Origin of the sequence: Spirilliplanes yamanashiensis (assembly GCF_016863475.1) — a bacterium.
GTDB classification, from domain to species: domain Bacteria; phylum Actinomycetota; class Actinomycetes; order Mycobacteriales; family Micromonosporaceae; genus Spirilliplanes; species Spirilliplanes yamanashiensis.
Genome location: NZ_BOOY01000042.1, coordinates 56,260 through 111,439, shown reverse-complemented (window position 1 = coordinate 111,439; position 55,180 = coordinate 56,260). Strand labels below are relative to the sequence as shown.

The window sequence follows — 55,180 nt, the reverse complement described above, 5'->3', positions numbered from 1 at the left end:
GGCGACCCTTCGGCGACGGCCGGCTTGTCGGCGAGCGTGGTCATGGGTGTTCCCCTGTTCCGGTAGTCGAACGTCGAAGGCCGCGCGAAGCGCGGCCCTCACCTGGGCCCAAGACCCTCCGGCCGGGGCGGATTCCCGCCGTCGGCGCGCCGTGGGCGGCGTCACACCCGTCCGGGGTACGTGCAACCCGAGGGTTGCGTAAACACATGTGCAACTCTAGGGTTGCGGGTATGAGTCACGACAGGATCGAACGCGACATCTTCATCCAGGCGCCCGTCGAGCGGGTGTGGACGGTGCTGACCTCCGCCGAGCACATCGCGCAGTGGTTCAGCGAGACCGCCGAGCTCGACCCGCGCCCCGGCGGCCGCCTCGCCGTCGGCTGGGCGGCGCACGGCACCGGCTACGGGGTGGTCGAGCGGGTCGAGGAGCCGCACGTCTTCGCGTGGCGGTGGGCGTTCCAGCCGGGCGAGGAGCCCGCGCCCGGCCGCAGCACGCTCGTCGAGTTCACCCTCGCCCCCGAGGACGACGGCACCCGGCTCACCATCGTCGAGACCGGCTTCGAGGCGCTCGCCGTGCCCGCCGACGAGCAGCGCGCCAAGCACGAGGACAACACCGGCGGCTGGCAGATCCAGAGCGAGAACCTGCGTGCGTACGCCGAGAAGCGCTGACGACGTCTTCGCCGCGCTCGCCGACCCGACCCGCCGCGAACTGCTCACGGCGATCGGGGCGCGCGGCTCCGCCACCGCCACCGCGCTGGCGTCCGACGTGCCCGTCACCCGGCAGGCCATCGTCAAGCACCTCGGCGTGCTCGACGAGGCCGGCCTGGTGAGCGGGCAGCGGCACGGCCGCGAGGTGCGCTACGCCGTGCGCACCCAGCGGCTCACCGAGGCGGCCCGCTGGCTCGAGGCGCGCGCCGCCGAGTGGGACGCCCGCCTGGAGCGCATCAAGCGGCTGGCCGAAGGCGGCTGACCAGCTCGCGGACGACGTCGACGAACAGGTCGACGTCGTCCGCGGTCGTCCGCCAGTTCACGATCGCCGGGCGCAGCGCCGCCCTCCCGCCGTACACGGTGCCGCCGGCGTACACCCGGCCGTCGTCGAGCAGCGCGGCGGCGACCGCCCGGTTCAGGTCGTCGAGGGCGTCCTCCGGCACGCCCGGCGGGGCGGCCCGGAAGCACACGATGCACAGCCGCGCCTCGGCCAGCAGCTCCAGGTCCGGCGCCTGCTCGACGCGGCGGGCCAGGTGCTGCGCCAGGTCCAGGTGGCGCTCCACCATCGCGCGGTACCCGGTGCGGCCGTACGCGGCGAGCGTCGCCCACACCGGCAGCGCCCGGGCCCGGCGCGACGACTCCGGACCGTAGAGCGCGTAGCCGCCGCCCGGGTCCTGCGGGCCCGGCAGGTACGCCGCCCCCGGCATGCCGAACGCGGTGCCCAGCCGGGCCGGCTCGCGGATCAGCGCGAAGCCGCTCTCGTACGGCACGTTGAGCCACTTGTGCCCGTCGGCGGCGATGGAGTCGGCCCGCTCGATGCCCGCCACCAGGTGCGCGGTGCGCGGCGACAGGGCGGCGAACAGCCCGAACGCGCCGTCCACGTGCAGCCAGGCCCCGTGCCGCTCGGCCAGCTCCGCCAGGTCGGCGACGGGGTCGACGTCGCCCGCGTTCACCTCGCCCGCGTTGCCGATGATCACGGCGGGGCCGCCCAGCTCGGCCAGCCGGGCGTCCATCGCGGCCAGGTCGACCCGGCCCACCGCGTCGCGGGCGAACACCTCGACGGCGTCGCGGCCGTGGCCCAGCATCTGCAGCGCCTTGCGGGCGCTCGCGTGGACGTACCCGCCGGACAGCACCGGCATCCGGGGCAGGCCCGACAGCCCGTCGCGCACCGTGTCCGCGCCGTGCCGCTCGCCCCACCACTGGGTGGCGCAGCCGAGGGACGTGAAGTTCGCGAACGTGGCGCTCGCGACCAGCGCCCCGCCCCAGCCCTCCGGCAGGCCGAACAGCTGCCGCAGCCAGTCCAGCGCCACCGTCTCGACCTCGTGGCCGAACGCCGACGACACCCGGGCGAACGCGTTCTGGTCGAACAGCGACGCCGCCCAGTCGGCGGCCAGCGCCGCGGGCGTCGACCCGCCGGTCACGAAGTGGAAGAACCGCGGCCCGGACGACGTGGTCGCGGCGGCGGCGCCCACCCGCAGCAGCAGCTCCACCGCCGCCTCCGTGCCCGCGCCGCCCTCCGGCAGCGGGCCGCCCAGCTCGTGCAGCAGCTTCTCGGCGGACCGGTCGTAAACGGGCCGGTCGGCCAGCGAGTCCAGGTACGGGCCGGCGGCGGCGTGCACGCGGGCCAGGGCGCCGGCGGCCGCGGCGCGTTCGGAATCCGGGTCAGCCATGCGCTCAGCATGGCACCGCTCAGCGGGCGGCGTCGTGGGCCAGCAGGGCGATCTGGACGCGGTTGTTGAGGTCGAGCTTGGTGAGGATGCGCGACACGTGCGCCTTCACCGTGGCGACGCTCATGAACAGCCGCGTGCCGATCTCCGCGTTGGACATGCCCGCGCCGATCGCCAGGGCCACCTCGCGCTCGCGTTCGCTCAGCCGGGCCAGCGCCGCCCGGGCCTGCGCGGCGGGCGGCGGCGGACCGGCCACGTGGGTGATGAGCTGGCGGGTGACCGTGGGCGACAGGCTGGCCTCGCCCGCCGCGACCGCCTTGATCGCCGCCACCAGCTGCGGCGGCGGGGTGTCCTTCAGCAGGAAACCGCCCGCGCCCGCGCGCAGCGCCCGCAGCACGAACTCGTCGGCGTCGAACGTGGTCAGCACGATCACCTCGGGCGCGTCCGGACGGGCGCGCAGCGCCTCGGTGGCGGCGAGGCCGTCCATCGTCGGCATGCGGATGTCCATCAGCACGACGTCGGGGCGGTGCTCGCGGGCCGCAGCGAGCCCGGCCGCGCCGTCGGCCGCCTCGCCGACCACCGTGATGCCGTCGGCGCCGGTGAGCATCATCGTCAGGGCGGTGCGCACGAGCGGGTCGTCGTCGACGATCAGCACCCGGGTCATGCGGGCCACGGCAGCCAGGCGTGCACGCGGAAGCTGCCGTCCGGGGTGCGGCCGTGCGCGAGCCGGCCGCCCGCCAGCTGCACCCGCTCGGCCAGCCCGACCAGGCCGGTGCCCGCGCCGGGGATGCCGGACGGGCCGCCGACCGGCCACGGGTTGCGCACCTCCACGGTCAGGCCGTCGCCCGGCCCGCCCCCGACGGTGACCTCGACCGCGGTGCCGGGCGCGTGCTTGCGGGCGTTCGTCAGGGCCTCCTGCGTGACCCGGTACGCGCTGCGGCCCACGCTGGTCGGCGGCTCCGCCTCGCGGCGCACCTCGTCGTGCAGGCGGATGCGCATGCCGGCCTGGCGGGACTCGTCGACCAGGGCGGGCAGGTCGTCCAGCGTCGGCTGCGGCGGCACGGGCGCGTCGGCCGCCGGGTCGTCGCGCAGCACGCCGATCACCTCGCGCAGGTCGTGCAGGGCCTGGTGGGCGCTGGACCGGATCACCCCGGCCGCCTTCGCCACCTCGTCGCTCGGGGCGTCCGGGCGGAACTCCAGTGCGCCCGCGTGCAGGCTGAGCAGCGAGATGCGGTGCGCGAGCACGTCGTGCATCTCCCGGGCGATGCGGGTGCGTTCCACCTGCCGGGCCTGCTGCACGCGCAGCTCCTGCTCCGCCTCGGCCTGCTCGGCGCGGTCGCGCAGCGACAGGATCAGCTGCCGGCGCGCCCGCACGAACATGCCCCACGCCACCGTCGCCGCGATGACCAGCCAGACGATGACCAGGACCGTCCAGTACGGCAGCTGCGGGTCCGGCCGGATCGCCAGGTACGGCATGCAGCTGAGCATGTGCAGCGCGCCCACGCCGAGGGCGATCGCCGCCCGCCGGTGCACCGCGACCGTGAAGACGGCGATCAGGCTCGCGCCGCTCGCCGTGTCGGCGTACAGCCCGACCGGCAGCAGGGCCAGCGCGAACGCGACCGGCCAGCGCCGGCGCCACCACAGCCCGATCGTGGCGAGCACGCCGGCGGCGATGTCGGCGACCATCATCGCGTCGGGCACCGGGTCGGCGCCGCTGATCATCTCGAAGCCGTAGTTCACGACGAAGGACGCCGCGATGAGGAAGCAGAGGACGTCGACGAACCAGTCGCGGCCCGAGCGGCGCGCCGCGCCGGCGGACGACCCGGCCAGCGAGGCGGGCAGCAGCCCCGGCAGCTCCGGCCGGCGGACGGCGGCGGTCGTCACTCCCATGGCCTCACTGTAGGAGCCGGGAGACGGTGCGGGATACCGACCAAAGTCGGTGCCGCCCTCGCCCCCGGACCGACGCGCCGGGCGGCCCCCGGCGGCCACGCTGGGAGGCATGATCGTCGTGGAGCACCTCAGCAAACGGTACGGCGCGTACACCGCCGTCGACGACGTGTCGTTCACCTGCGAGCCGGGCACCGTCACCGGATTCCTGGGCCCGAACGGCGCGGGCAAGTCCACCACCATGCGCATGATCGCCGGGCTGACCCGGCCGGACGCCGGCGGCTCCACGCTGCTGGGCGTGCCGTACGCCCGGCTCGCCAACCCCGGACGGCACGTCGGCGTGCTGCTCGACGCGGGCGCCATGCACTCCGGGCGTAGTGGCCGCGAGACCCTGACACTGACCGCGCGGCTGATCGGGCTGCCCGCCACCCGCGCCGACGAGCTGCTGACCCGGGTCGGCCTGGACGAGCGGGCCGCCAAGCGCCGGGTCGGGGCGTACTCGCTGGGCATGCGGCAGCGGCTCGGCATCGCGCAGGCGCTGCTGGGCGACCCGGCCGTGCTGATCCTCGACGAGCCGGCGAACGGCCTCGACCCGGAGGGCATCTTCTGGATGCGCGGGCTGCTGCGCGACTTCGCCGACCGGGGCGGCACGGTGCTGCTGTCGTCGCACCTGCTGCGCGAGGTCGAGGCGGTCGCCGACCGGCTCGTCGTGATCGGGGGCGGGCGCATCGTGGCGCACGGCACGCAGCGCGAGCTGCTGGCCGGCGCCGGCACGATCGTCCGGGGCCTGGACGCCGCCGCGCTGCGGTCGGCGCTGGCCGCCGCCGGGCTGGCGGCGACGCCCGCGGGCGGCGACGGGGCGCTGCTGGTGCACGCCGACGCCGAGGCCGTCGGCCGGGCCGCCGCGGCCGCCGGAACCGTGCTGCTGGAGCTGCGCGCCGCCGACAACGGCGGCCTGGAGCAGCTGTTCCTGAGCCTGACCGCCACCGAGACCAAGGAGGCCGTGGCATGACCGCCGTGCTGGAGACCACCCCGACGACCGCGGCGCGCGACATCGGCGCCGGCCGTCCCCCGCTCGGCCGCCTGGTGGCCGTCGAGCTGCGCAAGCTGGTCGACACCCGGGCGGGCGCGTGGCTGCTGGGGCTGATCGCGTTCGCCTCGGTGGCGATCGTGGTGGTGCAGCTGGTCGTGCTCGACCCGGAGCAGCACACGTACCGCGAGTTCTTCGTGCCCAGCATGCTGCCGACCGGCATCCTGCTGCCCGTGCTCGGCGTGCTGTCCGTGACCAGCGAGTGGTCGCAGCGCACCGCGATGACGACGTTCGCGCTGGTGCCCGGCCGCGGCCGGGTGGTCACCGCGAAGCTGCTCGCCGGGGCGGTCGCGGCCCTGCTGGCCGTGGTCGCCGGCCTCGCCTTCGCGGCGGGCGCCAACCTGGTCGGCGCGGCCCTCGGCGGCGCCGGCGACTGGGACGTCGACGCCACGTCGATCGGCCTGGCGGTGCTGTTCCAGCTGCTCAACGTGCTGATGGGCGCCGCGTTCGGCCTGCTGTTCCTGAACTCGCCGCTGGCGATCGTGCTCTACTTCGCGCTGCCACTGGTGTGGGGCATGCTCGGCGGCATGATCGCGAGCCTGCGCACGGCCGCGGAGTGGCTGGACCTCGGCACCACCATGATGCCGATGCTCGGCGACCAGGCGCTCGACGGCGGTCAGTGGGCCCGGCTGGCCGTCTCGTCCGCGGTCTGGATCTTCCTGCCGCTGGTGGCCGGCCTCGTGCGGGTGCGGCGCGCCGAGATCAAGTAGTCGATCACGGGGTGGCCGGGACACAGCCCGGACCGGTCACCCCGGTCTTCGTGACCCGGTACTCGCTGACGTCGCCCTTCACGTACGGGCGGACGTCGGCGATCGTGCGCGGCGGCACCCCGTTGTCGGTGGTGTAGGCCGCGAACGCGTTCTCCACCGTGTGGCAGCTGGCGCGGGCCGCCGTCTTCTCCGCCCGGCCGGTCAGCTCCGGCATGTTCAGCGCGGCGGCCGCCGCCGCGCCCGTGCCGATGACCACCGTGAGCGAGACCGCGACCTCCATGAGGTTCACCGATAGGGCTCCTTAACGTGCGTGACGCCAGCGGCAGCGGCGCGACCTCAGCAGCCTAGGGACCTCACGCAGCGTGGTCACCTGCCCGATCGGCCAGCGTTTGCGGGCCGGTCCGATCACGCAACGTCACGTCAGCGCGGTCACCGTCTGTTCGACGGTCACGACCCGGCCGCACCGGTTCGCCACGTACCGCAGGGCGGTGTCGTGGTCGGCGCGGCTGAAGTCGGCGACCGCGTCGGCCACCACGAACGCCTGGATGCCCCGCATGAACGCGTCACAGGCGGTCGCCGCGACGCCGATGTGGGCGTAGATGCCGGTGATCACCAGCTGGTCGCGCCCGCCCAGCACCTCGGCGAACGGGCTGTCGACGAACGCGCTGTACCGGCGCTTCTCCACCACCGTGTCGCCGTCGCCCGGGACCAGCTCGTCGACGAACGCGACCGCCTCCCCGGTCGCGGGCGGGCCCCAGCCCCACATGTCGAGCAGCAGCCCCCGCTCCTCGCGGGTCTGGCCGCCCGGCTGCCGGGTGAACACCACCGGGACGCCCGCGTCGGCGCACACCTTGCGCAGCGCGGCGATGTTCTCGATCGCCCGGCCGAGCGGCTCGGCGCCGGCGAACGCGCCGGTGAAGTGGCGCTGCATGTCGTGCACCAGCAGCACGGCGCGGGCCGGGTCGACGGTCCAGCCGACCCGGCCGGCCGGAAGCTCGGCCGCCGTCGGCAGCGGGTAGGCGGGGATCTGCGGCAGGGACATCGGGCTCAGGACTCTCTCGCGAGGTGGGCGCGCAGGGCCGCGCGCAGGTCGGTGCGGCTGACCTTGCCGACGCCGGTCACCGGGAACGCGTCGACGATCTGCACCTTGTCCGGCACCTTGAACGCGGCCAGCCCGCGCGAGCGGACGAACGCGCGCAGCTGCGCCGGGCTGACCGGGCCGTCCCCGGACAGGGTGACGAACGCGCAGGTGCGCTCGCCGAGGTAGGCGTCCGGCACGGCCACCACGGCGGCGTCGTGCACGGCCGGGTGGGCGAGCAGGTGGTTCTCGACCTCCTCGGCCGCGATCTTCTCGCCGCCGCGGTTGATCTGGTCCTTGGCCCGGCCGGTGACGACCACGTACCCGGCGGGCGTGATCCGCACCAGGTCGCCGGTGCGGTAGAAGCCGTCCGGGGTGAACGCGGTCGCGTTGTGCTCCTCGGCCCGGTAGTAGCCGCGGATCGTGTACGGGCCGCGGGTCAGCAGGTGGCCGGTGCCGCCGGGCGGCACGGGCGCGCCCGCGTCGTCGACGACGAGCAGCTCGTCGTCGGGGGAGATCGGGCGGCCCTGCGTCTCCTCCAGCACCTCGGCCGGGTCGTCCAGCCGGGTGTAGTTGACCAGGCCCTCCGCCATGCCGAAGACCTGCTGCACGGCGCAGCCGAGCACCGGGCGCACCCGGCGGGCGGCGTCCGCGGTGAGCTTGGCGCCGCCGACCTGCAGCACCTCCAGCGACGACAGGTCCGCGCCGGTGTGCTCGGCGGCGGTCAGCCAGACCAGCGCCAGCGGCGGCACCAGGGCGGTGATCGTCACCCGCTCGCGCTCGATGAGCGGGAACGCCACGTCCGGGCTGGGCCGCGGGCACATCACCACCGTGCCGCCCGCGTGCAGCACCCCCAGCACGCCGGGCGAGCTGAGCGGGAAGTTGTGCGCCACCGGTAGCGCGCACAGGTAGACGCTGGCCGGCGACAGGCCGCAGATGCCGGCGCTGGCCCGCACGCTGTACAGGTAGTCGTCGGCGGTGCGCGGGATGAGCTTCGGCAGGCCGGTGCTGCCGCCGCTGAGCTGGAGGAACGCCAGCCCGCTCGCGCCCGGGTCGGCGAGGTCGACCGGTTCGGCGCCGAGGTCGTCGCCGGCCGTGAACACGTGCCGCACGCTCGGCGCGGCCGCCCGCACGGCCGGCACCAGGCCGCCGTGGTCGAAGCCCTCGTGCACGCCCGGGATCACCAGCGCGACCGCCTCGGCGTGCCGGCAGAAGTACGACAGCTCGCTCTCCCGGTGCGCGGGCAGCGCGAACACCGGCACCGCGCCCAGCCGGAACAGCCCGAACACCACGTCGAAGAAGTCGGCGGTGTTCGGCAGCTGCACCACCACCCGGTCGCCCGGGGCGATGCCGCGCGCCGCGAACCCGGCCGCGAACCGCGAGGCCCGCGCGTCCAGCTCCCGGTACGTGCGCCGCACGTCGCCGTCCACGACGGCCACGCGGTCGCCGTGCGCGTCGGCCCACGAGCGGATCGCCGCGCTGAACGACTCACCCCGCCAGTACCCGGCCGCGCGGTAGCGCTCGGCGAACTCGGCGGGCCACGGCGTCAGGTCCATCTACAGCCCCAATCCGGTGAGCATCGTGCGGAACTTCGCCGTGGTCTCGGCCAGCTCGGCGTGCGGGTCGCTGTCGGCCACCACGCCGGCGCCCGCGTACAGGCGGGCGGTGCGGCCCTCGGCGACGGCGCAGCGCAGCACCAGCACCCACTCGCCGTCGCCGCGGGCGTCCTCCCAGCCGACCAGGCCGGTGTAGAAGCCGCGGTCGAACGGCTCGTACTCGGCGATGGCGGCGCGGGCGTCCGGGGTCGGGGTGCCGCACACCGCCGGGGTCGGGTGCAGGGCGGCGGCCAGCGTCAGCGAGCTGATCGACGGGTCCTTGACCCGGCCGGTGATCACGGTGGACAGGTGCCACATCGCCGCGGTGCGGATCAGGCACGGCCCGGCGGGCACGTCCAGGTCGTCGCAGTACGGGCGCAGCGCCTCGGCGACGGCGTCGATGACCAGCGCGTGCTCGCGGCGGTCCTTCGGCGAGCCGAGCAGCGCGTGGGCGCGGGCGCTGTCCTCCGCCGGGTCGGCGCTGCGGGCGATCGAGCCGGCCAGCGGGTTCGTGGTGACCAGCGCACCGTGCCGGGACAGCAGCAGCTCGGGGCTGCTGCCGACCAGGGTGCCCGCACCCTCGCCGAGCCCGGCCGCGAACGTGTAGCCGGTGGGGTCGCGGGCGGCGAGGCGGCGCAGCAGCAGGCCGATGTCGATCGGGGCGTCGGTGGTGACGTCCAGGGCCCGGGCCAGCACGACCTTGTCCAGCTCGCCGGCGCGCATCCGGGCCACCGCGCGGCGCACCCCGTCGGCGTACGCCGCGCCGCTGGGCACCTCGGCGCGGCGGACCGGTCCGGCGGCGGGGCCGGCCGGGGGCGCCAGGCGGGTGGGCAGCGGCCCGGCCCGGTGGGTGCGCACCGGCACGGTCAGCCGGGGCGGCCCCGACCGGTCGAACGGCAGCGCGCCGCACACGATCGGGTCGGCCTGCCCGTCGGTGCGGGCCAGGTCGAGCACCCCGCGGATGGAGGCCGGCACGTCGCCGCTGTCGGGCACGGTGAAGAACTCGCCCTCGGTGGCGAGGGTGCCGCGCGGCGAGGCGAAGAAGAACGGGGTCGCGGGGTCGTACCGGGCGAGCAGGTCGGCGGAGGCGTCGTGCTGGACGGTGGTCATCAGGTCTCCCGGGTGATCAGGCGCGCAGCGTCGCGCCGCCGTCGACGTACAGGTCGTGCATCGTGATGTGGCGGGCCTGGTCGGAGGCGAGGAAGACGACGGCGTCGGCGACGTCGGCGGGGTCGGCGATGCGGCCCAGCGGGATGCCGGCCCGGAACGTCTCGGGGGAGCCCGCGATCACCCTGGCGGCGCCGTCGTCGCCGGTCCACAGCGCACGCTGCATGGCGGTGTCGGTGGAGCCGGGCGCGACGACGTTGCACCGCACGCCGCGGCCGGCCAGCTCCAGCCCGAGGCACTTGGTGAGCAGGGTGGCGGCGGCCTTCGAGGCGGCGTACGCGGCCATCCCGGTGCGCGGCACGCCGGCCGCGTTGGAGGCGACGGTCACGATGCTGCCCCGGCCCCGCTGCGCCATCCGCCGCCCGGCGGCGCGCAGCACGTGGAAGACCCCGGTGGCGTTGACGTCGAAGGTGGCCCGCCAGTCGGCGTCGGTGGTGTCCAGCACCGTGGCGGGGCGCAGGATGCCGGCGACGGAGACGCAGATGCCGACCGGCCCGAGGTCGCGCTCGGCGGCCGCGAAGGCGCGCTCGACGGCGTCCGGGTCGGCGACGTCGGCCACATAGGACAGTGCACCGTCCAGGTCGGACGCGCGCGCCGCGGCGGCGGGGCCGTCCACGTCGACGCAGGCGACCCGGGCGCCGCGGGCGGCCAGCGCGGCGGCGACGGCGGCCCCGATCCCGTGTCCCGCGCCGGTGACCAGGGCGGTCGTGCCGGCGATGCCGTCCGGGGCCGCGGCGGCGGCCGGGGGCGGTGCTGACATGGGCGGGGCACTCCTTTCGTGGCCAGGCCTTATTAGGCTAGGCTCAGCTCGCTTAGGTTAGCCTAAGTAGGGCGGTGGCGTCGCGCCGGCCTCGGGAGAGGAAGAACACCGTGGGATCGAGGGTCGTCGACCTCGTGGGCGTCGGCTTCGGGCCCGCCAACGTGGCGCTCGCCGTCGCGATCGCCGAGCACAACGCGCGCGCGGAACGCGACGCCGACCGCGTCGAGGCGTCCTTCGTGGAGCGTCAGGACCGCTTCGGCTGGCACCGCGGCGCGCTGCTCGACGGCGCCACCATGCGCACGCCCTTCCTCACCGACCTGGTCACGCCCCGCAACCCGGCCAGCGAGTACAGCTTCGTGTCGTTCCTGCACGCCCACGACCGGCTCGGCGCGTTCGGCGAGCTCGGCACGGCGTACCCGCTGCGCCAGGAGTTCCACGCCTACCTCGAGTGGGTGGCCGGCCGGTTCGCCGCGCAGGTCGCCTACGGGCACACCGCCGTCGACGTCGTCCCCGGCGGCGACGTCGTCGACGTGGTCACCCGGCACGCCGGCGGCACCCGGGTGCTGCGCGCCCGCGCCGTCGTCGTCGCCGCCGGCCTGGTGCCCAGCCTGCCGGCGGGCGTCACGCCGTCCGCCCGGGTCTGGCACAACGCCGGCCTGGCGCTGCACGCCGCGCGGCTCGCGCCCGGCGACCCCCGCCGGTTCGTCGTGGCCGGCGCGGGCCAGGGCGCCGCCGAGTCCGTGGCGTACCTGCACCGGCGCTTCCCCGCCGCCGAGGTCTGCTGGCTGCCGTTCCCCGCCGGGGGCGCGCCCGACGACGGCTTCGCGGGACGGCCGTTCGCCCCCGAGGCCGTCGACACGTTCTTCGGCGCCCCCGCCGACGTCAAGCGGATGCTGCTCGACCACCACGGCACCACCAACCACGCCGGCGTCGAGACCGAGCTGGTCCGGGCCCTGCGCCGCAGCAGCTACGCCGGGCGGGTCACCGGCGAGGACCGGCTGCGGCTGCTCGAGGCCGCCCGGGTGACCTCGGTGGACGACCGCGGCGGCGGCGTCACCGCCACCGTCGAGTTCCTGGCCAGCGGCGACGTCGTCCCGCTGGACGCCGACGCCGTCGTGTTCGCCACCGGCCTGCGCCCCGCCGACCCCACCGCCGTCCTCGGCGCCACCGCCGCGCTGTGCCGCCGCGACGACGAGGGCCGCCTGCTCGTCGACCACGACTACCGGGTGGTCACCGACGACGCCCTGACCGCCGGGGTCTACCTGCAGGGCGGCACCGAGCACGTGCACGGCGTCACGGCGTCGCTGCTGTCGTCGGTGGCGCTGCGGGCGGGCGACATACTCGACTCCGTGGTCGCCGCCGTCGCCGACCGCCGACCGGCCCGCACCGACAGGAGAACCGCATGAGCGACCTGCCGTCGTCCCCCGAACAGCTGCGCGACCAGATCGCCGCCGTCCTCGACGAGCCCGCCGACGCGATCGGCCTGGACGACGACCTGATGGACGCCGGGCTCGACTCGATCCGGCTCATGACGCTCATCGAGCGCTGGCGCGCGGGCGGCGTGCAGGTCGGCTTCGTGGAGCTGGCCGAGCGGCCGACCGTCGCGGGCTGGTGGGCGCTGCTCGCCGCCGGGTCGCCGGCGCGGTGACCGGCGACCGCCCGCCGCTGGCCGAGCGGCTCGACCTGCTGCCGCACCCCGAGGGCGGCTGGTACCGGGAGACGTTCCGGTCGACGGTCGCCGCCGGCGACCGGGTCGCCGCCACCGCCATCTACTTCCTGCTGCACCCGGGCGAACGCTCGGCCTGGCACGTGGTCGCCTCGGACGAGCTGTGGTTCTGGCACTCCGGCGGCCCGCTGCGCCTGCGCGTCGGCGACGACGAGGTCGTGCTCGGGCCGGACGTGGCGGCGGGCCAGCGGCCGCAGGCGCTCGTCCCGGCCGGGGTGCGGCAGGCCGCCGAACCGGCCGGGAACGAGCACGTGCTGGTCAGCTGCGTCGTGGCGCCCGGGTTCGAGTTCGCCGACTTCCGCCTGCTGGAGTGAGGCGTCAGACGACGGCGTCGACCCAGAGGTCGTCGAGCTGGCCGCGGAACTGGTCGTTGTCGGCCGTGAGGCCCTTGCCGCCGACCCGCAGCGGCTGGCTGTTCGCCACGGTCAGGTCGGCCGGGATCGTCTTCGTGCCCCGCACCACGCCGTCGACCAGGATGGCGAACGTCGTGCCGGTGCGCCGGCACTCGAGCGTGTGCCATGCGCCGTCGGCCACGGTCACGGTGCTCTTGGCCAGGTAGATGGTCGTGCCGGTGGTGCTGGTGACGGCGCAGCTCGGGTTGCCCGGCGTGCCGTCCACCTGCAGCTTGAAGTGGCTGCCGCTGGTGGAGTAGCCCTTCTGGAGCACGTTCTCGCCGTCGGTGGTCTGCTCCGGGGTGACCCGCACGCTCGCGCCGTACGCGAAGTTGCCCGCGCCCGGGTTGAGCGCCGACGTGGCCGTCGCCTCCAGGATCAGGCGCGGGCAGGTGGTGCCCGTGCACGGCCCCGGGAACGTCAGCGCGCTGCCCGTGCCGCGGGCGGTGACGACGGGCGCGCCCCCGTCGGCGCCGAGCGGGCGCAGCGGGGCGCCGCCGTGGGTGTCGGGGAACGACCCGTCGGCGTTGCGGGAGTCGAAGGTGAACTCGACCGCCCGCGCCGCCGCAGTGGGGCTCGGGCTGACGGTGGCGGTGGACGAGGGCGACGGCGAGACCGACGGCGAGACCGACGGCGAGACCGACGGCGAGACCGACGGCGACGGCGTCGTCGGCGACGGGGTCGTCGTGCCGCTCACCGGGAACGACGCGTACCGCTTCTGCGCCACGCCGTCGATCAGCGTGAAGTCGCCGGCCGCCGCGACCAGGCCCAGCTCGGCGCTGGCCGCCATGTACCGCACGCCCACGACGCCGTTGCCCGCCGGGTTCCAGCCGGTCAGCTCGCCGGCCTGGGTGATCGCCGCGAACTTCACCCGCGGCACCGAGCCGTCGGTGCACACGCCCTGGACGCCGTTGTTGCCGGTCGTGCAGGCCACGTCGAAGTGCCCGCCGACGTAGACGGTGCCGTCGAGGGTCGTGATCGCCTGCGCGTCGCCGTCGAACGCCCGGTTCCAGCGCACCGCGCCGGTCGTCGTGTACGCGATGGCCCGGCCGCCCTGCCCGCCGTGCGCCGCGTAGATGCCGGTCGCGTCGGCGGTCACCGCGTACACCTGCGACTCCGGCCGCGGCAGGAACGTGGTGTCCAGCGCGCCCGTGAGGGCGTCCACGCGGGTCAGCCGCCAGGTGGAGCTGATGCCGTTGGTCTTCTTGAAGCTGCCGCCGAGGTACACCTTGCCGCCGTACAGGGCCAAGGAGTTGACCCAGTCGTCGGCGGTGGGCTTCCAGCCGTTGTCGAGGGCGCCCGTGGTCGTGCTGAACGCGGCCAGGTTGGTGCGGGCCACGCCGTTCACGGACGTGATCCGGCCGCCGACGTACAGCCGGCCGTTGCCGGTGGCGAGCGAGGTGGGTGTGCCCACGACGGTGTGCTTGAACGTGGTGAGCGCGCCGGACGTCGCGTCGAGACCGGCGACGGCCTTGCGGTTCTGCCCGGAGACGGTGGCGAACTCGCCGGCCGCGTACACGGTGGCGCCGTCGACGGCCAGCGCGCGCACGGTGCCGTCCGCGGTGGGCGTCCAGGCCCGCAGGGCGCCGGTACGGGCGTCGAACGCGGCCAGCCGCTGCCGGGCGATCTGCTTGCCGCCCACGATGGCCTTGGTGAACGACCCGCCGACGTAGACGGTGTCCCCGCGGAACGCGACGGCGTGCACCGGGCCGTCGAAGCTCGGGGCGGGCGCGGTGCTCACGGCGGCCTCGGCGGGGGCCACGAGGCAGACGGCGGCGACGGCGGCGACGGCCGCCCCCAGCCGGAGCGACGATTTTAGGACAGAGCGGGTCGAATACACGCGAACCACGGTAACGGTAGTGCTGCGCCGCAGCCGTTCTCCCGCGGTCGCGCGTTCGGCTGTCCTGCCCCGCCGAACGGACAAATCCCTAGATCGCCAACCGCTCATCGACGTGCCACGATGGGCCGATGGCGGAACAGGGCGGCCGGGCGCTGGTGCTCGGCGGGGGCGGGGTCACCGGCGTGGCCTGGGAGATCGGGCTGCTGCACGGCCTGGCCGAACACGGCGTCGACCTCACCGGCGCCGACACGCTCATCGGCACCTCCGCCGGCTCGGTCGTCGCCGCGCAGATCGGCAGCGGCACGCCCCTGCCCGAGATGTTCGCCCAGCAGACCGAGCCGCCCGCGGCCGAACGCCGGGCCGAGATCGGCGCCGCCGTCCTCGCCCGGTTCGTCATCGCCTCCGCGATCCCCGGCCCCCGCCACCGCGGCCGCGCCTGGCTCGGCCGCGCCGCCCTGCGGGCGAAGACCGTCCCCGAGAGCGAACGCCGCGCCGTCATCGCCCACCGCGTGCCCCAGCAGCGGTGGCCCGACCGGCGGCTGCTCGTCACCGCCGTCGACGCCGGGTCCGGCGAACCCGTCGTCTTCGACCGCGACAGCGGCGTCCCCCTCACCGACGCCGTCGGCGCCAGCTGCGCCGTGCCCATCGTGTGGCCGCCCGTCACCATCGGCGATCGCCGCTACCTCGACGGCGGCATGCGCACCGTCGCCAACGTCGACCTCGCCGCCGGCGCCGACCGGGTCGTCGTGATCGCCCCGCTCAGCCGCGCCCTGCGCCGCAGCGACCGCCCGCAGGCGCAGGCCGCCGCGCTCGGCGTCCCGTCGATCGTGCTCACCCCCGACCCGCCTGCGCTGGCCGCCATCGGCCGCAACGTGCTCGACCCGGCCAACCGGGTCGCGTCCGCCCACGCCGGCCGCGCCCAGGCCGCCCGGGTCGCCGACCGCGTCCGGATGATCTGGACGCCGCCGGCCGCCTGACGGCGGTGTCATGCTGGGTCGTGTGACCACCACCGAGGCCCGCCCCCGCCCGCGCCGCGGCCGCGCCGTCCGCACCGGCGTCACCATCGCCGCCGTCCTGCTGCTGCTGTTCGGCGTGCCGTGGTGGACCCTGGTCCTCGCGCCCGCCTGGCCGCTGCCCGTCACCGTCGCCGCCACCGCCGTCTTCCTGGTGGCGCTGCTCGCGTTCCCGGCCGGCATGTTCCTCGGCCACGCCCGCGGCAACGACACCGCGTCGACGATCGGCGACACCATCCTCGGCCTCGTGTGGATCGCCTTCGTGTGGTCGATCATCGGCAACGTGCTGCGCCTGGCCCTGCTCGGCGTCGACGGCGCGGCCCGCATCGCCGCCGCCGCCGTCGCCGTGGTCGTCGTGGTGCTGGCCCTGTGGGGCCACTACGAGGCCATGCGCGTGCCCCGCGTCCGCGAGGTCGAGGTCCGGCTGCCCCGCCTCGGCGCCGGGCTCGACGGGCTGCGCGTCGTCCAGATCACCGACACCCACTACGGCCCCATCGACCGCGCCCGCTGGTCGCGCGGCGTCACCGAGGCCGTCAACGCCCTCGACCCCGACGTCGTCTGCCACACCGGCGACATCGCCGACGGCACCGCCGACCAGCGCACCGAGCAGTCCGCCCCGCTCGGCGACATCCGCGCGACGATGGCCCGCGTCTACGTCACCGGCAACCACGAGTACTACAGCGGCGCCCTCGGCTGGCTCGACCGGATGCGCACCCTCGGCTGGGAGATCCTGCACAACCAGCACGTCGTCGTCACCCGCGACGGCGCGAGCCTCGTCATCGCCGGCGTCGACGACCGCACCGCCGAGTTCTCCGGCATCGAGGACCACCACGCCGACCACGAGGCCGCCCTCGCCGGCGCCGACCCGGCGCTGCCCGTCCTGCTGCTGGCCCACCAGCCGAAACAGATCGACGGCGCCGTCGCCCACGGCATCGACCTCCAGCTGTCCGGCCACACCCACGGCGGCCAGATCTGGCCCTTCCACTACCTCGTGCGCACCGACCAGCCCGTGCTCCAGGGCCTCAGCCGGCACGGCGAGCGCACCCAGCTCTACACCAGCCGCGGCACCGGCTTCTGGGGCCCGCCGTTCCGGGTGTTCGCCCCGAGCGAGATCACCCTGCTGACGCTGCGGGCCGGGTAGCCCTCACGCGTCACCGCGGGCCAGCGCCGCGAAGACCGCCGGGCGCACCCGGTGCACGAGCGGGTCGGCGTGCCGGTGGGCCAGCCGCCACTCGCCGCCCACCCGGCGGAACACCAGCGTCACCCGCAACGACCAGTCCTGTTCCGGCAGGTCGAACACCCGGCCGCGCTGGCGCTCCACCACCACCAGCACCGCCAGGTCGCCCGACGCCCACGACGCCACGACCTCCAGCTCCGCCTCGCCACCGTGGAACGTGTCCGCCATCGCCGCCAGGTGCTCCGGCGAGTGGTCGAACCCCCGCGGCGGCGGGTCGCCCCCGTACGGTGGCAGCAGGGTGTAGTCGTCGGCGTGCGGGATCAGGGCCAGGTAGGCGTGGATGTCGCCGTTGATGTACGCGGACGCGGCCGCCGCCGTGCGGCTGACCAGACCGTCCAGGTCGTCGGACGTCATCCCCGCATCCTGCGCCCCCGCCGCTCAGCCGGCCAGCCCGGCCACCGCCTCCGCGACCGGCACGTCCCCCGCGAACAGCTCCGCCACGATCCCCGCCGTCCCCGGCGCCACCAGCACCGCCGCCAGCACGGCCGCCACGTCGTCGCGCGGCACCGGCCCCCGCCCGCCCACCTCCGTCGTCAACCGGACCCGCCCGGTGCCGGGATCGTCCGTCAGCGAACCCGGCCGCACGACCGTCCAGTCCAGATCGGCCGCCATCACGTACCGGTCCGCCTCCGCCTTCGCCTCCAGGTACGGCCGCATCGCCCCCGTCGCGGCCTCCGGCCGGTCCGCCCCGATCGAACTGACCAGCACGTACCGCCGCACCCCGCACGCCACCGCCGCGTCGGCCAGCTTCACCGCCCCACCCAGGTCGACGGTCCGCTTCCGCTCCGGCCCGCTGCCCGGCCCGGCGCCCGCCGCGAACACCACCGCGTCCGCGCCCCGCACGTACGCCTCCAGGCTCGCCTCCGCCTCCAGGTCACCCAGGACCGGGACGATGCCGGCGGCCTCCAGGTCCGCGGCCTGCTCCGGCCTGCGGATCAGGCCCCGCGCCCGATGCCCCTGCTCCGCCAGCAGGCGGCCGAGCCGCAACGCGATCTTGCCGTGCCCACCCACCACGAGAACGTCCATCCGCCGTCGATACCCGCCCGCCGCGCCATCCACGCCGGGCGGCGCCCACGGCGGTGAGCGGTCGGCCGATGGCCGCGCGCCGGGCGGTGCGTGAGACTGCGGTGGGAGGCCGCCGATGAGTGATGACCACGACGCCCAGCGGCTCGGCGCCCTGCTCGCGGGGCTCGAGGCGTACCGGTCGGCGCGCCGGGCGTTCCTTTCCGAGATCGGCACCCCGGCGTCCAACCGGGACCCGCTCGCCGAGTTCAGCGAGGCCCTGGTCCAGGCGTCTACGCGCTCGTCGTCTTCGAGGATTTCACCGTCGTCGGCGTGCTGGCCTTCCCCTTGGACGCGCTGGGCCCGATCTGTTCGGCGCTGGGCAAGCGGCATCCGCGGCCGGAGGAGCAGGTGCAGTTCACGCGGGTGAACTGGTGGACGATCCGGGACGACGTGGCCCGGTTCGAGGGGCTGGGGGTGCGGGTCTGGTTGCCGCCGCTCGGGCCGGGGCCGGGCGGGTTACGGTCGGCTGATGAGTGACAGTGAGACGCCCTGGGAGCCGCCGTTCGCGGGCAGCGAGGTCGAGCATCTGGTCGGGGCGCTGGAGCGGTTGCGGGCCACGTTCCGGTGGAAGGCGGACGGGCTCGGCGCGGACGGGTTGTGCGCCCGGGTGGGTGCGTCGGCGCTGACGATCGGGGGGCTGCTCAAGCACCTGGCGCTGGTCGAGGACTACACGTTCACGGCGAAGCTCAGCGGCGGTGACCCGGGCGAGCGGTGGCGGCCGGCGCTGAGCGGCGACGACTGGGTGTTCGTCAGCGCGGCGGACGACGACCCGGCCGAGCTGTACGCGCTGTGGGACGGGGCGGTCGAGCGGTCGCGGGAGCGGCTGGCGGCGGCGCTGGCCGACGGGGGGCTCGACCGGCTCGTGCACGTCGCCGGGCCGGACGGGCGGCACGCGAGTCTGCGGCGGCTGGTGTGTGACCTGGTGGAGGAGTACGGCCGGCACACCGGGCACGCCGACATCCTGCGCGAGGCCGTCGACGGGCGGGTCGGGGAGGATCCGCCGCCGGGGTGGCGGCCGGCTTAGGCGTCGAGGAACTCGTCGACCATCGGGGCGAGCCAGTCGGCGCGGTGCGGGACGGTCGTGTGGGTGGTGCCGGGCAGGACGGCGAGGCGGCAGCGGGGCAGGCCGGTGAGGTCGCCGCAGACGCCGCCGCCGAGCAGCCGGAACATGTGGACGGCGTGCTCGGGGCGGACGATGTCGGAGTCGGCCAGGACCAGCATGGTGGGGGCGGCGAGCGCCGCGATGGCGGCGGCGGGCCACTGGGGCAGGTCGGCGTCGAGCACCTTCATCTTCGTGACGAGGCGGGCCCAGCCGGCGGGGTCGGGTGCGGTGCGGACGTACTCCTCGTGGAACTCGGAGCCGTGCAGGTGTTCGGGTTGCAGGTCCTGGATGCCGTCGAGCAGGCCGGGGTGGACGCCGGCGTCGTCGAAGCTGACGGAGGCGAGGACGAGGCGGCCGACGCGGGCCGGGTGGTCGGTGCCGAGGCGCAGCGCGACGGCGGCGCCCATGCTCCAGCCGAGCACGTCGGCGGTGGCGATGCCGAGGTGGTCGAGCAGGGCGACGACGTCGGCGGCGAACTGCTCGACGGTGAACGGGCGGTCGATGTCGGGGGTGCGGCCGTGGCCCTGGAGTTCGACGGCGACGACGCGGCGGGTCCGGGCGAGCAGCGGCAGCAGGGCGCCGAAGCTGGTGCCGATGCCGGACAGGGCGCCGTGCACGAGCACGAGCGGGCGGCCGCCGCCGGCGCCGTGTGACTCGTAGTAGAGGTCGAGGCCGTTCACGGGTGCGTGGGTCATGGGTCCACGGTGCGCGGGGGCGCTTACGGACCGCTTACCGCTTGTAGGGTGGCGGCCATGCGTTTCGGGGTCCTCGGGCCGCTCGCGGTCACCACCGACGCGGGCGACGCCGTCACCGTGCCGGGCGCCAAGGTGCGGGCGCTGCTGGCGGACCTGCTGGCGCACCGCAACCAGGTGGTGTCGGCGGACCGGCTGATCGACGACCTGTGGGGCGACGACCCGCCGGCGAACGCGGCGGGCGCGCTGCAGGTGCGGGTGTCGCAGCTGCGCAAGGCGCTCAACGACGCGGAGCCGGGGGCGCGGGACCTGGTCGAGTCGCGGCCGCCGGGGTACGTGCTGCGCACGGCGCGGGTGGACGCGGACCGGTTCGCCGAGCTGGCCGCCGAGCCCGACGTGGACAGCCTCGCCGAGGCGCTGGGGCTGTGGCGCGGCGAGCCGTACGCGGACGTGGCCGACGAGGAGTACGTGCGGGCGGAGGCGGCCCGGCTGGCGGAGGCGCGGCTCGTGGTGCTGGAGAAGCTGGCCGACGCCCGGCTGGCCCGCGGCGAGCACGCCCTCGTCGCCGCGGACCTGGCGGAGCTGGTGGCGCGGCACCCGCTGCGGGAGGGGCTGCGCGCCCTGCACCTGCGGGCGCTGTACGCGGCCGGCCGCCAGACGGAGGCGCTGGACAGCTACGCCGACCTGCGCGACCGCCTCGCCGACGAGCTGGGCCTGGACCCGGGCCCGGAGCTGGTGGCCCTGCACCGGCAGATCCTCGCCCAGGACACGACGCTGAGCGCGCCGCCGAAGGCCGCGCTGATCCGCAACAGCCTGCCCGCGCAGGTGGACGAGCTGGTGGGCCGGGCGGAGGCGCTGGCCGAGCTGCGCGGCGTCGTGCCCGGGCAGCGGCTGGTGACGCTGATCGGGCCGGGCGGGGTGGGCAAGACGCGGCTGGCCACGGAGGCGGCCCGCGAGCAGGACTTCCCGGACGGGGCGCGGCTGGTGGAGCTGACGGCGCTGCGGCCCGGCGAGACGGCGGTGGCCGAGCTGGTGCTGGCGGCGCTGGACGTGCGGGAGGTGCCGGGCGCGAGCGTGGCCGCCGAGGACCGGCTCGTCGCGGCGGTGCGGCACCGGCGGGTGCTGCTGGTGCTGGACAACTGCGAGCACGTCGTCGAGCCGGTCGCGGCGCTGGTGGCGCGGCTGCTGCGGGAGGCACCGGGCGTCACCGTGCTGGCCACCAGCCGGGAGCCGCTGGGCCTGGCCGGTGAGCTGCTGTGGGAGGTGCCGCCGCTGCCCGTACCCGCGGACGGCGGCGACGTGGACGCGGTCCGGCGGTCGGCCGCGGCCCGGTTGTTCGCGGCCCGGGCCGCCGCGCAGCAGCGCGGTTTCCGGCTGGACGAGCGGACGGCGCCGGCGGTGGCGCAGCTGTGCCGCCGGCTGGACGGCCTGCCGCTGGCGCTGGAGCTGGCCGCGACCCGGGTGCGCTCGCTCGGCCTGGCCGGGGTGGTGGACCGCCTGGACGACCGGTTCCGGCTGCTCAGCACCGCGCAGCGGGACGTGCCGGCGCGGCAGCGCACCCTGACCGCGGTGATCGGCTGGAGCTGGGACCTGCTGGACGACCACGAGCGGGCGGTGCTGGCCCGGCTGGCGGTGCCGGCGGACGGCTGCACCCTGGCCGCCGCGGAGGCGGTGTGCGGGGCCGACCTGGACGTGCTGGCGCGGCTGGTCGACCGGTCGCTGGTCGTGGTGGACGAGTCGGGGGCGGAGCCGCGCTACCGGCTGCTGGAGTCGGTGGCGGCGTTCTGCCTGGACCGGCTGGACGACGCCGGCGCGGTCCGCGCACGACACGTGTCGTACTACACGGAGCTGGCCGAGCGGGCCGACCCGCTCCTGCGCGGCCCGGGGCAGCGGGAGTGGCTGGCCCGCCTCGACGCCGAGTCGGCCAACCTGCGGGCGGCGCTCGCGCACGGCGGCAGCCTGCGCCTGGCCAACGCGCTGACCTGGTACTGGTACCTGCGCGGCCGGTACACCGAGGCGCGGCGGGCGCTGGCCGGCGCGTCCGGCGACGCGGACGACCGGGCCCGCGCGGCGGTGTGGCGGGCCGGGTTCGCGCTGCTGCAGGGCGACCCCGTCGCGCCCGGGGAGATCGAGGCGGCGCTGGCCGGGTACGCGGAACCGCGCGCCGTCTGGTTCGTGGCGGCGGGCCTGCTCGACGTCAGCGACCTGACCGGCGCCGCCGCACTGCTCGACCGCGCCCTCGCCGCCGGCGACGACCCGTGGACCGCGGCGGCCGTGGCGGTGTCGCGGGCCCTCATCGCGCACGCCGCCGGCGACCCGGCCGAGCTGCGGCGGCACGCCGAGGACGCCGCCGCCCGCTTCGCGGAGCTGGGCGACGACTGGGGCCGGCTGCAGGCGTCCGACTGGCTGGGCGGCCTGGCCGAGATGACCGGCCGGTACGACGAGGCCACCGCGCTGCACGCCGAGGGCCTGCGCTGGGCGGAGGAGCTGACGCTGTGGCCGGCGGTCGGCGGCAAGCTGTCCTGGCTGGCCTGGATCGCCGTGCAGACCGGCGACTACGCCCGGGCCCGGGAGCTGGCCGGACGCGCGTACCGGCTGGCGGAGGAGCAGGACTCGTCCGGCGCCCTGGTGTTCGCCGAGCTGGGCCTCGGCTTCGCCGCCCGCCGCGACGGCAAGCTCGACATCGCCGTGCAGCACCTCCAGCGGCTCGCCGACCGGGCCGGCGAGGACGAGCTGCACCTGCCGATGGTGCTCAGCGAGCTGGGCTACGCGGCCGCCGACGCCGGCGACCCCGCCCGGGCGCTGGCGCTGCACGCGCGGGCGTTCGACCGGGCGGTGGCGATCGGCGCGCCCCGCGACACGGTCGGCGCGCTGGAGGGCATGGCCGCGGCCGCGCCGTCACCGGAGACCGCGGCCCGGCTGCTGGGCGCGGCCCACGCGGCGCGGGCGGCCGGCGAGGTGCCCGCCGCCCCGGCCGAGCGGGACGGGGTCGAGCGCGCCACCGAACGCCTCGTCGCGGCGCTCGGCGCGGAGCGGTTCGCCGCCGCGTTCGCGGCCGGCAACGGCCTGAGCCCGGGCGAGGCCCGGGCCCTGGTCGGCTGAGGAGTTCCGGTTACGCGGCCGCCGCCCGGTAGGAGGCGATGATGACGCCGCTTTTCATGACCCGCGTGCCGACCAGCTCCAGCGTGGTCGGCAGGTCGCCGAGCGGGGCGCTGATCGACGCGCCGCCGGTGAGCACCGGGTGGATCCAGAACCGCACCTCGTCGACCAGGCCGGCCTTGAGCAGCGCGTGGGTGACCGTGCCGTAGCCGTACGAGAGGATGTCCTTGCCGTCCTGCTCCTTGAGCCGGGTGACGGCCTCGATCAGGTCGCCCTGGAGCACCTCGGTGTTGTTCCACTCCGGGTTCGTCAGGATGGTCGAGGCGACGTACTTCTTGACGCTGTTGAAGTACGCGGCGCCGGTGCTGGGGTCGCTCTCGTCCATTCTGGGCCACGCCGCGGCGAAGCCGTCGTAGGTGTGCCGGCCCATCACCAGGGCGTCGGCGGCATCGGTCTGCTCGCCGGCGAAGGCGGACGCCTCGTCGTCGAAGTACGGCATCGTGAAGACGGGGTTCTCGATGACGCCGTCGAGGGTGATGTAGGTCGAGTTGATGAGCTTGCGCATGTCGGCGCCTCCGGGTCCGTGTTCGTCTGACACCCCGAACTCTGCCGGGGGGCGCTTACGGTTCGCTTTCGGGCCCGCTTACGCGCCGGGCGGCGGCGAGTACGGCAGTGCCACCAGGCCGAGCACGTGGGCGGCCGGGGTGCCGTCGGCGGCGTGCAGGCGCAGGGTGGTCCGCTGCTGCCGGTGCCGGTCGGCGACGGCGTGCAGCGCGGCCACCCCCGCGCTGGCCAGGTGGGTCACGCCGGACAGGTCGACGGCGGCCGCGACGGTGCCGCCGCGGGAGCGGCGCAGCAGGTCGCGCTGCAGGACGGGGGCGGTGGCGGCGTCCAGGGGGCCGCTCACCCGCACGCCGCCGGCGTCCTCGTCGACGGTGAGGGCGTCGGCGGAGGTCGCCGGGGCGGCGGCCGCGCGCTCGCCGGTCAGCAGGCGCGGCGGGCGGCTCAGCCGGTGGCCGACGGTCGCGGTGGTGCCGGTGGCGGTGCGCTCGACGTGCAGCGTGTCCACGAGCTGGCTGGTCATGGCGAGGCCGCGGCCGCGGTCGGGGTGGTGGACCGGTGGGCGCCACCGGCCGCGGTCGACGACCTCGGCGTGCAGGCAGCCGTCCGGCCCGACGGCGGCGCGCAGCAGCACGGGGTCGTCCTGCGGGCCGGCGTGCTCGATGGCGTTGGTGACCAGCTCGCCGAGCGCGTGCTGCAGGACGAAGGTGTCGTCGTCGCCGGCGCCCGCGGCGGTCAGCCAGTCGCCCAGCTCGCGCCGCGCCGCGCTCAGCGACGACAGCTCGACGGGCAGCCGCAGGTCCAGGCCGGGCACGGCCTCGACGAGTTGCGCGGCGAGCAGGGTGATGTCGTCGCTGTGGCCGGTGGCGCGCACCAGCAGCTCGACGGTCTGGGTGCACACCCGGTCGGCGGGCGCGGCCCCGGGCTCGTGCAGGGCCCGGCCGCCCGCGGCGTGCTCGGCGGTGCGGGCCAGCTCGGCGGTGCCGTCGGCGGCGCTGCGGCCGGGTCGCTCGACGATGCCGTCGCTGTAGAGCAGCAGCACGTCGCCGGGCCCGAGCCGGTCCGTGCGCACGTCGAACGCGGAGCCGGTGCCCAGCGGCGCGCCGCCGGTGACCGGGAGGTGCCGGCTGCCGCCGCCCGTGGGCAGCACCAGCGGGGCGGGGTGGCCGGCGGTGCAGTAGGTGAGCGTGCCGTCGGCCGGGTCGAGCACCGCCACGCAGACGGTGGCGGCGCGCGCGGCGCTCTGGCGGCGGGCGATCCGGTCGACGGCCGCGAGCGCCTCGGCGATGCCGGCGCCGTCGTCGAGCCGGTCGTGCAGGACGGCGCGCAGCTGCCCCATCACCCCGGACGCCGTGACGCCGTGGCCGACGACGTCGCCCACGACCAGCGCGACGGTGCCGTCGGGCCGGGCGATGGCGTCGAACCAGTCGCCGCCGGCCGCGGTGTCGGCGTCGGCGAGCAGGTAGCTCGCGGCGATTTGCGCGCCCGGCAGCACGGGCAGGCCGCGGGGCAGCAGCTCGCGCTGGAGGGTGGTGACGACGTCGCGGGTGCGCCGGTAGCGCTGCTGGAGGTCGGCGTTCTGCTGCTCGGCGTCGAGCCGGGCGCGGACCAGCGCGGTGACGTCGACGCCGCTGCCGATGACGCCGCGGATGGTGCCGTCCGGGTGGCGCCACGGGTTGATGGAGAAGTCGGCGTACAGCTCGTGGACGGTGCCGTCGGGGCCGGTCAGGTGGGCGCGCCACTGCTGGCCGGTGACGGGCTCGCCGGTGCGGTACACCTGCCCGTACAGGTCGACCCACTGCTGGCCGGCCAGGTCGTCGAACACCTCGCTCAGCGGCCGGCCGACCATCTTCCGCTCCGGGGCGACGGCCCGCGCGGCGGCGTTGGCGGCGGCGACCCGCAGCTCCGGGCCCTCGCAGAGGATGAGGATGAACGGCGCCTGCTCGACCCCCGACGCGACCAGTTCCGGTTCCGACACCCGCGACACACCCCAGCTCCGACGACTCGCCTGTCAGTTTGCCCCGATCCGCGCGGTCATGCCTCCTCAGCGGAACGGATCCGGCCGATCGGCGACGGCGGCAGCGGGCGGGCGGCCACCTCGCGGATGACCTCCCACGGTGGCGTGGCGGCGCTGAGGTCGTCGGGCCACTGCTCGACGACGCCGCGCGCCCAGGCCGCCCAGTCGGCGACGGCGTCCCAGTGCCGGGTGAGGAACGCCGCCACGAGGGTGCTCTGCGCGGTGCGGGCGGGGAACGGCCCGGTGCCGGTGGCGTACTCGCGGGCGACCTCGATGTTGGTGCGGGTGCGTTCGGCGGCCCACTCGGCGCAGGCGTCCAGGTTGTCCAGCAGGTCGGCCTTGGTCCCGTGGTCGCCGAAGAAGACCTGGAGCAGCAGCTCGAACTCGAGGACCGGCCCGGCGCCGGGGGTGGCGGTCCAGCGGCGCAGCGCCCGCCGGCCGGCCGGGGTGATGGCGTAGACGGTGCTGGTGCGCCGGCCGACGGTGCGGGTGGTGGCCGTGGCGAGCCCCTGGGCGACCAGCTTCTTCGGCTCCTCGTAGAGCTTGCTCTCGGCGCGCGGCCAGAAGTGCTGGAGGCTGCGGCCCATCTGCTTGGTGAGCTCGTAGCTGGTCCAGGGCTGGACGGCGAGCAGGCCGAGCAGGGCGTGCGCGGTGGTGGTCAGCGGAGGCATTGCCAGATACTCCCTTAGGGAGTACCGTCACCGCCATACTCCCCAGGGGAGTAAAGGAGGAGGAGTCATGATCCTGACGGTGGCGACCGAGAACACCGCGCAGGCCCACGCGTGGGACGGCGACGAGGGCGAGCACTGGACCGCGCACGAGGCGCGCTACGACGGCGCGCTGCGCCACCTCCGGGCGCCGTTCAACGCGGCCACCGGCGTGCGCCCCGGCGAGGCCGTCCTCGACGTCGGCTGCGGCACCGGCCAGTCCAGCCGCGACGCCGCCCGCGCCGCCGCACCCGGCGGCACCGTCCTCGGCGTCGACCTGTCGGCGAGCATGATCGGCCGCGCCACCCGGCGGGCCGCCGACGAGGGCCTGACCGGCGTGCGGTTCGTCCAGGCCGACGCGCAGGTGCACCCGTTCCCGGCGGGCCGGTTCGACGCGGTGATCAGCCGCACCGGCGCGATGTTCTTCGGCGACCGGGCGGCCGCGTTCGCCAACCTCGCCCGCGCCCTGCGCCCCGGCGGCCGGCTCACCCTGCTCGCCTGGCAGGCCGCCGAGCGCAACACCTGGGTCACCACCATCGTCGGCACCCTCGGCGGCCCGCACACGCCCCTGCCGCCGCCCGAGGCGCCCAGCCCGTTCGCCCTCGCCGACCCCGCCCGCGTCCGGCCGCTGCTCACCGGCGCCGGCTTCACCGACGTGCGCTTCGACGCCGTCGAGGCGCCGTTCGTCCTCGGCGCCGACGCCGACGACGCGACCGGCTTCGCCGCCGGCACCGGCATCGCCCAGTGGCTGCTCGGGCTGCTCGACGAGCCCGGCCGCGCCGCCGCCCGCGCCCGGCTGCGCGCCGCGCTGGCCCCGCACGCCGGCCCGGACGGCGTCTGCCTCGACGCCGCCGCCTGGCTCATCACCGCCCGCCGGGCGGCTCAGGGGCAGGCCACGTAACCGGGGAAGTTGCCGGCGAGCCGCTCACCCGGCTCGCCGAGCGTCACCGCCCGCACCAGCAGGTCGCCGCCGACGAACGCGCCCCTCCACGACGCCCCCAGCCCGCCGAACGGCTCCTCCCGGTCCCCGCGCGACCGCGGCCGGTTGATGCCCACCTTGAACGCCTGCACGTCGGCGGCCAGCTTCGCGCCCAGCTCCTCGTCGTCCACCGCCAGGCTCGCCACCAGCGCGCCGTTCGAGGCGTTCATCGCCGCCAGCAGTTCCTCCTCGGTGTCCACCACGACGATCGTGTCGACCGGCCCGAACGGCTCCGCGTGCATCAGGCGCGACCGCCCCGGCGGGGCCAGCAGCGCCACCGGCGCCACGTACGCCGACGTGTCCTGCCCCGGCAGGAACCGCCCCGCCGACAGCGACCCCCGGTACAGCGGCACCGCCCCGCCGCGGATCGCGTCCGCCACCCGGTGCCGCAGCCCGGCCGCCCTCGCCGCGCTGATCAGCGGGCCGTAGTCCAGGTCGGGCAGCGGGTCGCCCGCGGACTCCACGGCCAGCGGGTGGCCGAACCGCACCGCGCGGACCACCGGCAGGTACACGTCGAGGAACGCGTCCACCAGCTCCCGCTGCACCACGAACCGCGGGTACGCCGTGCACCGCTGCTTGCCGTACTCGAAGCCCCTGCGCAGGTGCCCGGCCAGCAGGTCCCACTGCGAGAACTCCCACACCCCCCACGCGTTGAGGCCCTCCTGCTCGATGAAGTGGCGCCGGCCGGTGTCCAGCAGCGCCGCCGCGACCTTCCCGCCGTTGCTGCGCCCGCCCACGAACGCCACCGCCCCGATCTCCGGCGAGCGCACCAGCACCGCCGACAGCTCCTCGCCGCCGCCGGACAGCAGCGTCACGGGCAGGCCCGCGCGGGCCATCAGGGCGTGCGCGAGCGTCAGGCACACCGCCCCGCCCTGCGACGGCGTCTTGGCGATCACGGCGTTGCCGGCCAGCAACTGCACCAGCTCGGCGTGCACGAGCACGCTCATCGGGTAGTTCCACGACGCGATGTTGCTGACCGGGCCGGGCAGCGGGTCGCGGTCCAGCACCTGCCGGTCGATCTGCGTCAGGTACCAGCGGACGCCGTCCAGCGCCCGGTCGACGTCGGCGCACGCCAGCCGCCACGGCTTGCCGATCTCCCAGGCGAGCGTGAGCGCCAGCAGGTCGCGGTGCTCCGCCAGCGCCGCCACGGCGGCGGCCACCCGCTCCTTGCGGGTGCCGAGCGTCACCGACGCCCACCGCTGGTGCGCCGCGGCGGCGGCCCGCACCGCGTCCCGGGCGGTGTCCGGGCCCAGCCGCGACAGGGCGGTGAGCCGCCGGCCGTCGACGGGGGAGTGCAGCGGGGCCGGTGTGCCGGCGTCGTGCCACGCGCCCGCGAACAGGGTGCGCAGCCGGTCGGGCGCGACGGCCTCGGGGGCCGCGGCGGCGACGGAGGACAGGACGTCGTCCCAGGCGGTGCCCGGGGCCAGGCGCAGAGTCATGGTCAGGACTGTCTCCGGCGCGGCGGCGTCCGGGCCAGCGCCCGGCGGACACCGGAAGTCGCAACCTTGCGTGCCGCGAAGGATCCGCGGAACTTGCCCTGCGCGGAAGGCTCAGCGGCGCGCGTACCGGCCCAGGCCGGCCGTCAACCGGGCGCGGGCGTGGGTGATCAGCCGGGCCATGTCGGCGCAGTACACCGACGGGTTGCGGTAGCCGTCGCCGGCGCGGTAGCGGTGCGCGTAGTGGCCGCCGCCGCACACCGGGTGCAGCGCGCACGCGCGGCACGTGTCGCCGAGGGCGGCCGCGCCGATCTGGCGGGCGGCCACGCCGGGGTGGGTGAGCGCCGCGTCGAACGAATCGGCGGCGACCGTCAGGCCCGTGGCGCAGGCGCCCGGGTAGCTCGACTTGAGGGTGTCCACCTGCTCGATCGTGCCGTCCGTCTCGACCACCACGACCGCCACCGGGCTCAGCCCCACCTGCTCCGACCGGCCCGACCCGCCGAGCAGCAGCGCCAGGACGTCCTCGAACAGCCGCACGGCCGTCTCCTGCCGGGGCGCGCCGAACCAGCGGTCGAACGCCGCCACCAGCCAGTCGCCGTGCGGCGTCCCGCCGGCCGGGCGCTGCGGGGGCGCCGACCAGTTCGCGTGCGGCAGCAGGAAGTCGATCGCGGGCGGCGCGTACGCCAGCAGCGCCTCGTACGTGGCCACCGGGTCGGTCGCCGGGTCCACCGCGCACAGCAGCCCGGCGAACGTGTCCGTGCCCGCGATGCGGCGCAGCGCCCGGTCGACGGCCGCGTGGCTGCCCCCGCCGTCGGGGCGGCGGCGCCGCCGGTCGTTGTCGGCGGCCGTCCCGTCCAGGCTGACGCCGACGCGCACCCCCTGCCCGGCGAACAGGCCGAGCAGCTCGTCGTCGAGCAGCACGCCGTTGGTCTGCACCTGCACGTCGAGGCGGCACGGCCCGGTGAACGCGGCCCGGACGTCGGCGATCAGGTCGCGCAGCCGCGCCGCCCCGGCCAGCAGCGGCTCGCCGCCGTGCAGGATGAGCCGCATCCGGCGCAGGTCGTGCGCCGCCGCGTGCTCCGCCATCCGCCCGGCCGCCGCGCGCCACGTCGCCGGCTCCATCACCAGCGGGCGGTCCCGCCAGCTTTGGTCCGCCATCGTGTACACGTAGCAGTAGTCGCAGGCCAGGTTGCACCGCTGGTGGACCTTCAGCACCACGTCGCGGAACGGCGTCGGCCGCCAGCCCGCCGCCAGCAGGGCGGGCACGTCCAGCGTCCGGTCCGGCCACCGCGCCGGCGTCACCAGGGTGCCCATCGGCCCCCTCCCGGTCCCTCGGCGCCGCCACCGATGCTAGGCAGGCGGCGGCGCGATGTCACACCACGGCCGCCCGCAGGGCCGGTGACCGGCGTCATCACGTCGCGGTAGGTACGGGATGCGCTCTTCCCCGGCACTTCGACCGGCATCTATCGTCGGCACCCTGATCGCCGGTCGTGCTCGTGCGGCCGTACCGAAGGGGAGTGCCCGATGCGCCGACTGATGACGGTGTCCCTCGCCGCGGCCCTGGCGGGCGCGTTCGCGCTGCCGGCCGCCGCCCTCGCCGCGCCCGCCGGCGACGGGCCCAGCCGGATCATCGGCGGGTCGGCCGTGTCGTCGGCGCCGTGGGCCGCCGTGGTCTACAGCAACGGCCGGTTCACCTGCTCAGGGACGATCATCTCCGCCGACTGGGTGCTCACCGCGCGGCACTGCGTCAGCGGCGCGATGTCGGTGCGGGTCGGCAGCGTCAGCCGCACCTCCGGCGGGCAGACCCGCTCGGTCAGCTCGACGTCCAGCCGGTACGACCTGGCGCTGCTGCGGCTCAGCTCGCCGGTGTCGACGTCGTACATGCCGCTGGCGGGCACGAACCCGCCGGTCAACTCGACGAACTCGATCTACGGCTGGGGCATGACCTGCTACAGCGGCTGCGACGCCTCGCCGACGCTGAAGACCGCCACGGTGCGGGTGACGTCGACCGGCGTCACCGACGCGTACGGCGGCAGCGCCATCGCCAGCACCGAGATCAGCGGCAACGCGTGGCGCGGCGACTCCGGCGGCCCGCAGGTCTACAACGGCGCCCAGGTCGGCGTGGCCTCGACGGCCGACGGCCAGGCCCGGCAGTACTACGGCAGCGTGCCGGCGAACCGCACCTGGATCCGCAGCATCTCGGGCGTCTGAGCGCGCGGCGGCCCCTGCGCGGCCGGGTCAGCCGGCGCGCAGGGTCGCCGACGGGTTCACCCCGTAGCGGGCCCGGTACTGCTCGGCGAACCGGCCCAGGTGCACGAAGCCCCAGCGGTGGGCGACCTCGCTGACGCCGACGGTGCCCGGCGCCGCGGCGCACAGGTCCCGGTGGGCCCGGCCGAGCCGCACGTCCCGGACGTAGCCCATCGGCGTGGTGGCGGCGTGGGTGCGGAAGCCCTGCTGCAGGGCGCGGACGCTGACGCCGGCGATCTCCGCGAGGCGCCCGACGGTGTACGGGTGGTCCGGCTCGTCCTGCACCGCCGCCATCGCCCGGCGGATCGATTTCGGCGCGGCCGTCGCCGGGCCCGGCCCGGTCAGGCCGTCGCGGTGCCGGTCGCCGGCGGCGACGAGCAGGCCGCGCACCAGCCCCTCGCGCAGCCGCGGGCCCACCAGCGGGTGGTCGGCCAGGGAGCCGTCGTTGCCGGCCTCGTCGGCGAGCATCCGGGCCAGCCACGCCCAGCTGCGTCCCGGCCCGCCCGTCACGTCCATCTCGGCGGCCAGGCGCAGGGGGCCGCGCAGCGGCTTGCCGGTCATCCGGTGCAGCTCCGCCTCCAGCACCGGCCGGGAGATCTTCACGGCGATCAGCCGGCAGTCCGCCTCCCACCTGTCCAGCACGGTGTCGCCGACGGGCGCGAAGATCCCCGCGCGGCCGGTGTCCGCCAGCCGCTCGCGGGACCGGCCCTGCCGCCAGGTCAGCCGGCCGGACAGCGGCAGGTCCACGTGGTACGCCCCCAGCTCGCCCACCCGCATCCGCACGTCCCCGCCGAACCGCACGTCGCCGACCGTGACGCCGCCGCAGCGGACCACGCTGAACGCGGCGTCGAGCCGCTGCGCGGGATCCAGCAGGTCGAGGCGGTTGGGATAGAACTGCTCGCCGACGATGTCGCACGCCTGGTCCACATCGTTCGTCCGCACGGACACCCTGCCGGCGGCACGGCCGTCGACCATTCGCTCTCCGTCACATCCGCGTCCTGCACCGTCTCCTCCATAGTGCCCGGCGCGGGACGCGCGCCGTGTCCGGCGAAGGGGTGACTGCCGGATCCCGCAGGCACCGGCCGAAAAGCGCGGCCGATGCGTGCGCGGTGGTCCGTCGGGGCCGCCTTCGGTCGTAGGGTCGCGGCATGACCGACCCCGACCCGTCGCCGGCGCCGCCGATGCTGGCGTCCCTGCACCTGTTCCGGCTGGCGCAGCTGGGCGAACGCCTCCAGCAGACGGTGGCCGAGCTGACCGAGCTGACCCACCGCCCGGCGACGGCGGCCGACCTCACCGACACGGAGCTGGACGCGGTGCACACCGCCGCCGCGTACGCCCGCACCGCCGGCAGCGAGATCGTCGCCATCGCGTTCGCCGCGTACGACCGCGTCCACCACGCCGCCCAGGACGCCTGACCGGCTCTCAGCCGGGTCACAGCGGATTCACTGCTTCGCCGGGCAGCGTGGGGGTGGAGCGGGCACCGGCCCGGTCCCGGCGAGCGGAGGAACGATGGAGCGCGAGCACACGTACGAGGGGCGGCGGCTGCCCCGGCCCGGCGAGGAGGTCGTCGACCAGGGGCTGGGCTTCGACCTCGGCACCCTGGCGCGGCGCCGGCAGGTGCTGCGGGTGTTCGGCCTGGGCGCGGCCACGCTGGGGCTGGCGGCCTGCTCGGGCGGCGGCGGCCCGGCGCCGGCGGTGTCGGCCACGGCCACGGGCGCCGCGGCCACCGGCGAGATCCCCGACGAGACGGCCGGGCCGTACCCCGGCGACGGCTCCAACGGCCCGGACGTGCTGGGGCAGAGCGGCGTGGTGCGCAGCGACATCCGGTCGAGCTTCGGCGGGGCGAGCGGCATCGCCGAGGGCGTCCCGATGACGCTGGAGCTGACGATCGTCGACCTGGCGAAGGGCGCCACGACCCCGTTCGCCGGCGCCGCCGTGTACGTGTGGCACTGCGACCGCGAGGGCCGGTACTCGCTGTACTCCGACGGGGTCACCGGCGAGAACTACCTGCGCGGCGTGCAGATCGCCGACGCCGCCGGGGTGGTCCGGTTCACCAGCGTCTTCCCCGCCTGCTACCCCGGGCGGTGGCCGCACGTCCACTTCGAGGTGTACCCGGACCGGGCGGGCATCGCCGACGCGGCGAACGCGATCGCCACCTCCCAGGTCGCCCTGCCGCAGGACGCGAGCACGGCGGTGTACGCGCAGCCCGGCTACGAGGCGTCGGTGCCGCAGCTCGCGCAGCTGTCGCTGGCCGACGACAACGTGTTCGGCGACGACGGCGGCGCGGCCCAGCTCGGCACGGTGACCGGCGACGTCGCCGGCGGCTACCGGGTGTCGCTCGTGGCGCGCGTCGACACGACCACCACCCCGTCCGGCCGGTAGCCTCCGGGCGTGGCCCCACCGGACATGGCCGACCTGCGCGCGCTGGTCGGCCGCGGGATCGAGGACGTCCTCACCGACCCCGCGGCCGACCGCCTGGAGCGGGTCGCCGCCGCCGGCCCGGAGGGGTTCGCGGAGGCCGCCGCCCCGGTCCTGGAGGCCGCCGCGGGCACCCACGACCTGACCGGTGTCCTCGTCTGGCTGACCACCTGCGCGGCCTGGCCGCGGGTGGCGCCCGTCCTCGGCCGGCGGCGCGCCCTCGCGCGGCACGTCGCCGAGGCGGCGACGACGGCCGCCGAGGCGTGGCGGTACGTCCCGGCCGGGGTCGTCACCGCCGCGGACGCCGACGGTGAGGCCTGGGCGGGCGACCTGCTCGTCGAGCTGTTCGACCCCGGGTCGCCCCTGCCGGCCGCCGAGCGCTGGCGCGCCGTCGCCGGCGTGCTGGGCCACCCCACCGACCGGGTACGCGAGCGGGCCCAGCTCATGCTGGCCACCGCGGCGTGGTCCCGCGCCGACCCGCCGCCCGGCGACGACGAGGCGCGGCGGGCCGCCGCCGAGCACGCCGACCACCTGGAGCGCCTGCTCGCCGAGCCGGGGGGCTGGCTCGCCGAGCTGGCCCGGGCGCTGCCCGGCTGCGGCGAGCCCACCTGCTGCCGCGAGGGCCACCTCGTCGCCGAGCTGACCCGCCGCGGCCACCGGCCCCGGCGGTGGGCGGGCGGCCCGCGCCCGGCGCGGGGGTGAAGGGGCAGGACCGCCCCGGATCGCACCCTGCGTGCTCCGCCGGGCATACCCGCTGGCGTACGGTTCAGGCATGACGACTTCACTGCCGAACTGGTGGGACGGGCTGGCCGAGGCCGACCGCGCCCTCTTCCTGGAGCACCGCCACGCCGACGTGGTGCCGTCGGAGGTCGCTCACCGGCTGACGGAGTCGGGGCAGTGGATCGCCGGGGGCAAGTGGGCCGACCAGTCCGGCCGCACGTTCCGCTGGCCGGGCCAGCTCAAGGCGTTCCTCCAGGACCGGGCTGGCGACAACGCCACCGCCGACGAGGACGAGGAGTGACCAACCGGGCCCGCCGGGAGGGTTGAGGCCACTCGATCGGGGGATGCTGCTCGTCCTGAGCGACCGCACCACAGGGGTACGGTTCCTCCGCCCGAGGAGCTGATGCCGTGTCACCACCGCCGCCGACCGGGCGGGCCGGTTCCCGGCAGGAGCCGGTCGTCCTCACCGTCGGCGGCGTGCTCGACGTGGCGGCCGGCGCGGCCCTGTGCCGCAGCGTCCTGGCGTGCCTGGCCCGGGAGCCGGTGGCCGTGGTGGTCGAGCTGTCCGGCATGACGGTGGCCGGGCGCGACGCGGCGGCCGTCTTCCCGGCGCTGCTGCGGTCGGCCGAGACCTGGCCGGGCACGCCGCTGCTGCTCTGCGCCGCCCGGCCCGCCGCCGCCGCGCTGATCGCGGCCGCGGCCGGCGGGCCGGTGCCGATGTTCGCGACGGTCGCCGACGGGCTGGCGACGCTGCGCCACCACGACGACCTGATCAGCGAGCTCATCCTCCCCGTCCGGGGCGCCGCCCGCCGGGCCCGCGACGTCGTCACCGACGCGTGCGCGCGGTGGGCGCTGCCGCGCCTGTCCGCCTCGGCCGTCCTGGTCGCCGGCGAACTGGTCGGCAACGCGGTGGCGCACGCCCGCACCGAGGCGACCCTGCAGCTGCGGCTGCGGCCGCGCCTGCTGTACGTGGGCGTCTTCGACGGCGCCGACACCCGGCCGGTCCTGCACCCGGGCCCGCTCCCGACCGCGCCGGACGGCCGGGGCCTGCACCTGGTGCGGCTGGTGTCGGCCCGGTGGGGCTGCGTCCCCCGGGCCGGCGGCAAGGTCGTCTGGGCCGCCCTGCGCACATGACCGGACACGGGAACGCCCCCCGCACCGATCATGATCGGCACAGGGGGCGCCCCCGCTCAGGACCGGGTCACGCCGGTTCGATCCAGATGTTGCGGTACTGCACGTTGGCGCCGGGGTCGCCGTGGTCCTGCAGGCGGATCGGCAGGTGCAGGGGGCTCTCCGCGGCGCCCGCACCGGTCGGGCCGTCGATCGCCACGTCGTTGTGGACGGTCTGGCCGTTCCACACCACCGTGACCCGCGCGTTCTCGGTCTTCGTGGCGCCGTTCCAGCGCGCCGCCCGGAACGTGATGTCGTAGGTCTGCCACGTCTCCGGGGCCGTCGCCGCGTTCACCGACGGCGCCCGCTTCTGGTAGATCGCCCCGGCGTCGTCGAGGCCCGGGTTGGCCTTGCCGTACGAGTCGAGCACCTGGAGCTCGTAGCGGTCCTGCAGGTAGATGCCGCTGTTGCCGCGGGTCTGGCCGGTCACCTCGGGCGGCAGGTTGGGGATCTTGAACTCGATGTGCAGCTTGAAGTCGCCGTACGCCTGCTTGGTGCGGATGTCGCCGCCGAGCACCTCGGCCGCGCCGCCGGCGACCGGCCAGGTCGGTGCGCTGCCGTCGCCGTTCTGGAAGGCGCCCAGGTGGCCGCCGTCGAACAGGTTGACCCGGGTGGCGGCGTTGTGGGTCCAGCGCTGCTGGGCCACGTCCGCCCACTCCCAGATCTGGATCTGGGCGCCGTCGGCGGTCGAGCCGCCCGCGACGTCGAGCACCTTGCCGGACATCGGGTTCAGCAGCGAGCCGTTGGCCTGCGGCTGCCACACCTGCGCGGCGCTGTTGTTGCAGGTGTACAGCTGGACCTTGGTGCCGTTGGCGGTGCCGGCGTTGTCGATGTCCAGGCACTTGCCGTGGGCCTGCAGCGTGTCGCCGACCCGGGTCCAGCTCTGCGCGGACGAGGTGTTGCACGTGTACAGCTGCACCTTGGTCTTGTCGGCGCTGCCGCCGTTGTCCAGGTCGAGGCACTTGCCGCCGATGCCGCTGATCCGGCCGGTCCGGGTCGTCGTGTCGGTGCTCCCGCCGCCGGTGCCGACGGTGAGGTTGTCGAGGTTGACGTGGCCGACGTCGCCGGTGTCCACCCGGTACGTGACCGTGTTGCCGCCGGCCCGCAGGGTGACCGTCTCGGTCCTGGTCGCCCACGACGTCCAGCCGCCGGTGTCGGCCAGGCTGACCTGCCGCACCTTCGTGTTGTTCACGTACAGGCTCACGGTCTTGGTGCCCGCCGCCGGGTTCGGCCCGTTGGCGAACCGGAGGGTGACCGGGTACGACCCGGCTGCCGGCACGTTCACGCTGAACGTGGCCGCGGCGCCCACCGAGCCGAACCCGGCGACGAAGCCGGCCCCGGTGTACCCGGCGTGCTCCGACGACCGGCCCGCGGTGCCGCTGAGCCCGGAGTTCTCCGCCTCGACCTGGTCGGTGCGCAGCGTCGCGCCGTCGACCAGGCTGTTCAGCGTGTACCACGCCTCGGTGCTCCACAGTGACGCCCCGGAGGTGGAGGTGAACGGCCGCGGCGAGCGGACGTGCACGACCCGGCCCGGCTTGAGCCCGGACAGCTTCAGCGTCACCTTCAACCGGTCGGCGGACAGCGTCGCCGAGCTGACCGGCAGCGCCTCCTCGTCCACCTTCGGCCCGCCGTACTGCGGCGTCGACACGTACCGCCACTGCGTCGCCCGGTAGCGGGCGGCGAGCTGCGCCGCCGTCGTGGCGGACACCGGCTGCGTGTACTCCAGCTCGAAGCCGCCCGCGACCGCCCGCATGGCCTTGATGTCGAACACGCTGGTGCTGTTCGGGGTCAGCTTCTGCAGCCCGTACGTGAGCTTGCCCTCCTGCCCCCAGTTGCCGCCCGCGCCGAGCCCGCCCAGGTACAGCGCCCCGTCGGGGCCCTGGGTCAGCCGCACCACGCCCGACTCCAGGCCCTGGGTGAGCCGGAAGACCGCGCCCTGGTACTCGCCGTTGACCTTCTCCAGGAACGCGCGCTGGATGCCGCCGTACGTGACGTCGCCGAACAGCAGCTGCCCGGCGTACGGCCCGGCGGTGAGCTGCAACGGGGTGGAGGGCGAGTTCGCGATCTCGTTCTGCGGCAGCCACAGCACCGGCTGGGTCACCGGCTGCGTGTCGAACGGCCCGTCCGGGTTGGTGTAGTGGCCGAAGAACCGGTCCTGCTTGATGTGCACCAGCTTCGAGGCGGGCAGCCAGCCGCCCTGGTTGTCGGTGACGAAGATGTCACCGTCGGGCCCCCAGCCCAGGCCGTTCGGGGTCCGCAGCCCGCCCGCGATGTACTGCACCGCCCCGGTGGACCGGTTGATCTTCAGCGTGGTGCCACGGTTCGTGGACCCCTGCGGCTCGGTGGTGGCCCCGCCGAGGTCGATCGACACCGACAGGTTCAGGTAGAAGAACCCGTCCTTGTACAACAGCCCGAACCCGAACTCGTGGAAGTTACCGTCGAACGGCCACGTGGCGACCCGCCGGAACTGGTCGATCGTCCCGTCGCCGTTGGTGTCGTTGAGTTCCGTCAGCTCGTGCTTCTGCGAGACGTAGATCTTCCCGTCGACGATCTTCAGCCCCATGGGCTCCCGCAGCCCGGTGGCGATCCGCCGGTACGTGACCTGCCCCGGCGACGTGCTGCCGGTGACACCACTGAGGACGTACACCTCACCGGCCGTCTTCTCCTGCCCGCCCCAGGTGGCGATCGCCAGCCGCCCGTCCGGGAACCAGTCCATCGCGCTGACCTGCGGCTGGAAGCCGGCCGGCCGCAGGTTCGTGAGCGTGTAGCCGGGGTGCACGGAATTCAGCGGCAGCCCGTCGCCCGGGTTGTCCCCGGCGCCCTCACAATCCTTGCGACCGGGCGCGGTCACCCGCACCACACCGGCGTCGGTGCTCAGCACACTGGCCGGCACCACCGAGAACGCGCTCGCGCCCGGCGGCCGCCACTCCAGCGTCAGCTGCTGCCCGCCGTCCCGCTCGAAATAATCGATGCGCAGCGAGTGGTACCCGGTCGTCAGGGTGGCCGCCCCCTCCACCGCGAACGAGCCGTGCGCCCCGTCGTTGTTGACGACCAGCGCGTCGTCGATGAACAACCGCGACCCGTCGTCACTGGTCAGCCGGAACTGGTGCGCCCCCGCCGTGGCGACGGTGATGTTCGCGATCACCTCGGACTGGAACCGGTCCTCGAGCCCGAAGTCCGCCGCCGTCGTCCAGTTGATCACCGACATCTTCTTGTCGACGTTCGGCGTCTGCCCCGTCTTCAACGTGCACAGCGAGTCCCGCGACACCTGCAGATCGAACGTCCGCAGTGTCACACCGGGCTCCTGCGGCGGCGGGGCGGCGGCGGCGGGCAGGGCGGGAAGGAGGGCGCCGACGAGGGCGGCGGCGGACAGCAGCACCAGTTTCTTCATGGAGGCGCTCCAGACGGGCTCGCACATCGACTCGTGCCGATGAACCGGTGAACGGCACGCTAGGCGCTTTCCGAAACAAAGTAAACAACTTCGCGTCATCTACCGGAAACTTTTGTACGATCTGACTAAAGTCGATGTCCGGGCGGGGGTCTACTGCGGACGGTCGCCGGCCAGGGTGGACAGGGGTATGGTCCAGCCTCATGTCCGGACCCGATGCCGCCGTCGTCGTGCGTTCCGAGGCGATCGCGTGGGTCGACGACGGCTGGCCCGGTTGGCTGCGGGTGCGGCTCATCGACGCCTTGGGCCGGCCGTGGCACTTCGTCGACAAGGTGCCGGTGTTCTTCTCGGACGCGGCTCCGCCGCCCGCCCTCCCGTTTCCGGTTTTGATCCGCTGCCGGATTGCCGACCAGGACACCGACGGCGTCGTCACCATCTCCACGGCTGTGCCGGACGGGGTCGAGGCCGAGGACGGGACGACGGTCTTCCGGGTGCGCGCCGCCCAGGTGCAGCGGTCCCCGGCCTGACATCGCCGCCGGCGATGTCAGAACCATGCAATTCGCGGCGTATCGACGAATGGCATCCGGTGGGCCACGGAGGGATCACGCTCCGCCGCCGCGACAGCCACCCCGCACCTGATCGCCGGGACGGATCATGCCGGTCGTCCATCGACGCTAGTATCTACCGGCTTTTGGGTCCCACGGGGAGGAAGATTTACATGTATCGCAAGGTCTCGGCCGGCGTCCTGCTGGCAATGGCCCTACTGGTTCCCGCTGCACCGGCAGCGGCCCAGGCCGGAACGCCCGGACTCGACGCGTCCTGCCAGACGGTCGAGCGCAAGCTCTTCACGGACATCCGTAAGCTGGTCACCGTCGACCTGGACACCGCCACCGATGACGAGCTCCTGGATGTCGCCAACCGGGTCCTGGACGCGGCGAAGGCTGACAAGCTGCCCGTCCTGCCTCGCGCGATGGAGCAGCAGCTGGAAGACCCTGCGGAGGAGCTGCGCGCTTTCCTGAAGCAGGGCATGCTGAACGCCTGGACGGCGGATCTGCGAATCTCGATCGGCCGAACGATGGGCGGCGCGGGCACCAACGTGCGGAAGGCCTCGCAGGAGGCGCTCGACAACGCGACGTTCGACGCCTACCTGGCTTACTTGAACGAGGGCCTGTACGCCGCCCGCGCGCTCGACTGCGCGTCCCAGCCCTCACCGACGCCGACCGCCACACCGACCGCCACCCCGAGCACCACGCCGACCGTCGCACCCGTCCCGACCCCGTCCGCCGGCACGGACACCCCCGACGGTGAGGGCGGTGGCCTGCCCGTGACGGGTTCCGACACCGGGATGGTGGCGGGAGTCGGCGGTGTGCTCCTGCTCCTGGGTGGCGCCGGCTACCTGATCGGCCGCCGCCGCCGTTCGCGCTTCGTGGCATAACCGACCTGACCGCGCCCGGCTGAATGCTCCGTCGAGCCGGGCGCGGTCAGCGGTCTGGGGGCCGGCGAAGCCGGGCCAGGAAGCTGCGGCAAGTTGCCGGGCTGCGGTGACCGCTGCGGCGTTGTGCCACCGGGAGCTCGAACCCCGAACCCATGGAGAAATGGTCCCTGGTGTCGTGATTTGCCGAATGTGGACGGACCGGTAATGCGCAATACCATCCGGTCCACTTCGGTCCGGTTGCATCCGCCCTGATCTAGGCTCTCGGCAGCGAGATCATCGCTGCTTCTTCGCAGTCAGCGTCGCTGGCCGCGAGCTCACCGGCGAACTCGTGAACCGGCCGACGACCGATCGTGGTCGGACGGCGTTCGGGTGTGATGCGCCTACGTGAGCGCCGCACTCGCCCGGCCGTGAGGTCAGCGCAGGCAGGTTTGGTAAATGAGTGGCGGTCGGCTGGCATCCAGATCCGCACCGTCGGCGACCTGCTCCATCTCATCGGCAAAGGCGTTGAGGCCATCCCGGGTGGTCGGATTCGTGGCTCTTGTGGCGAGGTCTCGGGCGCGCTGGATCTGTGCCTGCAAGTACGTCCGCCTGACCTTCGCGAACTCCTCGGGCGGGAGAGCCGGCGTGCCGTCGAAGCCCGCACGCACGGCGTCGGCGTACGCGACCGCCTCAGGTTCGGTGCTGTCGGGCTTGGCGAACTCGACGACCTTCTGCCGGAACTCGGCGCAGATCGCCGGTGTGTTGTCCGACGCCGGTCCGACGGAGCAGGCACCGATCAGCAGCGGGGGAAGCCAGAAGAGGACCTTCGTCGGACGCACCCGTACACCTAAGCATTGCGCGGCGCGGGCCGGCAGGACCGTTGATCGGAGGAGCGAAACCGCGCTCAGTGACGGACTGAGATGTCGGCCAAGCAGACGCAGGTATCGCGGCCCGTGTGCTGCAACCGCTGTGTTCTGGTCCGCCGTCAGGACGGGATCAAACCCTTCAGTCCGGTAGTGATCCTGATCCGCGGGCCGAATCCTCGGCCGGTGACGGCGAATCGGTGGACGGCGCCCGTGGTGTCGACGGCCATGACGTCGGGGATTCCGTCGCGGTCGAAGTCGCCGACGCCGGTGATACCGGCGCCAAGGGCGTGAGTGGTGGTCAGGTCCTTCGGGGTCGCGAGGGCGTTGCGCCTGCCTGGATAGAGCCGGAGCACGCCGGTGCTCTTCACGCGGGCGATGAGGTCGACGGTGCCGTCGCCGTCGATGTCGCCTGCGCCGGTGAGTTCGTCCATGCCGTTCCAGCCGCTGTTGCCGATCCGGATGCCGGCGCCGATCCGGGTGCGCAGGCCTGGGTGCAGGATGAGGCGGCCTGTGGCCGGGTCGACGGCGACGAGGTCGGGGTTGCCGTCGCCGGTGAGGTCGCCGACGGCGGTGATCTCGCGCGGGTGCTTCCAGCCCGTGGCGATCCGTACCCGGGCGCCGAGCCCGGTGGCGGTGCCGGGGTGCAGCCACAGGTAGCCGGTGGCCTTCTCGCGGGCGATGAGGTCGTCGCGGCCGTCGCGGTTGAAGTCGGTGCGGGTGACGGCGTCCATGCCCTTGACGGTCGTGGTCAAGCGTTTGCGGGCGAGCGTGGTGCCGTTGCCGGACCACAGGTCCACGACGCCGGTGGTGGGGTGCACGGTGACCAGGTCGGACCAGCCGTTGCCGGTGACGTCGCCGGTGCGGGTGGCGGGCAAGGTGGCCATGTCGAGGTGGTCGTTGTCGATGTTGATGGTGACGTCACCCCAGGTCTCCTTGTGCGGGCCGCGGTACTGCTTCATCCGGCGCTTCGGGGCCCACATGTCGGCGGGGATGGCGGCGTCGTCGACGGTGGCGACGTTGTCCCAGCGGGCGAAGTCGATGTAGTCGGGGCGCACGAAGCCGGCTGTGCGGTAGGCGCCGACCAGGTCGGGGATCCCGGAGGTCATCTCGCTGTAGACGCCGGACAGGTAGCTCAGGTCGTGCAGTTTGGCGGTCCAGGCGCTGAGGAAGGCGAGCACGGCCTTCTTGCAGGCGGCGTCGCCGGTGCGGTACCGCTCCAGGTTATAGATGATCACACTGTCGCGGGCGAGGCCAAGCTTCTTCGCCTGATCGGCGGCGTCGGTGGCGGCGGTCTGGGCATCGGCGACCGGCGTACTGGTGGAGATCTTGTGCTTGGCCTTGGAGTAGGTGCACGGAGCCTGCGGGCCGACGTAGATCGGGATGAGCCGCCAGCCGGCCTTGTTCTGCGTCTTCACCCACGAGGCGGTGAGGTTGGGCTGCTTGCAGCCTCGGCTCTTGCCGCCGATGTAGACGACCATCGCCCGGTACGGCGACTTCAGCCACGCCGTCATCTGTGCGTTCGACGGGGCGGTGCAGGCGTCGAACGCCGGCCCGGCGTAGGTGCCCGGCTGCGGTCCGGTCACCGGCTTCGCGGCCGCGACTTGGACGGTTGGCGCCGGGACTCGAGTCGGGACGGTGGGCTGCTGGGCGGCCACTGCCACACCGACAACGGCGGTCACGGCCACGACCGTCACTGCGACGAGCACGGCTCGGGCCGGGCGTCGGAGTCGCGCGCGGGTGGCAGGGGCGGTGGCCATTGGACCTCACTTCTTGCGGCGGGCGGCCGGAGGAGAATAGCCACTCCCGGTCGACGATGTGGCCCCACTGCAGGGGCAGGCAGGCGCCATTCCGGTGTAGGAGTGCGCAGCCCGGTCGGCTATGAAGCGTTTCAAACAGTTTCAGCCACGGCTGTACGACGCCGCATATGGGCGTCCGTGATGCCGGGCCGAACTCATTCGTCGTCGTCTAGTTGCGGCAGGTCAGATGTGCCGGTCGGCCCTACCGTGGTCATATCCGCGGCTCACGCACCGCGCGGCTAGCTGATCGCCGGATAGCGGCACTCCTTCTAGTGATCCGCCTTACGAGCACAGGGCAGGCTGGGAGTACCTCCTAGGGCCTCTGGCCTGCCATCCGAATTCACGCGCGCCAGTCCTAAACGGACAGCGCGGAGGCGGTGTAGCGGTGGGTGACGGGCGGAAGCTGCGGAGGTGGTACGGGCATGCGGTGCACCGCGCCACAAAACATGCCCTCGACCGCCGGTTCCCCGGCCAGTTCGATTACAGCACCAGCTACGGTCCTGACATCACCGATACCAAGAACGGTGCCAAGATCGAGGCGACGACCGTCGGGAGGTTAGGGGAGTGCCGAGTGCCCGCGACAAGGTAGTGATGATCGACGAGACGCATCGCGACGAGGACTTCAGCGAACGGCGGATCTCGCACTGGACCGTCGGAGTGAGCACGTTCGAACGGTGCCGGTTCGACAATGTACGCGCCGATGTCGCTGAATTGGGAGTGGGTTCGGCGCCGACAGTGTTCCGGGACTGCTCGTTCGATGGATCCGGGTTCGCGCGCACCAGCCTGGACCAGGTGCGATTCGAACGATGCACGTTCCGGAACGTCGTGATGCGCGACTGGATCGCTCCGTACGGCGATTTTGTCGACTGCATTTTCGGCGGCGAATTTCCGGGACTGACCGTCTTCGGGTCATCACCGGAACGGTCTAATGAGGTCGCAGGCAACGACTTCCGTGACGCAGTGATGCTAGGAGGCGGCTTCCGCGCCGGCGTCGACCTGTCCCTGCAGCAATTACCGATCGACCTGCGGCACGTGTTCATCTCGGATCCGGCCGTGACGCTCCCAGCGGCGCTCACGGTGGTTCGGACATGGGGCGACCAGGCTGAGAGGGTGAGCGCTGAGTCCGTACTGTTGGTGCTCGACGAGGACTACCGCGGTGGTCAGCCACAGTTGCTGCTCTGCCCCGCCGCGCAGGATGCGATAGACGAGGCAGCCAACGCGCGACTGCTGGAAATGGTCCGCAAGCTGGTCACGCGAGGGTCAGGATGATCAGCGGGGACTTCTCCGAGTTCGGTTGATTCGCGTTCGGCGAGGCGCGGATGTGGGTGATCGTGAGAACGCTGGTCCGTCCTGATCACTGCGTTTTTCCGGTACCCACCGTCAACCGGATCGTGACGGGTGCTTCGGTTGCGTCGCCTATCTGGCGCGACCTGGCTCCTCGGGAGAGTGGTCGCGGCGCAGCCACGTCCATACTTGGGCGGCGGCCGAGACGATTCCCGCCAGGCCAATTCCGTCCAGCTCGGTCGGGCAGGCGCCCCGAGAGCCCGCGTCTGGGCCCCGGCGGCCGTCGAACACTGGCGGGCCACCGGTACGCGGCCCAGTTCAGTCATCGTCTGGACTCCCGCCCTTGCCGGTCGGTTCCTCGACTAGGGCCTGTCCTGCCGATCACTTGAGCCAGATCAGGGCGGCGATGAGCAGCAACGATGACCGGTAGAGCGCAGCTCGTTTGGCGTAGCGGGTCGCCAGGGCACGCCATTGCTTCAACCGGTTGAAGCAGCGTTCCACGACGTTTCGCTGCCGATAGACCTGCCTGTCGAAGACCGGTGGGCGTCCGCCATGGCTGCCTTTGGCAGCCCGGCGGGCGACCTGATCGGCGCGTTCAGGAATCGCGTGGGCAATACCGCGCCGCCGCAGGCCCGTACGGGTGAGGTCGTGGGCGTAGGCCTTGTCCGCGACCAGCATGTCGGGCTTCTTCCGGGGCCGGCCCGGCCGGCCGTCATGGACCCGGATCGCGTCGAGCAAGGCGAACAGTTGCGGGTTATCCCCAGCCTGCCCGGCGGTCAGCACCACCGCGAGGGGCCTGCCGCGGCCGTCGACCGCGAGGTGGATCTTCGTGCTCAGGCCGCCCCGGGAACGACCCAGCGCTTCACCGTCCGTCGCCGCGACCGTGATCCCGCCCGCGAATCCCCCTTTTGACGGGCCCCGGCAGCATGCTGATGAGCGCGCACCACGCTGGAGTCCACGCTGATGATCCACTCGACCGGTTGCCCGTCGTCGTAGACCTGCGCCCGGGCCAGGATCGCATCCCAGGTGCCGTCATCGGTCCACCGCCGCAACCGTTCATGGCAGGTCTTCCACGGCCCATAGCGTTCCGGCAGATCGCGCCACGGCGCTCCAGTGCGCAGCTTCCACAGGATCCCATTGATCACCTGACGGTGATCCCGCCACCGTCCGGACCTGCGACCCGGCACCGGCAGAAGCGACTCAATGACCGCACAGGCCAATCGAAGTCGCCACTACGCGGCGGGCACGATCGCTTCGTCCCGAACTGATCGCCGGACGGTCTGGATCATGCGCTGACGAGGTCGAACGTAGTGTGGCGTCGGCTTCCGGGGTCGTGTGGTTGCAGGCGTTGCTGTACTTCGCTGCTGTACCGCGGCGGGCCTTCCGCGACGCCGGCCACCTCACACCGAGGGCGACTTCCTCACCGGTGCGGACACCTCCGATGCGGAACATGCATCGGGGAGGAAGGCACCCGGACACAACCTTCACTCAGGGCGGTCGACGACCGCCCTCGTTGATGGGCCAAATATCCTGACCTAATGACTTAGACGCTCTAAGCGAGCTGCTCTCGAAGATGGAAGACGACGAGACTGAGTTCAAGTCCAGCGTTCCTCCGCCAGCCCTGATCGCGCAGCAGTTCGCTGCTTTCGCCAACTCCAGGGGCGGCCACCTATACCTCGGCATCAGGGAGGGGCCGAGCTCGTCCCCGGCATCGCGTGAGCGTGAGTCGAGTGGAGTTGAACGGACACCGTGTACGTCACCGGATGCGGAATTGCGTGAGGCTAGCGGTTGATCTACAACCAGTACCCTTTACCCCAATTCCCTCGAGTCCTGCTGGTCGCCAGAGGCCCGGTTGAGGCTCTAGCCTGACCGTAAGTTCCATGGCGGTCAGCGTCTGAGCGCAGACACTGGATCGGGCACCATCAACGCATGGAGGAAACGTGAGTAGTCGACGCCTTAGCCCTGGTTTGCGACGAACCAGTTCCGCGGCAATCATGACAGCGATCATGCTCGCAATAGCCGCCTGCGGTGATTCTGACAAGGCTGCGGAACCGGCTCCCTTGGCGACCACTATGGCGGCGACAACCCCCTCCGCAGCAATCGCGAGTTCGGAGGCGGCTCCTACGAAGTCGACGGCTTCGAAGGACGCAACGCAGGCCCCGCCAAAGGCCGCCAAGGTTGAGGTACCGCGTGGGGTTGGCCTGGATTATCAATCAGCACAGGACCTCTGGCGCGCGGCTGGCCTGCACGTGGCGCCGGCGAAAGACGCCACAGGCGCGAACCGGATACCAGTCATCGACTCGAACTGGATCGTAGTGTCACAGGACCCGAAGGCCGGCTCGACGGTAGCAGCAGGCTCCTTCATCACCGCGACTGTCAAGAAGGACAGCGACGATTGACCAGCCTCCTGGCTCACGCCCCTGCAGGAAGGCGAGTGTTCGGACAGGGACCCCACCCGCTAGACATCGTGTCGTCGCCGTGACCGGTCGTCGACGGGCCGCCGAACACACTGTCGTCGGTTTGTCCGGACGTCGGCGAGCCGTGAGCACCAGACACGGCGTGCCGAGCAGTCGCAATATGTCAGCAAGGTCGCCGGGTGGAACGCGACGGCACACTACGGCTGGACCGGGCGAGTGCCAACGGAGCGCCACGGCTGTCGGTCGACCCACCTAGCCGGGTCACGTAGGTCCTGAGACAGCTTCGTCACGGCCGTCACGAGATTGGGCATCGAACCGCCGAACCAGCCTGTTCCCACTCGGTAACTACCGGCAATCTGACAATGACCACCAGAGCTGCGAGGTCCTAGTCAAGACACCCGCGAGCCGCCCGGCCCCCAGCCTTCATCCGCAGCCCGAGCGGAGGGCCGCCTCGCCCCCCATGGTGGAACCGGCGGTGCGACGCGGCCGGCGTCCGTCGGATCACGGTGCGGGATGCCCGGCGTACCTGCGCCTCGTTGCTGGCCGACCTTGACGTGCATCCTCGGGTCGCGATGCAGATTCTCCGGCACGCCCAGTTCGCGATCACGATGGAGATCTACACCGTGGTGTCATCGGCAGCGACCCGCGAAGCGCTCAAGAAGCTGGGGAAGGCGCTGGAGCGATGAAGGGCCTACTGCTGTACTTCGCTGCTGTACTTGCCGCTTTGCGGCCCGGCCGGAGTGTGAGCCGGGCCGCTGAGCTGCGGTTTTGTGGGCCGCCGGGGACTCGAACCCCGAACCTATGGATTAAAAGTCCACAGCTCTGCCATTGAGCTAGCGGCCCGCGAGGGACAGCGTACTGGGAGGCTCTGCCCGGCGGTGTCGGTGCTCGGCGGTTGATCGGGTTTCGGCTGGTGAGGGGGCTGCGGCGGTCGCGTCGGTCGCCGGGTGGCGGCCTGGCGGGACAGCCGGTCAGTCGACGTCGCGGGCGAGCAGGTCGTAGCCCGTCTCGTTCAGCGTCGTGCTGGTGGGCGGCGCCGTCGGCGCGGTGGTGCGGCCGTAGTCCGAGATCGTGATGACCAGGTCGGGGTCGGGCTCGGACGGGCCGGCCGGGGCGGAGGCCGGGGCGGCCGGGCGGACGGTGAGTTCGGTGAGCCGGCCCTGGTCGTCCAGCGTCGCGCGGTAGGACATCGTCTTGCCGTCGGGGCCGTCGACCGGGCCGAGCAGGCCGAGGTTCTCGTCGACCTCGGTGCCGTTCAGGGTTCCGGTGATGGTGTTGCCGTCGCGTTCGGCGGTGGTGACCGCCTTGATGAGGACGTCCGCGCCGGTGACGTCGGGCTGGGCGGCCGACGGGAACTGGGTGATGTAGTCGAGGCTGCTCTGCTCCGTCACGGCGGCGGTGTCGGTGAGGCGTTTCTCGTCGGTGCGGATCCACTCGGGGCCGAGCAGAGCGGTGAACGCCTCCGCGAACTTGGGGCGGTCCTTGGCGGGGACCTGCGGCAGCGCGACCGCCTTGATCTGCTCCAGTTGTTCCTTGCCGCCGCCGACGTACTTGAGGAAGACGTTGTCCCCGGCGCGCATCACCGTGGAGCCCTGCGCGTGGTCCAGCAGGTAGCCGTCGGGCAGGGCGATCGTGCCGCGGGCGACGTCCTGGCGGAAGTAGGCGCCGGTGCGGGTGAAGGTGTAGTTGCCGTCCTGCAGCGCCACGACGGACTGGCGCAGCTGGGCAGTGGCGTCGCCCGCGCCGGTGGTGCCGTCGGGCGATCCGGGTGACAGGACGGCGATGCCGGCGACCACGCCGAGGACGGCCGCGGCGGCGCCGCCGGCGGCGAGCAGGCGGCGGCGGTTGCGGTACCGCTTGCCGGCGTGCAGGACGGTCGCGGCGGACAGGGGTTCGGTCGTGGCGGCGACGTCGTTCATCACGTTTCTCAACTCATCCTGGGTCGGCATGAAGTTACTCCTGGAAAGTGGGTTCGGCGGAGATGATCACGCGGAGCTTGCGCAGCGCCCGGAAACAGGTCGCCTTGACGGTGCCGACGCTGACGTTGAGCATGTCCGCGACGTCGCGTTCGGGGTGGTCGTCGAGGTGCCGGAGCACGACGACGGCGCGTTCGCGGGGGGTGAGCCGGGCGAGGGCGGCCAGCAGGGTGCGGCGGTCCTCGATCGTGGTGTCGTCCGGCGTCGGCACGTCGGGTATCTCGTCGACGGGTTGTTCGTAGCGGCGGTGGGCCTTGCGCCAGTGGTCGGTGACCGCGTTGGTCACCGAGCGGTGCACGTAGCCGTACGGGTCGTCGTGCTCGATGTGCCGCCAGCGCGTGTAGGCCCGGACCAGGGCGGTCTGCACGATGTCGCGGGCCTGGTCGCGGTCGCCGCAGAGCAGCTCGGCGTAGGCGATCAGACGTCCGGAGCGGTTCGCCACGAATGCGGAGAACGTGTCGTCGTGGTGCCGGGGCGATCTGATCCTCATGGTCACCTAGACGGAGTCGGGGCTCGAAAGGTTGACGCGCCGTCCGGCACGGTTTCGCCGGGTGGTGGCGGCAATCGTCCCAGGGGGCGAGGGCGGCCGGGGGTAGGGACCGGACGCTAATAAAAACACTGCAGTCATATAACGGAGCAATAATTATGCCCGCCCATGATCCGGCAGATTATTAATTGCCATCATTGACATACATGCATATTCGTTGTCTCCTCTGAGGACGCTTTTCGGGGCCGCCCCGGCCCACCGTGCGTTGCCGTTTCCCCACCGGCACGATCAGGAGAACCCATGCCGCACCGCAGCCGGTTCGCCGGCCTCGCCGCCCTCGCCCTCGCGTCCGCCGTCGCCGCCGGGTACGGGCTGACCGTCGCCGGTTCCGCCGGGGCCGAGACCAGGGCCGCCGCGCCGCCGGTCCAGACCTTCGGCCGCACCACCCTCGGCGGCGCCGATCCCAGCGTCATCAAGGTCGGCGACCGCTACGTCTCCGCGAAGACGGCCGACGGCGGCATCGTCGTGCGCAGCGCCACCACCCTCGAGGGCATCGCCACCGCCCCCCGGAAGAAGGTGTGGTCCGACACCGGCAAGCTCGGCGACGTCTGGGCGCCCGAGATCGTGCACCACGAGGGCCGGTACCGCATCTACTTCACGGCCGGGCGCAGCTCCGCGCACCGGATGTACCACATCAGCTCCACGCAGCCCGACACCGGTTACAGCGCCCACACCAAGGTGCAGCTGCCCGGCGACCAGTGGGCCATCGACGGCGCGCCGTTCACCTTCCAGGGGCAGCGCTGGTTCGTCTGGTCGGGGTGGTCCGGTGCCGCCGGCGCCAACGAGCAGAACCTCTACATCGCCCGCATGACCAGCCCCACGACGACCACGGGCGGCCGGTTCGTCATCTCCCAGCCGCGCGAGTCGTGGGAGCGCACCGTCGGCAACCCGTTCATCAACGAGGCGCCGCAGCCCATCGTCGACCCGAACGGCCAGCTGCACGTCGTGTACTCCGCCAACGGCAGCTGGAGCAGCAGGTACTGCCTCGCGGACCTGCGGCTGCGCGCCGGCGGCAACCCCACCAACGTGTGGGACTGGTACAAGAGCAACGGCTGCCTGTTCGGCTCGCACGCCCCGAACATGCGGACCGGCTGGCACCCCACCACGCAGGTCGACGGGCCCGGCCAGAACACGTTCGTACTCGACCACGGCGACGTCACCGCGAGCCCGCCGTCCGGCAACCGGTTCCCGATCATGTACCACGGGGTCGCCAAGGGCACGCCGTACTCGTGGTCGGCCCGCTACTGGTACACCGGCACCGCCGTCTGGTGGGGCAAGACCACCTACCGCCGCGCCAACGTCCCCGGCGCCACCACCGACACCGGTTACAGCCTCAAGTTCTTCGAGTAGGCAGCCCCCAGCACCGTCCGCGGCGACACGCAGGAGTCCACTGTGCCCAGCAAGGCAAGACCACGCACCCTCGTCCTGGCCGCGGTCGCGGTCCTCGGCCTCACCGCGGCCCTCTACCTGCCCGGCCGGGCCGACGACGCCGAGGCGGCCGTCGGGGCGCAGACCTGGTCCGACGAGTTCAACGGCGCGGCCGGCACGCCCGTCGACGCGGGCAAATGGACGATGGAGGTCGCCGGGCACGGCTTCGGGAACAACGAGCGGCAGTACTACACGAACTCGACGCGCAACGCCGCCCACGACGGCAACGGCAACATGGTCATCACCGCGCGCCGGGAGAACCCGAACAACTACCAGTGCCACTACGGGCGGTGCGAGTACACGTCCGCGCGGCTCATCACGTCCGGCAAGTTCACCCAGCGGTACGGCAGGTTCGAGGCGCGCATCAAGGTGCCGCGCGGGCAGGGCATCTGGCCGGCGTTCTGGATGCTCGGCCACGACATCGGCAGCGTCGGCTGGCCCAACTCGGGCGAGATCGACATCATGGAGAACATCGGGCGCGAGCCGAACACCGTGCACGGCACGATCCACGGCCCCGGCTACTCCGGCGGCGCCGGGCTGCTGGGCAGCCGCACCGTCAGCCGGCCGCTGGCCGACGCGTTCCACACCTACGCCGTCGAGTGGTCCCCGGACCTGATCCGCTGGATGATCGACGGCTCCGAGTACCACCGGGTCACCCCGGCCAGCCTCGGCGGGCGGCAGTGGGTGTTCAACAAGCCGTTCTTCCTGCTGCTCAACGTGGCCGTCGGCGGCGACTGGCCCGGCTTCCCCGACGGCTCCACCCAGTTCCCGCAGCAGATGCTGATCGACTGGGTGCGGGTGCGCTCGTGGACGACGGGCGGCACCCCGCCGCCGGCCGGCGACCGGCTGCGGCAGGCGCACAGCGGCCGCTGCATCGACATCCCCGGATCGAACGCGGCCGACGGCGCGAAGCTGCAGATCTGGAACTGCAACACCACCGCCGCGCAGCGGTGGACCTTCCACGGCGACGGCACCGTCCGGGCCATGGGCAAGTGCATGGACCCGGCCTGGGCCGGCACCGCCGACGGCACCGAGGTCAACCTGGTCACCTGCAACGGCAACCCGGCCCAGCGGTTCACGCTCAGCGGCGCGGGCGACCTGGTGAACATCAGCGCCGACAAGTGCGTCGACGTGCGCAACAGGCAGACCAGCAACGGCGGCAAGCTGCACCTGTGGACCTGCCACGGCGGCTCCAGCCAGAAATGGTCCCGCTACTGACCCGGGACACCCCGAGAAACCGGAGTTTCGACATGCAGATGTCCCGCCGATCCGTACTGACCGGATCAGCCGCCGCCGTGGGCGCGCTCGGGCTGGGCGGCGCCGTCGCCCTGCCCCGTACGGCCGGGGCGGCGGAACTGCCGGCCGACGTGTCGCGGGCGATCGTGGACTCGACGATGACCCGCTTCACGCCGGCGACGTTCGGCGGCTGGAGCTACCACAAGGCCCTCTACCTGTACGGCCAGTACCTGGTCTACAAGCGCACCGGCGAACGCCGCTACCTCGACTTCATCAGGGCGTGGGTCGACCGCTTCGTCACCGACGCCGGCATCGCCAACTCCTTCAACAGCCTCGATGCGATGCGGCCCGCGCAGCTGCTGCCGCTGCTGTACGCCGAGACCGGCCTGTGGAAGTACCGGACGGCCGCCGAGCAGGTCCGGCGGCGCATCGGCACGTACCCGCGCACGACCGACGGCGCCCTCATCCACAACGTCAACATGCGGGGCGAGCTGTGGTGCGACGGGGTGTACATGGCGCTGCCGTTCCTCGCCGCGTACGGCCGCACCTTCGGCGACGCCGAGTACTGCTACGACCAGGCCGGCAAGAACATGGCCGTCTACTTCCAGCACCTGAAGTCGGCCAACGGGCTGATGTTCCACGCCTACGACCAGGACGGCTCGGCGCCGTGGGCGAAGGGCAACGGCGGGCGCTCCACGGTGCACTGGGGGCGCGCGATCGGCTGGTTCGGCATGACCGCCGTCGACCTGCTCGACATCCTGCCCGCCGGTCACCCCCGCAGGGCCGGGCTGATCGAGATCGTCCGGCACCTGGCCGCCGGGTACCGCCGGTACCAGGGCGCCCACACCGGCATGTGGTACCAGGTCGTGAACAGGAGCACCGACGCCCGAAACTGGCGGGAGACCTCCTGCTCGGCGATGTTCACGTTCATGCTGTCGCGCGGCGTGCAGCGCGGCTGGCTCGGCGAGGAGTACCGGGCGGTCGCCACGAAGGGATACAACGGTGTGCTGAAGCAGCTGTCCGTGGGAGCCGACGGACTGACCCGGATCGCCGACATCTGCGAGGGCACCAACATCGGCGACGAGGACTACTACTTCGGCCGGCTGCGGCGGGTGAACGACACCCACGGCATCGGCGCATTCCTCATCATGAATGAGCAGCTTCGCGGGCAGTGACGGCAACGAGACGGTTGGAGCCCTTCTGATGCACCCCTCTGACGACCCGCGCCGTGCCGACGGTTCGGTGGCGATCTCCCGGCGGGCCCTGCTCGCCCTGGCCGGGGCGGCCGGCGGTGCCCTCGCCCTGCCGGCCACCGCCGCTGCCGCCCCGGCCGGCGCCCGCGCCGCGGGCCCGGTGGCCGACGAGTACCACCGGCTGCTGCTGGCGCACACCCGCTGGGTGCAGCAGCAGTGGGACCCGGCGATCGGCGCCTACCGCCTGGCCGACTTCCGGTTCGCCGCCGTGCTCGGCAACGCCGTGCTGCTCACCACCGACGGCTACGACGCCGGGCTGGCCGGCGTCGACGCGGCCACCCTGCGGCAGCGCACGCTCGCCACGATCACCCGGTTCGCGGCCACCAACCGGCTCGCCGGCGGCAGCGAGTGGGGGCGGCGGCTGTTCTGGGACTCCACGTTCGAGCTGTACTTCGTGCTCGCCGCACGGCTGCTCTGGGCCGAGCTGAGCGCCACCACCCGGGGGCACGTCGACGCGATCGCCCGCGGGCAGGCGGCGTACGCGTACGCGCTGGGCACCGGCGACGACCCGCTCAGCGGCGCGTGGACGCCGAACGGCGGCACGGGCGGCCACCGCGGCGACACCAAGCTGGAGGAGATGGGCGTCTACGCGCAGGCCATCGCGCCCGGCCTGGCCTGGGCCCCGGCGGGCGACGCGGAGGCGGCGCGCTGGCGGGACCGGTTCGTGTTCTGGGCCGCCAACTCCAGCGGCCTGCCCGCCGCCGACCGGGCCAACCCGGCGGTCGTCGACGGCCGGCGCATCGACCAGCTGATGACCGCGCACAACCTGCACGACACGTTCGTGGTCGAGAACCACAACTCGGTCAACCCGCACTACCAGGCGGAACTGTGGCGCACCGCCGGCCGCGCCGCCGCGCACTTCCTCGCCGCCGGCAAGCCGCTGCCGCAGGTGCTGACCCGCCAGCCGAACGGCCGCGAGCTGTGGGCGACGCTGCGGCTGCTGGCCAGCGACGCGGGCGAGCCGGTGATGCCGATGGTCGCCGACCGCTACCACCTGTACGGCCGCGACGTGCTGCCGCTGGCGTTCCTGGCGCAGGTGCAGGGCGACCGGCACGCCGCCCGCGCCGAGGCCGACCTGGCCGCGCGCCTGATGCCGTACCTGCGCTACGCCCCCGAGTACCGGCTGACGAAGTTCAGCGGCGAGGAGAAGTACGAGCCGGAGGCGCGCGCCGAGCTGGCCATCGCGTACCTGTTCCACCGCTGGCGCGCGACGCCCGTGCAGCCGGTGACCGGCGCGGAGTTCTTCGCCGCGGCCGCGGGCGTCCGCCACTTCGGCGGCGCCGTCGGGCTGACCGCGCACCAGAGCACCGCCGGGTTCGCCGCGGCCGTCACGAAGCCCGGCCAGGTGCGGTTCCTGTGGCAGCCCGGCCACGACAACTGGCTGATCGACACCCGGGCGTCCGCGTTCCTGCCCGCGCAGGCGACGCCGCCGACCCGGACCTGGACGGCCGCGTACACCGCGGCCCGCGACGGCGTCGACGCCACCGCCACGGTGCTGCAGACCGCCGCCGGCTGGGCCGGCTACGCCACCCTGCCCACCGGCACCGTCGTGTACGCCGGACCCGGGCCGTCCGCGCTGACCCTGTTCAACCTGACCATGCCCGGCGTGCCGGGGCTCGACGGCAGCCGCACCTTCACGGGCCCGGCCGGCACCGTCACGCCCGCGGCCGGGCTCGGCGACGGCGGCACCGACGACGTCACCTTCCCCGCCCGCGCCGCGCGCCACGTCCGGTTCCTCGGCCGCGCCGCCGCCGACCAGTACGGCTACTCGCTGTACGCCCTGGAGGCGTACGACACCGGCGGCACCGACCGGGCCCGCGGCCGCACCGTCACCGCCTCGTCCGCCGACCCGGGCTACCCCGCCGCCAACGCCGTCGACGGCAACGGCGGCACCCGGTGGGCCGTCGCCCGCGAGGAGCGCGGCCGCGCCGACAGCTGGCTCGCCGTCGACCTCGGCGCCGTCGTCCAGCTCAGCCGGGTGCGGCTGCAGTGGGAGTCCGCGTACGCCACCGCGTACCTGGTGCAGACCTCCACCGACGGCGCCACCTGGACCACGGCGGTGACCGCCCCGGCCTCCTCCGCGCTCGGCGCGTGGGCCGGCATCGACGGCCGCGCGGGCGTCGTCGCGCACGGGGCCACGAGCCCGATCACGGCCTCCGCGGCCCGGGTCACGATCCCGGCCGCCACCCTCGTCGAGGGGTACGTCGGCAGCGGCACCGACCTCGCCGCGGCGGCGGCCCGGCGTCTGCCCACCGGCGGCCCGGCCGCCCTGCGGCTCAGCGACGCCGACGGCTACCTGACCCTGCTCAACCTGTCCGCGGCCGCCGTCACCGGCGTTCTGCTCACCCTGCCGCGCGGCGACCGCCTGTACCGGGGGGTGTCGGTCGTCCGCGCGGACGGCGGCCTCGACCTGACCGCCTCGGTGCCCGCGGGCACCGGCGCGGTCCGGCCCACCCGGTTCACCGTGACCGGCCGCGCCCCCGCCGGAACCAG

The 55,180-nt window shown here is 73.9% G+C and carries 53 protein-coding genes, 1 tRNA gene and 1 pseudogene (2 of these 55 running past the window's edge); 29 read left to right on the top strand and 26 right to left on the bottom strand.

Annotated elements, in window-relative coordinates; genetic code table 11:
- Positions 1-44 carry the beginning of a multidrug effflux MFS transporter gene (locus tag Sya03_RS29435; protein WP_203941708.1) on the bottom strand. It extends 1,228 nt beyond the left edge of the window, so the window shows 44 of its 1,272 coding nt (coding positions 1-44); it begins with the start codon at positions 42-44; its stop codon lies beyond the left edge, outside the window.
- A gap of 186 nt (positions 45-230) precedes the next feature.
- Between Sya03_RS29435 and Sya03_RS29430 the strand changes: the two genes are divergently transcribed.
- Positions 231-668, top strand: coding sequence for an SRPBCC family protein (locus Sya03_RS29430; protein ID WP_203941707.1), 438 nt, complete (start codon positions 231-233; stop codon positions 666-668).
- Positions 646-969, top strand: a complete 324-nt coding sequence (locus Sya03_RS29425; protein ID WP_203941706.1) for an ArsR/SmtB family transcription factor — start codon at positions 646-648, stop codon at positions 967-969. Before Sya03_RS29430 ends, Sya03_RS29425 begins: the two co-directional genes overlap by 23 nt.
- Here the strand turns inward: Sya03_RS29425 and Sya03_RS29420 are convergent.
- Genes Sya03_RS29420 through Sya03_RS29410 form a run of 3 tightly spaced genes read right to left on the bottom strand, consistent with a single transcriptional unit; the run spans position 944 to position 4,258 of the window.
- Positions 944-2,377 (bottom strand): pyridoxal phosphate-dependent decarboxylase family protein, encoded by a 1,434-nt coding sequence (locus Sya03_RS29420; RefSeq protein ID WP_203941705.1) that lies wholly within the window; start codon positions 2,375-2,377, stop codon positions 944-946. The two genes, Sya03_RS29425 and Sya03_RS29420, sit on opposite strands and share 26 nt — an antisense overlap.
- Before the next feature lie 19 nt (positions 2,378-2,396).
- Positions 2,397-3,038 (bottom strand): response regulator, encoded by a 642-nt coding sequence (locus Sya03_RS29415; protein ID WP_203941704.1) that lies wholly within the window; start codon positions 3,036-3,038, stop codon positions 2,397-2,399.
- Positions 3,035-4,258 carry a sensor histidine kinase gene (locus tag Sya03_RS29410; protein WP_203941714.1) on the bottom strand — a complete coding sequence of 408 codons (1,224 nt, stop codon included), beginning with the start codon at positions 4,256-4,258 and terminating at the stop codon, positions 3,035-3,037. Before Sya03_RS29410 ends, Sya03_RS29415 begins: the two co-directional genes overlap by 4 nt.
- Before the next feature lie 115 nt (positions 4,259-4,373).
- Between Sya03_RS29410 and Sya03_RS29405 the strand changes: the two genes are divergently transcribed.
- Both Sya03_RS29405 and Sya03_RS29400 read left to right on the top strand, forming a co-directional pair.
- A complete protein-coding gene (locus Sya03_RS29405; protein WP_203941703.1) occupies positions 4,374-5,273 on the top strand; it encodes an ABC transporter ATP-binding protein in 900 nt (299 codons plus the stop codon).
- Positions 5,270-6,061 carry an ABC transporter permease gene (locus tag Sya03_RS29400; RefSeq protein ID WP_203941702.1) on the top strand — a complete coding sequence of 264 codons (792 nt, stop codon included), beginning with the start codon at positions 5,270-5,272 and terminating at the stop codon, positions 6,059-6,061. Before Sya03_RS29405 ends, Sya03_RS29400 begins: the two co-directional genes overlap by 4 nt.
- Positions 6,062-6,065: 4 nt before the next feature.
- On the opposite strand, the gene Sya03_RS29395 is transcribed toward Sya03_RS29400, so the two are convergent.
- The 5 genes from Sya03_RS29395 to Sya03_RS29375 all read right to left on the bottom strand — a co-directional run bounded on the left by Sya03_RS29395 (position 6,066) and on the right by Sya03_RS29375 (position 10,661).
- Entirely contained in the window at positions 6,066-6,350 is a 285-nt protein-coding gene (locus Sya03_RS29395; protein ID WP_203941701.1) for a hypothetical protein, read from the bottom strand.
- Positions 6,351-6,476: 126 nt separating this feature from the next.
- Complete coding sequence (locus Sya03_RS29390; protein ID WP_203941700.1) at positions 6,477-7,103, bottom strand: isochorismatase family protein; 627 nt, start codon at positions 7,101-7,103, stop codon at positions 6,477-6,479.
- 5 nt (positions 7,104-7,108) lie between these two features.
- Positions 7,109-8,695, bottom strand: a complete 1,587-nt coding sequence (locus tag Sya03_RS29385; protein WP_203941699.1) for a (2,3-dihydroxybenzoyl)adenylate synthase — start codon at positions 8,693-8,695, stop codon at positions 7,109-7,111.
- Positions 8,696-9,844: an isochorismate synthase gene (locus tag Sya03_RS29380; protein WP_203941698.1), complete on the bottom strand. Its 1,149-nt coding sequence runs from the start codon at positions 9,842-9,844 to the stop codon at positions 8,696-8,698.
- Positions 9,845-9,860: 16 nt separating this feature from the next.
- Positions 9,861-10,661, bottom strand: coding sequence for a 2,3-dihydro-2,3-dihydroxybenzoate dehydrogenase (locus Sya03_RS29375; protein ID WP_203941697.1), 801 nt, complete (start codon positions 10,659-10,661; stop codon positions 9,861-9,863).
- Positions 10,662-10,771: 110 nt separating this feature from the next.
- Here Sya03_RS29375 and Sya03_RS29370 point away from each other — a divergent pair, with 110 nt between their 5' ends.
- From Sya03_RS29370 to Sya03_RS29360, 3 genes are read left to right on the top strand one after another with little or no spacing between them, the layout of a single operon-like run.
- Positions 10,772-12,067 (top strand): SidA/IucD/PvdA family monooxygenase, encoded by a 1,296-nt coding sequence (locus Sya03_RS29370; protein ID WP_203941696.1) that lies wholly within the window; start codon positions 10,772-10,774, stop codon positions 12,065-12,067.
- Positions 12,064-12,309, top strand: a complete 246-nt coding sequence (locus tag Sya03_RS29365; protein ID WP_203941695.1) for a phosphopantetheine-binding protein — start codon at positions 12,064-12,066, stop codon at positions 12,307-12,309. Before Sya03_RS29370 ends, Sya03_RS29365 begins: the two co-directional genes overlap by 4 nt.
- On the top strand, positions 12,273-12,701 hold the full coding sequence (locus Sya03_RS29360) for a cupin domain-containing protein (RefSeq protein ID WP_370871934.1): 429 nt from the start codon (positions 12,273-12,275) through the stop codon (positions 12,699-12,701). The genes Sya03_RS29365 and Sya03_RS29360 overlap by 37 nt, the downstream gene beginning before the upstream one ends.
- 4 nt (positions 12,702-12,705) lie before the next feature.
- Here the strand turns inward: Sya03_RS29360 and Sya03_RS29355 are convergent, their stop codons facing one another.
- Entirely contained in the window at positions 12,706-14,619 is a 1,914-nt protein-coding gene (locus Sya03_RS29355; RefSeq protein WP_239107936.1) for a LamG-like jellyroll fold domain-containing protein, read from the bottom strand.
- A gap of 128 nt (positions 14,620-14,747) precedes the next feature.
- On the opposite strand from Sya03_RS29355, the gene Sya03_RS29350 reads away from it, so the two are divergent.
- Positions 14,748-15,596: a patatin-like phospholipase family protein gene (locus tag Sya03_RS29350; RefSeq protein WP_203941693.1), complete on the top strand. Its 849-nt coding sequence runs from the start codon at positions 14,748-14,750 to the stop codon at positions 15,594-15,596.
- A 10-nt stretch (positions 15,597-15,606) separates the two neighbouring features.
- Entirely contained in the window at positions 15,607-16,773 is a 1,167-nt protein-coding gene (locus Sya03_RS29345) for a metallophosphoesterase (protein WP_203941692.1), read from the top strand.
- Positions 16,774-16,776: 3 nt separating this feature from the next.
- Here the strand turns inward: Sya03_RS29345 and Sya03_RS29340 are convergent, their stop codons facing one another.
- Positions 16,777-17,223, bottom strand: a complete 447-nt coding sequence (locus Sya03_RS29340; RefSeq protein ID WP_203941691.1) for a YybH family protein — start codon at positions 17,221-17,223, stop codon at positions 16,777-16,779.
- Between the two features lie 24 nt (positions 17,224-17,247).
- A complete protein-coding gene (locus Sya03_RS29335; protein ID WP_203941690.1) occupies positions 17,248-17,895 on the bottom strand; it encodes an SDR family oxidoreductase in 648 nt (215 codons plus the stop codon).
- A gap of 309 nt (positions 17,896-18,204) precedes the next feature.
- Here Sya03_RS29335 and Sya03_RS29330 point away from each other — a divergent pair, with 309 nt between their 5' ends.
- Together Sya03_RS29330 and Sya03_RS29325 are read left to right on the top strand one after the other, a co-directional pair.
- Entirely contained in the window at positions 18,205-18,411 is a 207-nt protein-coding gene (locus Sya03_RS29330; protein WP_203941689.1) for a hypothetical protein, read from the top strand.
- Positions 18,404-18,958, top strand: coding sequence for a mycothiol transferase (locus Sya03_RS29325; RefSeq protein ID WP_203941688.1), 555 nt, complete (start codon positions 18,404-18,406; stop codon positions 18,956-18,958). The genes Sya03_RS29330 and Sya03_RS29325 overlap by 8 nt, the downstream gene beginning before the upstream one ends.
- Here the strand turns inward: Sya03_RS29325 and Sya03_RS29320 are convergent.
- Positions 18,955-19,731, bottom strand: a complete 777-nt coding sequence (locus tag Sya03_RS29320) for an alpha/beta fold hydrolase (RefSeq protein WP_203941687.1) — start codon at positions 19,729-19,731, stop codon at positions 18,955-18,957. The two genes, Sya03_RS29325 and Sya03_RS29320, sit on opposite strands and share 4 nt — an antisense overlap.
- A gap of 57 nt (positions 19,732-19,788) precedes the next feature.
- Here Sya03_RS29320 and Sya03_RS29315 point away from each other — a divergent pair, with 57 nt between their 5' ends.
- Positions 19,789-22,830, top strand: a complete 3,042-nt coding sequence (locus tag Sya03_RS29315; RefSeq protein WP_203941686.1) for an AfsR/SARP family transcriptional regulator — start codon at positions 19,789-19,791, stop codon at positions 22,828-22,830.
- Positions 22,831-22,840: 10 nt separating this feature from the next.
- On the opposite strand, the gene Sya03_RS29310 is transcribed toward Sya03_RS29315, so the two are convergent.
- The 3 genes from Sya03_RS29310 to Sya03_RS29300 form a co-directional block, all read right to left on the bottom strand.
- The gene (locus tag Sya03_RS29310; protein WP_203941685.1) at positions 22,841-23,392 is read right to left on the bottom strand and encodes a dihydrofolate reductase family protein; all 552 of its coding nucleotides are present in this window, start codon (positions 23,390-23,392) and stop codon (positions 22,841-22,843) included.
- Between the two features lie 78 nt (positions 23,393-23,470).
- Positions 23,471-25,366: a SpoIIE family protein phosphatase gene (locus tag Sya03_RS29305; RefSeq protein WP_203941684.1), complete on the bottom strand. Its 1,896-nt coding sequence runs from the start codon at positions 25,364-25,366 to the stop codon at positions 23,471-23,473.
- A 56-nt stretch (positions 25,367-25,422) separates the two neighbouring features.
- Positions 25,423-26,076, bottom strand: a complete 654-nt coding sequence (locus Sya03_RS29300) for a PadR family transcriptional regulator (protein ID WP_203941683.1) — start codon at positions 26,074-26,076, stop codon at positions 25,423-25,425.
- Positions 26,077-26,143: 67 nt separating this feature from the next.
- Here Sya03_RS29300 and Sya03_RS29295 point away from each other — a divergent pair, with 67 nt between their 5' ends.
- Positions 26,144-27,013: a class I SAM-dependent methyltransferase gene (locus Sya03_RS29295; protein ID WP_203941682.1), complete on the top strand. Its 870-nt coding sequence runs from the start codon at positions 26,144-26,146 to the stop codon at positions 27,011-27,013.
- Here Sya03_RS29295 and Sya03_RS29290 read toward each other — a convergent pair.
- Both Sya03_RS29290 and Sya03_RS29285 read right to left on the bottom strand, forming a co-directional pair.
- A complete protein-coding gene (locus Sya03_RS29290) occupies positions 26,995-28,530 on the bottom strand; it encodes an aldehyde dehydrogenase family protein (RefSeq protein WP_203941681.1) in 1,536 nt (511 codons plus the stop codon). The genes Sya03_RS29295 and Sya03_RS29290 overlap by 19 nt on opposite strands.
- Before the next feature lie 111 nt (positions 28,531-28,641).
- Entirely contained in the window at positions 28,642-29,841 is a 1,200-nt protein-coding gene (locus Sya03_RS29285) for an FxsB family cyclophane-forming radical SAM/SPASM peptide maturase (RefSeq protein ID WP_203941680.1), read from the bottom strand.
- 210 nt (positions 29,842-30,051) lie between these two features.
- Here Sya03_RS29285 and Sya03_RS29280 point away from each other — a divergent pair, with 210 nt between their 5' ends.
- The gene (locus Sya03_RS29280; protein WP_203941679.1) at positions 30,052-30,738 is read left to right on the top strand and encodes a S1 family peptidase; all 687 of its coding nucleotides are present in this window, start codon (positions 30,052-30,054) and stop codon (positions 30,736-30,738) included.
- A 27-nt stretch (positions 30,739-30,765) separates the two neighbouring features.
- On the opposite strand, the gene Sya03_RS29275 is transcribed toward Sya03_RS29280, so the two are convergent.
- On the bottom strand, positions 30,766-31,716 hold the full coding sequence (locus Sya03_RS29275; protein ID WP_239107935.1) for an AraC family transcriptional regulator: 951 nt from the start codon (positions 31,714-31,716) through the stop codon (positions 30,766-30,768).
- Between the two features lie 206 nt (positions 31,717-31,922).
- On the opposite strand from Sya03_RS29275, the gene Sya03_RS29270 reads away from it, so the two are divergent.
- The 5 genes from Sya03_RS29270 (at position 31,923) to Sya03_RS29250 (ending at position 35,046) form a co-directional block, all read left to right on the top strand.
- Positions 31,923-32,189, top strand: a complete 267-nt coding sequence (locus Sya03_RS29270) for a hypothetical protein (RefSeq protein ID WP_203941677.1) — start codon at positions 31,923-31,925, stop codon at positions 32,187-32,189.
- A gap of 94 nt (positions 32,190-32,283) precedes the next feature.
- Positions 32,284-33,156, top strand: coding sequence for an intradiol ring-cleavage dioxygenase (locus Sya03_RS29265; RefSeq protein WP_203941676.1), 873 nt, complete (start codon positions 32,284-32,286; stop codon positions 33,154-33,156).
- Positions 33,157-33,165: 9 nt separating this feature from the next.
- Complete coding sequence (locus tag Sya03_RS29260) at positions 33,166-33,894, top strand: hypothetical protein (RefSeq protein ID WP_203941675.1); 729 nt, start codon at positions 33,166-33,168, stop codon at positions 33,892-33,894.
- A 70-nt stretch (positions 33,895-33,964) separates the two neighbouring features.
- Positions 33,965-34,213, top strand: coding sequence for a hypothetical protein (locus tag Sya03_RS29255; protein ID WP_203941674.1), 249 nt, complete (start codon positions 33,965-33,967; stop codon positions 34,211-34,213).
- Positions 34,214-34,320: 107 nt separating this feature from the next.
- Complete coding sequence (locus tag Sya03_RS29250) at positions 34,321-35,046, top strand: ATP-binding protein (protein WP_203941673.1); 726 nt, start codon at positions 34,321-34,323, stop codon at positions 35,044-35,046.
- Between the two features lie 67 nt (positions 35,047-35,113).
- Here Sya03_RS29250 and Sya03_RS29245 read toward each other — a convergent pair whose 3' ends face one another.
- Positions 35,114-38,473: a 3-keto-alpha-glucoside-1,2-lyase-like domain-containing protein gene (locus Sya03_RS29245; RefSeq protein WP_203941672.1), complete on the bottom strand. Its 3,360-nt coding sequence runs from the start codon at positions 38,471-38,473 to the stop codon at positions 35,114-35,116.
- A gap of 200 nt (positions 38,474-38,673) precedes the next feature.
- Between Sya03_RS29245 and Sya03_RS29240 the strand changes: the two genes are divergently transcribed.
- Both Sya03_RS29240 and Sya03_RS29235 read left to right on the top strand, forming a co-directional pair.
- A complete protein-coding gene (locus Sya03_RS29240; RefSeq protein ID WP_203941671.1) occupies positions 38,674-38,997 on the top strand; it encodes a hypothetical protein in 324 nt (107 codons plus the stop codon).
- 191 nt (positions 38,998-39,188) lie between these two features.
- Positions 39,189-39,905: an LPXTG cell wall anchor domain-containing protein gene (locus Sya03_RS29235; protein ID WP_203941670.1), complete on the top strand. Its 717-nt coding sequence runs from the start codon at positions 39,189-39,191 to the stop codon at positions 39,903-39,905.
- A gap of 413 nt (positions 39,906-40,318) precedes the next feature.
- Here Sya03_RS29235 and Sya03_RS29230 read toward each other — a convergent pair whose 3' ends face one another.
- Positions 40,319-40,723 (bottom strand): hypothetical protein, encoded by a 405-nt coding sequence (locus tag Sya03_RS29230; RefSeq protein WP_203941669.1) that lies wholly within the window; start codon positions 40,721-40,723, stop codon positions 40,319-40,321.
- Positions 40,724-40,869: 146 nt separating this feature from the next.
- A complete protein-coding gene (locus Sya03_RS29225) occupies positions 40,870-42,333 on the bottom strand; it encodes a glycoside hydrolase domain-containing protein (RefSeq protein ID WP_203941668.1) in 1,464 nt (487 codons plus the stop codon).
- A gap of 804 nt (positions 42,334-43,137) precedes the next feature.
- Here Sya03_RS29225 and Sya03_RS29220 point away from each other — a divergent pair.
- Complete coding sequence (locus Sya03_RS29220) at positions 43,138-43,815, top strand: pentapeptide repeat-containing protein (protein ID WP_203941667.1); 678 nt, start codon at positions 43,138-43,140, stop codon at positions 43,813-43,815.
- Between the two features lie 396 nt (positions 43,816-44,211).
- On the opposite strand, the gene Sya03_RS29215 is transcribed toward Sya03_RS29220, so the two are convergent.
- Positions 44,212-45,050 (bottom strand): IS5 family transposase gene (locus tag Sya03_RS29215; RefSeq protein WP_370871935.1). Its coding sequence is split into 2 segments (ribosomal slippage): positions 44,212-44,709 and positions 44,712-45,050, totalling 837 coding nucleotides; the frame shifts between segments, so codons are not numbered across the junction.
- A 353-nt stretch (positions 45,051-45,403) separates the two neighbouring features.
- Between Sya03_RS29215 and Sya03_RS31940 the strand changes: the two genes are divergently transcribed.
- The 3 genes and pseudogenes from Sya03_RS31940 to Sya03_RS29200 form a co-directional block, all read left to right on the top strand.
- Positions 45,404-45,622, top strand: a complete 219-nt coding sequence (locus Sya03_RS31940) for an AlbA family DNA-binding domain-containing protein (protein ID WP_203941666.1) — start codon at positions 45,404-45,406, stop codon at positions 45,620-45,622.
- Positions 45,623-45,824: 202 nt separating this feature from the next.
- Entirely contained in the window at positions 45,825-46,229 is a 405-nt protein-coding gene (locus Sya03_RS29205; RefSeq protein ID WP_203941665.1) for a PASTA domain-containing protein, read from the top strand.
- A 482-nt stretch (positions 46,230-46,711) separates the two neighbouring features.
- Positions 46,712-46,933, top strand: a pseudogene (locus Sya03_RS29200) (site-specific integrase); the annotation flags it as partial.
- Positions 46,934-47,018: 85 nt separating this feature from the next.
- On the opposite strand, the gene Sya03_RS29195 reads toward Sya03_RS29200, so the two are convergent.
- From Sya03_RS29195 to Sya03_RS29185, 3 genes are all read right to left on the bottom strand, one after another.
- Positions 47,019-47,090 (bottom strand) — tRNA-Lys (locus Sya03_RS29195).
- A gap of 128 nt (positions 47,091-47,218) precedes the next feature.
- Positions 47,219-48,196 carry a hypothetical protein gene (locus tag Sya03_RS29190; RefSeq protein ID WP_203941664.1) on the bottom strand — a complete coding sequence of 326 codons (978 nt, stop codon included), beginning with the start codon at positions 48,194-48,196 and terminating at the stop codon, positions 47,219-47,221.
- Between the two features lie 4 nt (positions 48,197-48,200).
- Positions 48,201-48,713 (bottom strand): SigE family RNA polymerase sigma factor, encoded by a 513-nt coding sequence (locus tag Sya03_RS29185; protein ID WP_203941663.1) that lies wholly within the window; start codon positions 48,711-48,713, stop codon positions 48,201-48,203.
- 297 nt (positions 48,714-49,010) lie between these two features.
- Here Sya03_RS29185 and Sya03_RS29180 point away from each other — a divergent pair, with 297 nt between their 5' ends.
- The 4 genes in view from Sya03_RS29180 to Sya03_RS29165 are tightly spaced (at most 42 nt apart) and all read left to right on the top strand, a layout consistent with a single transcriptional unit that may run on beyond the window.
- On the top strand, positions 49,011-50,120 hold the full coding sequence (locus Sya03_RS29180) for a glycoside hydrolase family 43 protein (protein ID WP_203941662.1): 1,110 nt from the start codon (positions 49,011-49,013) through the stop codon (positions 50,118-50,120).
- Positions 50,121-50,162: 42 nt separating this feature from the next.
- Positions 50,163-51,416: a glycoside hydrolase family 16 protein gene (locus Sya03_RS29175; RefSeq protein WP_203941661.1), complete on the top strand. Its 1,254-nt coding sequence runs from the start codon at positions 50,163-50,165 to the stop codon at positions 51,414-51,416.
- Positions 51,417-51,448: 32 nt separating this feature from the next.
- Positions 51,449-52,609 carry a glycoside hydrolase family 88/105 protein gene (locus tag Sya03_RS29170; RefSeq protein ID WP_203941660.1) on the top strand — a complete coding sequence of 387 codons (1,161 nt, stop codon included), beginning with the start codon at positions 51,449-51,451 and terminating at the stop codon, positions 52,607-52,609.
- A 28-nt stretch (positions 52,610-52,637) separates the two neighbouring features.
- Positions 52,638-55,180 carry the 5' portion of a discoidin domain-containing protein gene (locus Sya03_RS29165; RefSeq protein ID WP_203941659.1) on the top strand. The gene runs 493 nt beyond the window's last position, so 2,543 of the gene's 3,036 nt are visible here — the first part of the coding sequence; the start codon lies at positions 52,638-52,640; the stop codon falls past the right edge of the window.

What these genes read in the sequence shown, in the direction of transcription:
- Sya03_RS29380 (WP_203941698.1), bottom strand. Translation starts at nt 9,844, where the DNA reads ATGACCACCGTCCAGCACGACGCCTCCGCCGACCTGCTCGCCCGGTAC.
- Sya03_RS29365 (WP_203941695.1), top strand. Translation starts at nt 12,064, where the DNA reads ATGAGCGACCTGCCGTCGTCCCCCGAACAGCTGCGCGACCAGATCGCC.
- Sya03_RS29220 (WP_203941667.1), top strand. Translation starts at nt 43,138, where the DNA reads ATGATCGACGAGACGCATCGCGACGAGGACTTCAGCGAACGGCGGATC.
- Sya03_RS29420 (WP_203941705.1), bottom strand. Translation starts at nt 2,377, where the DNA reads ATGGCTGACCCGGATTCCGAACGCGCCGCGGCCGCCGGCGCCCTGGCC.
- Sya03_RS29325 (WP_203941688.1), top strand. Translation starts at nt 18,404, where the DNA reads ATGAGTGACAGTGAGACGCCCTGGGAGCCGCCGTTCGCGGGCAGCGAG.
- Sya03_RS29170 (WP_203941660.1), top strand. Translation starts at nt 51,449, where the DNA reads ATGCAGATGTCCCGCCGATCCGTACTGACCGGATCAGCCGCCGCCGTG.
- Sya03_RS29265 (WP_203941676.1), top strand. Translation starts at nt 32,284, where the DNA reads ATGGAGCGCGAGCACACGTACGAGGGGCGGCGGCTGCCCCGGCCCGGC.
- Sya03_RS29270 (WP_203941677.1), top strand. Translation starts at nt 31,923, where the DNA reads ATGACCGACCCCGACCCGTCGCCGGCGCCGCCGATGCTGGCGTCCCTG.
- Sya03_RS29315 (WP_203941686.1), top strand. Translation starts at nt 19,789, where the DNA reads ATGCGTTTCGGGGTCCTCGGGCCGCTCGCGGTCACCACCGACGCGGGC.
- Sya03_RS29345 (WP_203941692.1), top strand. Translation starts at nt 15,607, where the DNA reads ATGCTGGGTCGTGTGACCACCACCGAGGCCCGCCCCCGCCCGCGCCGC.
- Sya03_RS29190 (WP_203941664.1), bottom strand. Translation starts at nt 48,196, where the DNA reads ATGCCGACCCAGGATGAGTTGAGAAACGTGATGAACGACGTCGCCGCC.
- Sya03_RS29300 (WP_203941683.1), bottom strand. Translation starts at nt 26,076, where the DNA reads ATGCCTCCGCTGACCACCACCGCGCACGCCCTGCTCGGCCTGCTCGCC.
- Sya03_RS29385 (WP_203941699.1), bottom strand. Translation starts at nt 8,695, where the DNA reads ATGGACCTGACGCCGTGGCCCGCCGAGTTCGCCGAGCGCTACCGCGCG.
- Sya03_RS29185 (WP_203941663.1), bottom strand. Translation starts at nt 48,713, where the DNA reads ATGAGGATCAGATCGCCCCGGCACCACGACGACACGTTCTCCGCATTC.
- Sya03_RS29290 (WP_203941681.1), bottom strand. Translation starts at nt 28,530, where the DNA reads ATGACTCTGCGCCTGGCCCCGGGCACCGCCTGGGACGACGTCCTGTCC.
- Sya03_RS29390 (WP_203941700.1), bottom strand. Translation starts at nt 7,103, where the DNA reads ATGTCCCTGCCGCAGATCCCCGCCTACCCGCTGCCGACGGCGGCCGAG.
- Sya03_RS29310 (WP_203941685.1), bottom strand. Translation starts at nt 23,392, where the DNA reads ATGCGCAAGCTCATCAACTCGACCTACATCACCCTCGACGGCGTCATC.
- Sya03_RS29205 (WP_203941665.1), top strand. Translation starts at nt 45,825, where the DNA reads ATGACAGCGATCATGCTCGCAATAGCCGCCTGCGGTGATTCTGACAAG.
- Sya03_RS29415 (WP_203941704.1), bottom strand. Translation starts at nt 3,038, where the DNA reads ATGACCCGGGTGCTGATCGTCGACGACGACCCGCTCGTGCGCACCGCC.
- Sya03_RS29375 (WP_203941697.1), bottom strand. Translation starts at nt 10,661, where the DNA reads ATGTCAGCACCGCCCCCGGCCGCCGCCGCGGCCCCGGACGGCATCGCC.
- Sya03_RS29350 (WP_203941693.1), top strand. Translation starts at nt 14,748, where the DNA reads ATGGCGGAACAGGGCGGCCGGGCGCTGGTGCTCGGCGGGGGCGGGGTC.
- Sya03_RS29335 (WP_203941690.1), bottom strand. Translation starts at nt 17,895, where the DNA reads ATGGACGTTCTCGTGGTGGGTGGGCACGGCAAGATCGCGTTGCGGCTC.
- Sya03_RS29235 (WP_203941670.1), top strand. Translation starts at nt 39,189, where the DNA reads ATGTATCGCAAGGTCTCGGCCGGCGTCCTGCTGGCAATGGCCCTACTG.
- Sya03_RS29240 (WP_203941671.1), top strand. Translation starts at nt 38,674, where the DNA reads ATGTCCGGACCCGATGCCGCCGTCGTCGTGCGTTCCGAGGCGATCGCG.
- Sya03_RS29295 (WP_203941682.1), top strand. Translation starts at nt 26,144, where the DNA reads ATGATCCTGACGGTGGCGACCGAGAACACCGCGCAGGCCCACGCGTGG.
- Sya03_RS29285 (WP_203941680.1), bottom strand. Translation starts at nt 29,841, where the DNA reads ATGGGCACCCTGGTGACGCCGGCGCGGTGGCCGGACCGGACGCTGGAC.
- Sya03_RS29405 (WP_203941703.1), top strand. Translation starts at nt 4,374, where the DNA reads ATGATCGTCGTGGAGCACCTCAGCAAACGGTACGGCGCGTACACCGCC.
- Sya03_RS29430 (WP_203941707.1), top strand. Translation starts at nt 231, where the DNA reads ATGAGTCACGACAGGATCGAACGCGACATCTTCATCCAGGCGCCCGTC.
- Sya03_RS29340 (WP_203941691.1), bottom strand. Translation starts at nt 17,223, where the DNA reads ATGACGTCCGACGACCTGGACGGTCTGGTCAGCCGCACGGCGGCGGCC.
- Sya03_RS29400 (WP_203941702.1), top strand. Translation starts at nt 5,270, where the DNA reads ATGACCGCCGTGCTGGAGACCACCCCGACGACCGCGGCGCGCGACATC.
- Sya03_RS31940 (WP_203941666.1), top strand. Translation starts at nt 45,404, where the DNA reads ATGGAAGACGACGAGACTGAGTTCAAGTCCAGCGTTCCTCCGCCAGCC.
- Sya03_RS29320 (WP_203941687.1), bottom strand. Translation starts at nt 19,731, where the DNA reads ATGACCCACGCACCCGTGAACGGCCTCGACCTCTACTACGAGTCACAC.
- Sya03_RS29180 (WP_203941662.1), top strand. Translation starts at nt 49,011, where the DNA reads ATGCCGCACCGCAGCCGGTTCGCCGGCCTCGCCGCCCTCGCCCTCGCG.
- Sya03_RS29280 (WP_203941679.1), top strand. Translation starts at nt 30,052, where the DNA reads ATGCGCCGACTGATGACGGTGTCCCTCGCCGCGGCCCTGGCGGGCGCG.
- Sya03_RS29255 (WP_203941674.1), top strand. Translation starts at nt 33,965, where the DNA reads ATGACGACTTCACTGCCGAACTGGTGGGACGGGCTGGCCGAGGCCGAC.
- Sya03_RS29245 (WP_203941672.1), bottom strand. Translation starts at nt 38,473, where the DNA reads ATGAAGAAACTGGTGCTGCTGTCCGCCGCCGCCCTCGTCGGCGCCCTC.